The sequence below is a fragment of the Ectobacillus ponti genome (assembly GCF_024294785.1).
GTDB classification, from domain to species: domain Bacteria; phylum Bacillota; class Bacilli; order Bacillales; family Bacillaceae_G; genus Ectobacillus; species Ectobacillus ponti.
Genome location: NZ_JANCLT010000001.1, coordinates 561158 through 618478, shown reverse-complemented (window position 1 = coordinate 618478; position 57321 = coordinate 561158). Strand labels below are relative to the sequence as shown.

59 protein-coding genes, 1 pseudogene and 1 other annotated feature (1 of these 61 running past the window's edge) are annotated in these 57321 nt (G+C 52.0%); of the genes and pseudogenes, 51 read left to right on the top strand and 9 right to left on the bottom strand.

What is annotated here, in order from left to right; all coding sequences use genetic code 11:
- Positions 1-554, bottom strand: partial view of a GNAT family N-acetyltransferase gene (locus NK662_RS03180; RefSeq protein ID WP_254757268.1) — the 5' portion only. 16 nt of this gene lie to the left of the window's left edge; 554 of the gene's 570 nt are visible here — the first part of the coding sequence; its start codon is at positions 552-554; the stop codon falls past the left edge of the window.
- A 145-nt stretch (positions 555-699) separates the two neighbouring features.
- Here NK662_RS03180 and NK662_RS03175 point away from each other — a divergent pair, with 145 nt between their 5' ends.
- The 4 genes from NK662_RS03175 (at position 700) to NK662_RS03160 (ending at position 2803) form a co-directional block, all read left to right on the top strand.
- Positions 700-1254: an LOG family protein gene (locus NK662_RS03175; protein WP_254757266.1), complete on the top strand. Its 555-nt coding sequence runs from the start codon at positions 700-702 to the stop codon at positions 1252-1254.
- A 143-nt stretch (positions 1255-1397) separates the two neighbouring features.
- A complete protein-coding gene (locus tag NK662_RS03170) occupies positions 1398-1811 on the top strand; it encodes a nucleoside 2-deoxyribosyltransferase (RefSeq protein ID WP_254757264.1) in 414 nt (137 codons plus the stop codon).
- Between the two features lie 12 nt (positions 1812-1823).
- Positions 1824-2186 carry a hypothetical protein gene (locus tag NK662_RS03165; protein ID WP_254757262.1) on the top strand — a complete coding sequence of 121 codons (363 nt, stop codon included), beginning with the start codon at positions 1824-1826 and terminating at the stop codon, positions 2184-2186.
- The gene (locus tag NK662_RS03160) at positions 2147-2803 is read left to right on the top strand and encodes a VanZ family protein (RefSeq protein WP_254757260.1); all 657 of its coding nucleotides are present in this window, start codon (positions 2147-2149) and stop codon (positions 2801-2803) included. The genes NK662_RS03165 and NK662_RS03160 overlap by 40 nt, the downstream gene beginning before the upstream one ends.
- Positions 2804-2827: 24 nt before the next feature.
- On the opposite strand, the gene NK662_RS03155 is transcribed toward NK662_RS03160, so the two are convergent.
- The gene (locus NK662_RS03155) at positions 2828-3334 is read right to left on the bottom strand and encodes a hypothetical protein (RefSeq protein WP_254757258.1); all 507 of its coding nucleotides are present in this window, start codon (positions 3332-3334) and stop codon (positions 2828-2830) included.
- Positions 3335-3564: 230 nt separating this feature from the next.
- Between NK662_RS03155 and NK662_RS03150 the strand changes: the two genes are divergently transcribed.
- The 17 genes from NK662_RS03150 (at position 3565) to NK662_RS03070 (ending at position 19552) form a co-directional block, all read left to right on the top strand.
- Positions 3565-4896, top strand: a complete 1332-nt coding sequence (locus tag NK662_RS03150; RefSeq protein ID WP_254757256.1) for a NarK family nitrate/nitrite MFS transporter — start codon at positions 3565-3567, stop codon at positions 4894-4896.
- A 112-nt stretch (positions 4897-5008) separates the two neighbouring features.
- Entirely contained in the window at positions 5009-6022 is a 1014-nt protein-coding gene (moaA, locus tag NK662_RS03145; protein WP_254757254.1) for a GTP 3',8-cyclase MoaA, read from the top strand.
- A gap of 1 nt (position 6023) precedes the next feature.
- On the top strand, positions 6024-6533 hold the full coding sequence (locus NK662_RS03140) for a MogA/MoaB family molybdenum cofactor biosynthesis protein (protein ID WP_254757252.1): 510 nt from the start codon (positions 6024-6026) through the stop codon (positions 6531-6533).
- Positions 6530-7105 carry a molybdenum cofactor guanylyltransferase gene (mobA, locus tag NK662_RS03135; protein ID WP_254757250.1) on the top strand — a complete coding sequence of 192 codons (576 nt, stop codon included), beginning with the start codon at positions 6530-6532 and terminating at the stop codon, positions 7103-7105. Before NK662_RS03140 ends, mobA begins: the two co-directional genes overlap by 4 nt.
- 246 nt (positions 7106-7351) lie before the next feature.
- Positions 7352-8617, top strand: coding sequence for a molybdopterin molybdotransferase MoeA (locus NK662_RS03130; RefSeq protein ID WP_254757248.1), 1266 nt, complete (start codon positions 7352-7354; stop codon positions 8615-8617).
- On the top strand, positions 8608-9114 hold the full coding sequence (gene mobB, locus NK662_RS03125; protein WP_254757246.1) for a molybdopterin-guanine dinucleotide biosynthesis protein B: 507 nt from the start codon (positions 8608-8610) through the stop codon (positions 9112-9114). The genes NK662_RS03130 and mobB overlap by 10 nt, the downstream gene beginning before the upstream one ends.
- On the top strand, positions 9107-9559 hold the full coding sequence (locus tag NK662_RS03120; protein WP_254757244.1) for a molybdenum cofactor biosynthesis protein MoaE: 453 nt from the start codon (positions 9107-9109) through the stop codon (positions 9557-9559). The genes mobB and NK662_RS03120 overlap by 8 nt, the downstream gene beginning before the upstream one ends.
- Positions 9556-9786, top strand: coding sequence for a molybdopterin converting factor subunit 1 (gene moaD / locus NK662_RS03115; RefSeq protein ID WP_254757242.1), 231 nt, complete (start codon positions 9556-9558; stop codon positions 9784-9786). The genes NK662_RS03120 and moaD overlap by 4 nt, the downstream gene beginning before the upstream one ends.
- A gap of 14 nt (positions 9787-9800) precedes the next feature.
- Entirely contained in the window at positions 9801-10289 is a 489-nt protein-coding gene (gene moaC / locus NK662_RS03110; protein ID WP_254757240.1) for a cyclic pyranopterin monophosphate synthase MoaC, read from the top strand.
- Positions 10286-11308, top strand: coding sequence for a ThiF family adenylyltransferase (locus tag NK662_RS03105; RefSeq protein ID WP_254757238.1), 1023 nt, complete (start codon positions 10286-10288; stop codon positions 11306-11308). Before moaC ends, NK662_RS03105 begins: the two co-directional genes overlap by 4 nt.
- A 32-nt stretch (positions 11309-11340) precedes the next feature.
- Entirely contained in the window at positions 11341-12030 is a 690-nt protein-coding gene (locus NK662_RS03100; RefSeq protein WP_254757236.1) for a Crp/Fnr family transcriptional regulator, read from the top strand.
- Positions 12031-12336: 306 nt separating this feature from the next.
- Positions 12337-14718 (top strand): M14 family zinc carboxypeptidase, encoded by a 2382-nt coding sequence (locus NK662_RS03095; protein ID WP_254757234.1) that lies wholly within the window; start codon positions 12337-12339, stop codon positions 14716-14718.
- A 247-nt stretch (positions 14719-14965) separates the two neighbouring features.
- Positions 14966-16126 (top strand): MFS transporter, encoded by a 1161-nt coding sequence (locus NK662_RS03090; protein ID WP_254757232.1) that lies wholly within the window; start codon positions 14966-14968, stop codon positions 16124-16126.
- Between the two features lie 14 nt (positions 16127-16140).
- Positions 16141-18264, top strand: coding sequence for a formate dehydrogenase subunit alpha (fdhF, locus tag NK662_RS03085; RefSeq protein WP_254757230.1), 2124 nt, complete (start codon positions 16141-16143; stop codon positions 18262-18264).
- A 13-nt stretch (positions 18265-18277) separates the two neighbouring features.
- The gene (locus NK662_RS03080) at positions 18278-18820 is read left to right on the top strand and encodes a 4Fe-4S dicluster domain-containing protein (RefSeq protein WP_254757228.1); all 543 of its coding nucleotides are present in this window, start codon (positions 18278-18280) and stop codon (positions 18818-18820) included.
- 29 nt (positions 18821-18849) lie between these two features.
- A complete protein-coding gene (locus NK662_RS03075) occupies positions 18850-19365 on the top strand; it encodes a QcrA and Rieske domain-containing protein (protein ID WP_254757227.1) in 516 nt (171 codons plus the stop codon).
- Positions 19358-19552, top strand: a complete 195-nt coding sequence (locus NK662_RS03070; protein WP_254757225.1) for a hypothetical protein — start codon at positions 19358-19360, stop codon at positions 19550-19552. Before NK662_RS03075 ends, NK662_RS03070 begins: the two co-directional genes overlap by 8 nt.
- 217 nt (positions 19553-19769) lie before the next feature.
- On the opposite strand, the gene NK662_RS03065 is transcribed toward NK662_RS03070, so the two are convergent.
- Positions 19770-20285 carry a gamma carbonic anhydrase gene (locus NK662_RS03065; RefSeq protein ID WP_254757224.1) on the bottom strand — a complete coding sequence of 172 codons (516 nt, stop codon included), beginning with the start codon at positions 20283-20285 and terminating at the stop codon, positions 19770-19772.
- A gap of 75 nt (positions 20286-20360) precedes the next feature.
- Here NK662_RS03065 and NK662_RS03060 point away from each other — a divergent pair, with 75 nt between their 5' ends.
- Positions 20361-21161 (top strand): alpha/beta hydrolase, encoded by an 801-nt coding sequence (locus NK662_RS03060; RefSeq protein ID WP_254757223.1) that lies wholly within the window; start codon positions 20361-20363, stop codon positions 21159-21161.
- Complete coding sequence (gene tbcS, locus NK662_RS03055) at positions 21158-22213, top strand: tetraprenyl-beta-curcumene synthase (protein WP_254757221.1); 1056 nt, start codon at positions 21158-21160, stop codon at positions 22211-22213. Before NK662_RS03060 ends, tbcS begins: the two co-directional genes overlap by 4 nt.
- Before the next feature lie 70 nt (positions 22214-22283).
- Here tbcS and mnmM read toward each other — a convergent pair whose 3' ends face one another.
- On the bottom strand, positions 22284-22856 hold the full coding sequence (gene mnmM / locus NK662_RS03050) for a tRNA 5-(aminomethyl)-2-thiouridylate-methyltransferase MnmM (RefSeq protein ID WP_254757219.1): 573 nt from the start codon (positions 22854-22856) through the stop codon (positions 22284-22286).
- Complete coding sequence (mnmL, locus tag NK662_RS03045) at positions 22853-23845, bottom strand: tRNA modification radical SAM protein MnmL/YtqA (protein WP_438503585.1); 993 nt, start codon at positions 23843-23845, stop codon at positions 22853-22855. Before mnmL ends, mnmM begins: the two co-directional genes overlap by 4 nt.
- Before the next feature lie 73 nt (positions 23846-23918).
- On the opposite strand from mnmL, the gene NK662_RS03040 reads away from it, so the two are divergent.
- The 12 genes from NK662_RS03040 to NK662_RS02985 all read left to right on the top strand — a co-directional run bounded on the left by NK662_RS03040 (position 23919) and on the right by NK662_RS02985 (position 34222).
- Positions 23919-24182 carry a DUF2524 family protein gene (locus NK662_RS03040; RefSeq protein ID WP_254757215.1) on the top strand — a complete coding sequence of 88 codons (264 nt, stop codon included), beginning with the start codon at positions 23919-23921 and terminating at the stop codon, positions 24180-24182.
- A 321-nt stretch (positions 24183-24503) separates the two neighbouring features.
- The gene (locus NK662_RS03035; protein WP_254757213.1) at positions 24504-24650 is read left to right on the top strand and encodes a glycogen biosynthesis protein GlgD; all 147 of its coding nucleotides are present in this window, start codon (positions 24504-24506) and stop codon (positions 24648-24650) included.
- Between the two features lie 155 nt (positions 24651-24805).
- The gene (locus NK662_RS03030; protein ID WP_254757211.1) at positions 24806-25816 is read left to right on the top strand and encodes a DUF3231 family protein; all 1011 of its coding nucleotides are present in this window, start codon (positions 24806-24808) and stop codon (positions 25814-25816) included.
- 307 nt (positions 25817-26123) lie between these two features.
- Complete coding sequence (locus NK662_RS03025; RefSeq protein WP_254757209.1) at positions 26124-27305, top strand: MDR family MFS transporter; 1182 nt, start codon at positions 26124-26126, stop codon at positions 27303-27305.
- Positions 27306-27372: 67 nt separating this feature from the next.
- Positions 27373-27586: a binding site (T-box leader), on the top strand.
- Positions 27587-27634: 48 nt separating this feature from the next.
- Positions 27635-30043: a leucine--tRNA ligase gene (leuS, locus tag NK662_RS03020; RefSeq protein ID WP_254757207.1), complete on the top strand. Its 2409-nt coding sequence runs from the start codon at positions 27635-27637 to the stop codon at positions 30041-30043.
- 612 nt (positions 30044-30655) lie between these two features.
- Positions 30656-32035, top strand: coding sequence for a Na+/H+ antiporter NhaC (nhaC, locus tag NK662_RS03015; protein WP_279663332.1), 1380 nt, complete (start codon positions 30656-30658; stop codon positions 32033-32035).
- A gap of 27 nt (positions 32036-32062) precedes the next feature.
- Positions 32063-32791: an alpha/beta hydrolase gene (locus tag NK662_RS03010; RefSeq protein ID WP_254757203.1), complete on the top strand. Its 729-nt coding sequence runs from the start codon at positions 32063-32065 to the stop codon at positions 32789-32791.
- A gap of 67 nt (positions 32792-32858) precedes the next feature.
- Complete coding sequence (locus tag NK662_RS03005; RefSeq protein ID WP_254757201.1) at positions 32859-33164, top strand: rhodanese-like domain-containing protein; 306 nt, start codon at positions 32859-32861, stop codon at positions 33162-33164.
- A 67-nt stretch (positions 33165-33231) separates the two neighbouring features.
- Positions 33232-33459: a hypothetical protein gene (locus NK662_RS03000; RefSeq protein WP_254757199.1), complete on the top strand. Its 228-nt coding sequence runs from the start codon at positions 33232-33234 to the stop codon at positions 33457-33459.
- A 9-nt stretch (positions 33460-33468) separates the two neighbouring features.
- Positions 33469-33723 carry a hypothetical protein gene (locus NK662_RS02995; protein ID WP_254757197.1) on the top strand — a complete coding sequence of 85 codons (255 nt, stop codon included), beginning with the start codon at positions 33469-33471 and terminating at the stop codon, positions 33721-33723.
- Between the two features lie 90 nt (positions 33724-33813).
- Positions 33814-34038: a DUF2553 family protein gene (locus NK662_RS02990; protein WP_254757195.1), complete on the top strand. Its 225-nt coding sequence runs from the start codon at positions 33814-33816 to the stop codon at positions 34036-34038.
- A 1-nt stretch (position 34039) separates the two neighbouring features.
- Complete coding sequence (locus NK662_RS02985) at positions 34040-34222, top strand: sporulation protein Cse60 (protein WP_254757193.1); 183 nt, start codon at positions 34040-34042, stop codon at positions 34220-34222.
- 19 nt (positions 34223-34241) lie between these two features.
- Here NK662_RS02985 and NK662_RS02980 read toward each other — a convergent pair whose 3' ends face one another.
- Positions 34242-35504, bottom strand: a complete 1263-nt coding sequence (locus NK662_RS02980; RefSeq protein ID WP_254757191.1) for a BaiN/RdsA family NAD(P)/FAD-dependent oxidoreductase — start codon at positions 35502-35504, stop codon at positions 34242-34244.
- A gap of 133 nt (positions 35505-35637) precedes the next feature.
- Between NK662_RS02980 and NK662_RS02975 the strand changes: the two genes are divergently transcribed.
- Positions 35638-37287, top strand: a complete 1650-nt coding sequence (locus NK662_RS02975) for a putative polysaccharide biosynthesis protein (RefSeq protein WP_254757189.1) — start codon at positions 35638-35640, stop codon at positions 37285-37287.
- A 34-nt stretch (positions 37288-37321) separates the two neighbouring features.
- A complete protein-coding gene (locus NK662_RS02970) occupies positions 37322-38044 on the top strand; it encodes a pseudouridine synthase (protein WP_254757187.1) in 723 nt (240 codons plus the stop codon).
- 83 nt (positions 38045-38127) lie between these two features.
- Here NK662_RS02970 and NK662_RS02965 read toward each other — a convergent pair whose 3' ends face one another.
- Complete coding sequence (locus tag NK662_RS02965; protein ID WP_254757185.1) at positions 38128-38349, bottom strand: DeoR family transcriptional regulator; 222 nt, start codon at positions 38347-38349, stop codon at positions 38128-38130.
- Between the two features lie 309 nt (positions 38350-38658).
- Here NK662_RS02965 and pepV point away from each other — a divergent pair, with 309 nt between their 5' ends.
- From pepV to NK662_RS02940, 5 genes are all read left to right on the top strand, one after another.
- The gene (pepV, locus tag NK662_RS02960; protein ID WP_254757183.1) at positions 38659-40056 is read left to right on the top strand and encodes a dipeptidase PepV; all 1398 of its coding nucleotides are present in this window, start codon (positions 38659-38661) and stop codon (positions 40054-40056) included.
- Between the two features lie 91 nt (positions 40057-40147).
- Positions 40148-41338, top strand: a complete 1191-nt coding sequence (locus NK662_RS02955; RefSeq protein WP_254757447.1) for an MFS transporter — start codon at positions 40148-40150, stop codon at positions 41336-41338.
- A complete protein-coding gene (thpR, locus tag NK662_RS02950; protein WP_254757181.1) occupies positions 41335-41889 on the top strand; it encodes an RNA 2',3'-cyclic phosphodiesterase in 555 nt (184 codons plus the stop codon). Before NK662_RS02955 ends, thpR begins: the two co-directional genes overlap by 4 nt.
- A gap of 89 nt (positions 41890-41978) precedes the next feature.
- Positions 41979-44117 (top strand): type I pullulanase, encoded by a 2139-nt coding sequence (gene pulA, locus NK662_RS02945; RefSeq protein WP_254757179.1) that lies wholly within the window; start codon positions 41979-41981, stop codon positions 44115-44117.
- Between the two features lie 314 nt (positions 44118-44431).
- Complete coding sequence (locus NK662_RS02940; protein WP_254757177.1) at positions 44432-45220, top strand: phosphotransferase family protein; 789 nt, start codon at positions 44432-44434, stop codon at positions 45218-45220.
- Between the two features lies 1 nt (position 45221).
- On the opposite strand, the gene NK662_RS02935 is transcribed toward NK662_RS02940, so the two are convergent.
- The gene (locus NK662_RS02935) at positions 45222-45521 is read right to left on the bottom strand and encodes a YtzH-like family protein (protein ID WP_279663317.1); all 300 of its coding nucleotides are present in this window, start codon (positions 45519-45521) and stop codon (positions 45222-45224) included.
- A gap of 106 nt (positions 45522-45627) precedes the next feature.
- On the opposite strand from NK662_RS02935, the gene trmB reads away from it, so the two are divergent.
- The 4 genes from trmB to NK662_RS02915 all read left to right on the top strand — a co-directional run bounded on the left by trmB (position 45628) and on the right by NK662_RS02915 (position 52835).
- Positions 45628-46311 carry a tRNA (guanosine(46)-N7)-methyltransferase TrmB gene (gene trmB, locus NK662_RS02930; protein WP_254757173.1) on the top strand — a complete coding sequence of 228 codons (684 nt, stop codon included), beginning with the start codon at positions 45628-45630 and terminating at the stop codon, positions 46309-46311.
- Between the two features lie 128 nt (positions 46312-46439).
- A complete protein-coding gene (locus NK662_RS02925; RefSeq protein WP_254757171.1) occupies positions 46440-47279 on the top strand; it encodes a YtnP family quorum-quenching lactonase in 840 nt (279 codons plus the stop codon).
- A 356-nt stretch (positions 47280-47635) separates the two neighbouring features.
- Positions 47636-50206 (top strand): dynamin family protein, encoded by a 2571-nt coding sequence (locus NK662_RS02920; RefSeq protein ID WP_254757169.1) that lies wholly within the window; start codon positions 47636-47638, stop codon positions 50204-50206.
- 7 nt (positions 50207-50213) lie between these two features.
- Entirely contained in the window at positions 50214-52835 is a 2622-nt protein-coding gene (locus NK662_RS02915) for a dynamin family protein (protein ID WP_254757167.1), read from the top strand.
- A 66-nt stretch (positions 52836-52901) separates the two neighbouring features.
- Here NK662_RS02915 and NK662_RS02910 read toward each other — a convergent pair whose 3' ends face one another.
- Entirely contained in the window at positions 52902-53213 is a 312-nt protein-coding gene (locus NK662_RS02910; protein WP_254757165.1) for a PepSY domain-containing protein, read from the bottom strand.
- 135 nt (positions 53214-53348) lie between these two features.
- Between NK662_RS02910 and NK662_RS02905 the strand changes: the two genes are divergently transcribed.
- The 5 genes and pseudogenes from NK662_RS02905 to NK662_RS02885 form a co-directional block, all read left to right on the top strand.
- Positions 53349-54422, top strand: coding sequence for a M42 family metallopeptidase (locus NK662_RS02905; protein ID WP_254757163.1), 1074 nt, complete (start codon positions 53349-53351; stop codon positions 54420-54422).
- A gap of 42 nt (positions 54423-54464) precedes the next feature.
- A complete protein-coding gene (locus NK662_RS02900) occupies positions 54465-54965 on the top strand; it encodes a DUF84 family protein (protein WP_254757161.1) in 501 nt (166 codons plus the stop codon).
- Positions 54966-54982: 17 nt separating this feature from the next.
- Positions 54983-55345, top strand: a complete 363-nt coding sequence (locus NK662_RS02895; protein WP_497717175.1) for a thioredoxin family protein — start codon at positions 54983-54985, stop codon at positions 55343-55345.
- Positions 55342-56145, top strand: coding sequence for a DUF1444 domain-containing protein (locus NK662_RS02890; protein ID WP_254757156.1), 804 nt, complete (start codon positions 55342-55344; stop codon positions 56143-56145). Before NK662_RS02895 ends, NK662_RS02890 begins: the two co-directional genes overlap by 4 nt.
- A 194-nt stretch (positions 56146-56339) precedes the next feature.
- Positions 56340-57321 (top strand): annotated as a pseudogene (locus tag NK662_RS02885) (hypothetical protein); the annotation flags it as partial.

Here is a 57321-nt window from a genome sequence, read left to right as displayed (position 1 = left end):
TTTGTAGGATGTAATAGGGAAGACATGTACACATCATAGTACTTGCCATCACACTTCATATAATCCCGCAAAATACCTTCTTTTGCAAAGCCGAGCTTCTCCAGCACATGCTGGGAAGCTGTGTTCTCCAGGTATACGACCGCGCCGATGCGGTGCAGCTCCAGCACACGGAAGCCGAAGGAAGTGAGGGCCCGAATCGCTTCTGTAGCATAGCCATGGCCCCAATATTCTTCTGCCAGTTCGTAGCCGATCTCACAGCGGCTGCACCCCTTGTTCCAGGCGTGGAAGCCGCATGTGCCCATGAAGGCGCCGTCCTCTTTCCGGACAATGCCCCAGCGGATGCGCTGCCGCTCGGCAAAGCCGTCCCGGCAGCTCTGAATGAAGCCTTCTGCCTGCTGAATGGAAGAGAACGGCAGCACGCCCCAATACCGGGTAACAGCCTCATTTGACAGGCAGCGGAACACCGCCCCGGCATCTGTCAGCTGAAGCTCCCGCAGCTGCAGGCGTTCTGTCTCCAAAACTGGAAAATCCTCCAGGTTAAAATTGCTGTTCATCTTTTCCCCCTCATTTCTCTTCATATCTTGCACTTAATTCGGGGAACACCCTCTCAATTCCTTCCCGTGCGAAAAAGGGGGAATCTCCAAATGAGGAAATGGTATAATAAGGGAGAAGAAGATAAGAGAGTTAGGGGAATCTGTCATGAAGCGTATTTGTATTTTCGCCGGGTCCAGACCCGGCAACCATCCGTCCTATGAAAGAAAAGCCGCCGAGCTTGGCAGGCTTATTGCAGAGCAGGGGCTGGAAATTGTGTACGGAGGCTCCCGTCTCGGCCTCATGGGGGCTGCGGCAGATGCGGCTTTATCCCACGGCGGTAAGGTAATTGGCGTCATGCCGGGCGGCTTATTTCGGAAAGAGATTGCCCATGAGGGACTGACTGAGTTCATTGAGGTTGACAGCATGCATGAGCGCAAAGCACTGATGTCCAAGCTCGCAGATGCCTATATTGCTCTGCCGGGAGGCTTCGGCACCTTTGAAGAGCTGTTTGAGGTGCTGTGCTGGGCTCAAATCGGCTTGCACCAAAAGCCAATCGGTGTGCTTAATATTGAAGGCTACTATAATCCTGTTTTGGAGCTCATTTTGCATACTGCCGAGGCGGAATTCATGCCGATGAGCCAGACAAAGCTGCTTGTGTCGGACCATGAGGCGGCCGGCCTGCTGGAAAAGCTGATTTCCTACCAGTTTCCGCTTTCCTGATGCAGGGTGAACAAGAACTGGGGCGGAGGACACCGCCTCTTTTTTGCGCCATTTTTTTCATGATGGAAGAGCGGCTGTCAGCATGGCAAAATCGTTATATTCTTGTTACGATAGAGATAATCGTTTCGGAGGAGGAGCTGGCGTTGAATTTTTACCTTGCATCCGGTTTGCAGAATAAAGCGGCAGTGCGGGAGGCAGCCGCCGCATTTGCTGCGGAGGGCTTTATGCAAACCTATGATTGGACAAAGAATGAGAGACCCATAGACATATCGGAGCTGCAGGCGATTGGGGAAGCGGAGCTGCAGGCCGTTGCTGCCGCGGATTTCGTGGCAGTGCTGCTGCCGGGCGGGAAAGGAACGCATGCAGAGCTGGGCATGGCTCTGGCATTGGGGAAGCGTGTCTACTTGTATTCGGCATCCCCTGAAATCAACGACCCGGCGCAGGCCTGCTCCTTTTATCATATTGCGGGAGTGGACCGATATGTCGGCGAGATTGCTGCTTTCATAGAGTATGTGCTGGAAGCGGAGCGGGGGCATGCCCGGCCGCGCCAGGGATAGGAGTCGGTGGATATGCGTCTGAGAAGAAAACTGCGCAGCTGTTTTTTGCTGCTGGGACTAAGCGGGGCTCTGCTGTATCCGTTGGCTGCCGACATTCAAAGGCAATATGTGCCGACCCGGGAGCTGGCACTGCAGCGTTATCTGGATATGCAGCGGCTGCAGCTGGACACCATGCCTGACAGAGTCACTGTCTCGCGCTTTGAGAAAACCGTGCAGTCAGATGTATACAACGTATGGCTGCTTGTGAACCAGAAGGAGCAGCCGGCACCGATTCAGGTACGGCTGCAGCAAAGCGCGTTCGGCTACAAGCCGGTGCTGGCGCGTGTGGACCTGAAGTGGCTGCTGCAGCGCACGAAGCGGACACCATGGATATAACGATGAAGCGTATGTTCCATCATGTTGCGGTATTCTGCGCTGCGGCGGTGCTGGCGTTCCTGTTCATGGAGCATGCCGGGGACCGTCTCATGCTTGTGTTGATCCCTTATGCTTCCCCATTGCTGTTTCTGGCCTTCCGGTTGGCCGGGACTTTGTGCTTGTACATGCTGTATTTGCTGCTGTGGTCACGGCGAAAGGGCCCTGCTGTGAAAATTCCGGAAGCCTTCATTTTTGTCTTCAGCATCCTGTATCTGTTCATCCTGCTGACCATGCTGTTTGGCAGAAGCTATGATGTATATGAAGCGAACTATATTCCCTTTCATACGATCCGGGAGTATATCGACCGGGGCTGGGACCACTTATATGTCTGGAGTAATTTGCTCGGCAATATTCTCCCCTTTATCCCGCTCGGCGGGCTGCTGATGCGCTTGTTCCAGCGCAAGCGTTGGACCTTGGCTGGCATTCTGGTTTGCATTTTAACGATTGAATTTTCCCAGCAGGCGCTGAGCCGGGGCAGCTTCGATGTGGATGACATCCTGCTGAACGTGCTCGGCGCCATATGCGGCGCCTGGCTGTATGACCGGCTGCGCTTGCGGGCGGAACAACAAAAAGGCTGATGCACTCAGCCTTTTTATGTTGGGTTAAAAGCGTTGTTCCGCTTCTAACGTGAGGTGATCCCCGTATACGGTTTGCTCCCCTTCTGATGTGATGAGAGTACAGCTGACAAGAGCAAATGGTGTGTTTGCAGGCGAGAATTCATATTCCAGCAGAATGCCGCTTTCCAGGAGCTCGCCTTCCTTATAAATATGTACATATTCCCCTTTGGCAGAATGCAGCTTTTTCTCATGCAGCATACGGCTCCAGGCATCCCAGTTGGTGACAATGTAAGCCGGCGTGCTGTCCATCAGATAGCCGAGCATGGCTCCCTTATCATGAATGCGGCCTTCCAGCGCTTTGGCCGCAGTCAGCAGGAATTGGTGAATCGCTGTGTATTGATTATAGGTAAGCCTTTCTGAAAAGGATATACCAAGCTCGTGTACAGCTTCGCGCCATTCCAGGGTGAGCAGCTGCTCCATGGCAGCGGTAAGCAAGGGCTGCAGGCGCTCCTGCGCAGCATCACTTTGATATACGATTCGGGCTTTCAGCATTCAGATCTCTCCTTTGTTTCTCTCCATTGTTTCCGTTTCGCAGCATAAGCGATCATAATCTGCCGCTTTTCTTATTATCTCAAAGCAGCGTTGACTATTCTGTGAACACTGTCACAGGAGAGGAATTTCTGTGATAAATGTCACATTCTCTTTTCGCCGCTTTGTATATGATACAAACATAAAGAGTGCACTCCATCAGTTATAAAAAATCCAGAGAAGAGGGGATTTATATGGCGACTGTAGCAAAACCTACAGCGGGTCAGTTGAATAGAAAAGGCAGATTGCCTGCCGATTGGAATCCGGAGAACGCAGTTTATTGGGAGGCGGAAGGAAGAATCCACGCGCGCCGCAACCTGTGGATCTCCGTGCCAAGCTTGATGCTGGCATTTATCGTATGGCAGATTTGGTCTGTTGTCGCAGTTCGTTTGAATGATATTGGCTTTGCATTTTCCCAGGAGCAGCTGTTTACGCTCGCGGCCATTCCGGGCCTTGTCGGTGCAACACTCCGCTTCCTTTATACCTTTGGCGTCGGCAAGTTTGGCGGCCGCAACTGGACTGTGTTCTCCACGGCGGTGCTGGCTCTGCCGGCAATCGGAATCGGGTTTGCCGTACAAAATACAGCCACTCCGTACTGGGTCATGCTGCTGCTTGCTGCAGCCTGCGGCCTTGGCGGCGGCAACTTCTCCAGCTCTGTGGCAAATATCAGCTTCTTCTTCCCAAAAAAGGAAAAAGGTACAGCGCTTGGCATTAACGGCGGCCTCGGCAATATGGGTGTATCCGTTGTACAATTCGTAACACCGTTGATTATTACAACCGGCACTTTCGCAGCCATCGGCGGCGGCGGCCAGGTGCTGAAAAATGGCCAACAGGTTTGGCTGCAAAACGCTGCATTCATTTGGGTGATCCCGATTGTCATCTTAACAATCATCGCATTCTTCGGCATGGATAATGTGCCAAATGCGAAGCAATCTGTAGCAGACCAGTTCGTGATCGTAAAGCGTAAGCACACTTGGATTATGACTGTGTTGTATGTGGCAACATTCGGTTCCTTCATCGGGTACTCTGCGGCATTCCCGCTGCTGTTGAAGCAGCAATTCCCGCAATATGTGCCTCTGGCATTCCTGGGTGCTCTTGTAGCGGCAGCGGCACGTCCGGTCGGCGGCTGGGTCTCTGACAAATTCGGCGGCTCCCGCGTAACAGCAATCGTACTGATCATTATGTCCATTGGTGCCCTGGGTGTCATCTACTTCTTGAATCTGAAGCAATTTGCTGGCTTCCTGGCATCTTTCCTAGTATTATTTGTAGCAGCAGGTCTTGGTTCCGGTTCTACATTCCAAATGATTCCGAACATTTTTCCGCAGAAGGAAGCAGCGCCGGTGCTCGGCTTCACGGCAGCATTTGCAGCATACGGCTCCTTCTTCATTCCAAAGCTGTTCGGCTGGTCTGTGGCATCCACTGGAACACCAGTAACAGCGTTCTACTTCTTCATCGCATTCTATGTCGTTTCCGTCGCGCTGAACTGGTATTACTATCAGCGTAAAAACTCAGAAGTAAAATGCTGAATATAGAGGGGGAAAGGAGTTTCTGGCCGGGCTGAAGCCCGGCAGGAAGCTTCACCCCCTTTTTGCAATTTCTATAGATAGAATTGCTTCTTGCGAAAGGAGAGCAAGCAACATGAGAGAGACTCAGGTACGAGATGCTTATGATCGGCCGCTGCGTGATTTGCGTATTTCCGTCACAGACCGCTGTAATTTCCGTTGTGTCTACTGCATGCCAAGTGAAGCCAATATTTGCTTCATGCCACGGGAGCAGCTGCTTTCATTTGAAGAGATTGTGCGGCTGGCGCAGCAGTTTGCCGGGCTGGGCACGGAGAAAATCCGGCTGACCGGCGGCGAACCGCTGCTGCGCAAGGATTTGGTGCAGCTGGTGAAAATGCTGTATGAGATTGAGGGAATTAAGGATATTGCCTTGACCACCAATGGTGTACTGCTGAAGCGGTACGCGAAGGATCTGTATCAAGCCGGCGTGAAGCGGGTCAACATCAGCCTGGATGCGCTGGATGATGAGGTTTTTACTGTCATGAATGGGGTGGGCGCACGCTCCGGGCAGGTGCTGGCGGGCGTGGATGCGGCATTGGAAGCCGGCATGACCGTAAAGGTGAACATGGTCGTCAAAAAAGGCATGAACGCTTCGCAAATTTTGCCGATGGCCCGTTTTTTCAAGGAAAAAGGAATTATGCTCCGCTACATTGAATACATGGATGTCGGCTCGTCCAACGGCTGGAATATGGAAGATGTTGTCACCAACAAGGAAATCCGTGATATGATCCACGCGGAGATGCCGATGGAGCCGGCAGATCCGGCTTACTTTGGCGAGGTGGCATCGAGATACCGCTACGTTGGCACAGATGTGGAGGTCGGCTTTATCTCCTCGGTTTCGGAGGCATTCTGCTCCTCCTGTACACGGGCGCGTTTGTCAGCGGATGGGCAGCTCTATACCTGCTTGTTTGCAGACAAAGGACTGCCGCTGAAACCGCTGCTGCGCAGCGCGGCAAGCGATGAGGAAATACAGGGCACCCTGCGGGCGGCCTGGCACAAGCGGGATGACCGTTATTCCGAGGAGCGCGTTTCCTACTATGAGTCCGGCCGGCAGAAGAAGCGAATTGAAATGTCGTATATTGGAGGATGAGATGAGCGTCCAAGAGCATAAAACAAAAGCGACGCAGCCGGTGCGCTGCAAGATCGTGACGGTTTCCGATACGCGGAACGAAGAAACGGACAAAAGCGGCAAGCTCATGATGCAGCTGCTCGAGGAGCATGGGTATGAAACAACTGCATATGAAATTGTGAAAGACAGCAAGACGGATATTCAGGAAGCCATCCGCTCTGGCTGGGAGCATCCTGACGTGGATGTGGTGCTGACAAATGGCGGCACCGGCATCACCCGCCGTGATGTGACCATTGAGGCCGTGCAGGGGCTGCTGGAGAAAGAAATTGTTGGCTTTGGCGAGCTGTTCCGTATGCTGAGCTATACGGAGGATATTGGCAGCGCCGCCATGATGAGCCGCGCCATTGCGGGCACCAATGGCCGAAAAGCTGTATTTGCCACGCCCGGTTCCACCGGTGCGGTGCGTCTGGCGATGACGAAGCTCATCTTGCCGGAGCTGCGGCATATTGTATGGGAGCTGTACCGGCAATGAAGACAGCAGGCATTATTTTGGCGGGCGGACAATCGCGCCGCTTCGGGTCGCCAAAGGCGCTGGCGCTCTGGAACGGCAAAACGTTTGTAGAGCATGCCATATCCGCGCTGGCGGCAGACAGCACCGTCATCATCAGTCCGCTTCCGCAGCTCGACAGCTTTGGCCGGCGGGTTCCGGATTTGCCTGCCTATGCGGGCATGGGCCCCCTGGCCGGCATTCTGACCGGCATGACAGAGTGCGAGGCGGATTGGTATATTGTCATGCCGTGTGATACACCCCGTATGACAAGGGATGTAATCGAACGGCTGTTGACATTTGCCGGCGGCATGCAGGCGGTTGTTCCAGTAATAGAGGGACGCCAGCAGCCGCTGATTGCCGCCTATCACTGCAGCACGAAAGCTGTGCTTGAGCAGCAACTGCAGCAGGGTGAGCTTCGGATGATGTCCTTCCTTTCCCGGCTGTCAGTCCGTTATGTAACCGAAGCAGATTTGCAGGCGCAGCCGGAGCAGTTTATGAATGTTAACACCCGGATCGAGTACACGGAGCTGCTGAACAAGGAGAGTGCCTTATAATGGGCAGTCTCCTTTTTTAACGAATGGGGATTTTTTTGCTCGGGAGGGATTCCAGCAGCCGCGTGCCGTGCCGGACAGGGCAAAGTAAAAAAGAAAGTGGAGAATCTGTGACAGCGCTCTCTCTTCTGTTGTACAATGTGATGTATGTCACGCTACAGGGACATATATTTCGCTATATTCTAACATATACGTATCCATCCCGGTTCAAGGGGAATTCAATTTATTTTATAAAAGAGGCTGATAAGTATGACATTGATGCGGAAACCCATTCCGGTTGCCGAAGCGGTCCAGCGGGTCATGCAATTTCCCCGGCTGAAGGAAGCGGAAGCCGTAAAGCTGGAGGAAAGCACCGGACGTGTGCTGGCGCAAGATATATATACAACTCATCCTGTACCGTGGTTTACCCGTTCTCCGTATGATGGCTATGCCATTTGTGCGGCTTCCACGGAACAGGCGGGAGAAGGCAGCCCTGTCTGGCTGCAGGTGCTCGGTACAGTGGCGGCTGGCGATGTGTGGCGCGGCTGCGTGGAGCGGGGACAAGCGGTGAAAATCATGACCGGCGGCGCGATGCCGGACGGTGCCGATGCTGTCATCATGCGCGAACTGACACGAGAAGAAGAACGGGACGGTGCTCTATATGTCCAGATTAAGCGCAAGGTGAAGACAGGCGAGAACATTTCCCGCATCGGCGAGGATATGGAGGAAGGCGAGCTGCTGCTGCGGCAGGGCACGATGATCAATGCCGGCACGGTAGCACAACTGGCAACCTTTGGCTATGCGGAGGTGCCGGTGTTCCGCAAGCCGGTTGTGGCAGTCATCGCCACGGGAAGCGAACTGCTTGATCCAAGCGAGCCGCTGGCACCGGGGAAAATCAGAAACAGCAATGGCTATATGCTGCTGTCGCAGGTCCTCCGCAGCGGGGCGGAGCCGCTGTATATCGGAAAAGTGCAGGATACCTTGGGCGAAACGCTCGCTGCCGTCAAGAAGGCGCTTGAGCAAGCTGATCTTGTGCTGACAACAGGCGGTGTATCGGTAGGGGATTTCGATTATATCCCGGCCGTATACCAGGAGCTTGGCGCACAGCCGTTGTTCAATAAAATCGGGATGCGCCCCGGCAGTGTCACATCTGCTGCCGAACGGAACGGCAAGCTGCTGTTCGGGCTGTCCGGCAACCCATCAGCCTGCTATGTAGGCTTTGAGCTGTTTGCCCGGCCGGTCATCCGCGCCATGATGGGCATGAAGCGGCCCTATTCGCAGCGGGTGCAGGCTGAGCTGCAGGAGGATTTCACCAAGCCGAATCCATTTGACCGCTTTGTGCGCGGCAAGCTGTCCTTCAGCGGCGGCCGATTATATGCAGCGCCGTCCGGAAAAGATAAATCTAATATTGTTTCCTCGCTGGCTGAGGCGAACTGCCTGATTGTGCTGCCGGGCGGCACACGCGGCTGGGAAGCCGGCAGCATGGTTGATGTCCTGTTGCTGGATGACCAAGAAGGAACCGGCCAATGGCGATAAAGCCAGTGATTTTGCAGATTGCCGGATACCAAAACAGCGGGAAAACAACGGCAGCCGTGCAAATCGTCCGTTCTCTCACGGAAGCCGGCTTCCGGGTCGGCACGGTCAAGCACCATGGACACGGCGGGAAGCCGGAGCTGCCTGCCGGGAAGGATTCCACGCTTCATTATGAAGCAGGTGCCGCTGCAGCAGGAGTGGAAGGGGACGGAACATTTGTCCTGACATTGCGTGGGGAGGGCCTGGAAAAGTGGATTGCCCTTTATACCGCTTTGGAGATGGATGTGATTGTAATAGAGGGCTATAAGCAAGCGGACTATGATAAAATGGTCTGCATTCGGACAGAAGAGGACTTGGATTTGCTGGAGAAGGCAACGCGCGTGCGGGCAGTCCTCGCATGGGAGCCGCTGACAGCGGAGGTTCCGGTCTTTTCTGTCCATGATGCAGCAGCATATATAAATTGGGTTCAGCAATATGTAAAGGAGCAGCGTTATGTTTGAAATTATTGCAACTCCGATTGACACCGGCAAGGTAACGGAGCACGTGATGCACCGCAATGCCGGTGCTGTCGTAACTTTTATCGGAACGGTACGGGAGCTCACCGGCGAGCAAAAAACACTGTATTTGGAGTACGAATCCTATGTGCCGATGGCAACAGCCAAGCTGGAGCAAATCGGCAGGGAAATCGCAGAAAAGTGGCCGGGCACGAAATCCGCCATTGTACACCGGATCGGGCGTCTGGAAATCGGCGATGCCGCTGTGGTGATCGCAGTTTCCTCCCCGCATCGCGCCCATGCATACGAGGCCAATCGCCACGCAATTGAGCGCATTAAGGAAATGGTGCCGATCTGGAAGAAGGAGCATTGGGAAAACGGGGAAGAGTGGATTGGCAATCAGCAGGGAACTGTTGCTTACCCGACTGGCAAGCCGGAGGTGGACCAATGATTACAGTGCTTGTATTTGCCCATTTGAAGGAGAAATTCGGCCAGCCGCGCCTGGTGCTTGAGGAACAGGAGCTGACGGTGTCACAGCTGCGCCGGGTATTGGCGGAGCAGTATGATCTGCAGGACAACAGTGTGATGATAGCCGTCAACGAAGAGTTTGCGGAAGAGGATGAAGTGATTCGCGCAGGCGATACGGTAGCATTAATTCCGCCGGTCAGCGGCGGCTGAGGAGGAATGGCAGCATGAGTGAATTTACACATTTTAATGAAAGCGGAAAAGCCCGCATGGTGGATATATCGGAAAAGACAGAAACAGCGCGTACGGCTCATGCCGCCAGCAGTGTCATTGTCTCCCGTGACGTATATGAAAAGATGGCGGAAGGCAAGGTGAAGAAAGGGGATGTGTTGTCTGTCGCCCAGGTGGCCGGCATTATGGGAGCAAAGAAAACAGCAGATATCATCCCGATGTGCCATCCGCTTTCGCTGAGCGGCGTGGACCTCAGCTTCCGCTGGGAGGAGCGCGGGGAAGAATACGAGCTTCATATTGCCGCATTTGTAAAAACAAAGGGAAGCACCGGCGTGGAAATGGAGGCGCTCACTGCAGCCTCTGTCTGTGCCTTGACGATCTATGATATGTGCAAGGCCATTGATAAAGGCATCGTGATTGGCCCTACGTATCTGGTGGAGAAGACAGGCGGAAAAAACGGTGATTATAGAAGGAATCAAGCATGAGCAGCCATGAACGGTATTCCCGACAAACACGTTTTGCGCCGATTGGCGAGCAGGGGCAGGAGGCATTGCGCCAGAAGCATGCCCTCATTGTCGGCGCCGGAGCTCTTGGCTGCGGCAATGCCGAGCTGCTGGTGCGGGCGGGGGTCGGCAGACTGACCATCATTGACCGTGATTACGTGGATTGGAGCAACCTGCAGCGGCAGCAGCTCTATACAGAGCAGGATGCCGAGCGCGGATTGCCGAAGGCTGTGGCGGCGAAGCAGAGATTGTCACAAATTAACAGCGAGGTGCAGATTGAAGCCATAGTCGGCGAATTGTCAGCCAAGGAAATTTTGGCATACTGTGAGCAGGGAATTGATGTTATGATAGATGCAACTGACAATTTTGAGACGCGGCTGCTGCTGAACGACGCTTCCCAGCAATATAGCATTCCTTGGGTATTCGGCTCCTGTACGGGCAGCTACGGCATGTCGATGGCCATCATTCCAGGCAAAACACCTTGCTTCCGTTGTCTGCTGCCGCACCTGCCGGCATACAGCCTCACCTGTGACAATGTGGGGGTCATCGGCCCGGCTGTGGCCATGACCGTTTCCTATCAGGCGGCCGAGGCGCTCAAGCTGCTGACGGGCCGGGAGGAAGCTGTCCGTCCATCGCTGGCAATCTTTGATGTGTGGGCCAACGACCATATGTTTTTGCGCATGGGCAAGAAGAAGCAGGCGGCTTGTCTGTCCTGCGGTGAAGCGCGGACGTATCCGGCACTGAATGAAGAGACCGGCAGCAAAGCGGCCGTATTATGCGGCAGGGATACGGTGCAGCTGAGGCTGCCGTATTCTCTCGATTTCGAACAATTGGCAGAGCATATGAAACGGACCGGCCAGCCGCTGCAGCGCAATCCGTATTTGGCCATGACGGAATTGGAAGGGCACCGGGTCGTGCTGTTTCAGGATGGCCGCGTTCTCATCCATGGCACAAAGGACATACAAGAAGCAAGAACGCTGTATCAGCGGTACTTTGGATGACCATGCAGCCGATTAGAAGGGGGTAGGAGCGTATGTCGAACGTGTTAAGCGCCGAAAGTGTAAGCCACTTGTCGAAGCTGGCCTATCAAACAATGAGAGTGAAGAAGAACACCTACTTGTTTCGTGAGGGGCAGGATGGTGACCGGTTCTTCATTGTACTGAAGGGGAAATTTCAAGTTAATAAGCTGTCCGGCGATGGCAAGCAGCTTTGTCTGCGGCTGTGCGGGCCGAATTCCATCATGGGGGAACTCATGGTGTTCTCGCAAAACGGCAAGTATTTGTTCAGCGGGAAAGCGCTGGAGGAAAGCGAAGTGCTGGTGATTAAGAATGAGGCCATTGAGAAGGAACTGCTTGTGAACCCGGAATTTGCAGCCGAGTTTATGCGTGTCATGACGGACCATATCCGGAAGCAGCATACGAAATTCCGTGACCTCGTACTATACGGCAAGAAGGGCGCCCTGTATTCCACGCTCATCCGGATGGTGAACAGCTACGGCAAAGAGATTGACAGCGGTATTTTACTAGATGTACAAGTCACAAACCAAGACTTGGCCAATTTCAGCTCCACGACACGGGAGAGTGTGAACCGCACACTGAATGAGCTGAAGGGCATGGGGATTTTGTCCTTCGAAGGGCGGAAAATCATTATCCATGACTTAGAGTATTTAAAGCAGGAAATCAATTGTGAGAACTGCCCCGCTTCTTATTGTAATATCGAATAGATTATAAGAGAGACCAGCTTGAACACCTGCTGCCGGCAGAGGTTTCAGCTGGTCTTTTTTTATTTGTTATTTTTTGGAGTCCTCTTAATTGTACAGAGGGAGGAAGCTGTCATGTACATGGCCGGACAAAATTTGCAGAATCATTCTGAGCGGCATAAAAAGGAATGGAAATTTAATTTAAATATATAGAAAATATGAATTTTACAAAAAATGTTGAAATGTTTTAAAAAACGAAATAAAATGAATCTTGCTTTAATATTTATTCGTTAAGTATTTTTGTTTATGCATGATTAAGGGGGTTTAAAAATGAAGAAAAAAGCAATGATTGCCGGTGCGGTTGCAGTCGGGCTTCTGACAGGCGCACCATGGGCAAACGTATTGGCCGACCCGGCAAAGTGGACAAACGTAAATACATATGAAGAGCAGGACGGCAGCAAATTCAACAGCGAAAACTATGATTTTACGAAGTTCTCAAAAATCGGCGCCAAGCTGCAGGAAATTGCCAAGCAGTCCAACCGTGTGAAGGTGGAAGTGCGCGGCACATCCGCTGACGGCCATCCGCTGTACGTAGTAACCATCGCAGACCCGGAGACACAAGGCAAATTTGGCAAGATTCAGGCACTGCGCAAGCAGATGTTCAAAAATCCGCAAAAAGCGCAGGATTGGATTGCTGCAAATCCAGAGTTCAAAACGCCGATTATGATTAATGGTTCCATTCACGGAACGGAATTCGTCGGCAGTGATGCGGTGCTGCAGCTGATTGAGCGTTTTGCGACACAGGATGATGCGGTTACAAAGAGCATTCTAGGCAGCAATATCTTAATTTTCAATGTTGTGCAAAATCCTGACGGCCGCGTAAACGCAACTCGTTTCAACGGAGCCGGCATTGATTTGAACCGTGACTTTATTACACAATCCCAGCCGGAAACACGGGAAACGGTGGATTTGATTAAAGAATGGAATCCAATGGTGTTCCTGGATACACATGGCTATGTGAAAAATTATGCGCCAAACCGCCAGGGCTTGATTGAGCCTTGCACACCGCCGCATAACCCGAACTATGAGTACGACTTGTACAACAAGTGGGCTTACAAGCAGGCAGAAGCGATGGAAGCACAGATTATGAGCGACAAAGCGGGCTTCACAGGCTCCCTGTACCAGAACATGGAAGGCGTGTATATCCCGCAGCGCAATGATTCGGCAGGCTGGGATGACTACCCGCCAATCTTTACGCCAATGTACGCCATGTACCACGGCGCATACGGCCACACACTGGAAACGCCTACAAACGATTTGGATGGTGTGCGCTGGATGTACAATGCCATTATGGGAGCATTGCAATTCGCAACGCAAAACAAGCAGGGCATGATTACAGACCAAATCGAAATGTTTAAGCGCGGCATCAACTTTGACCACCCGTTCCATAAGGAAGGCTTCTTCCCGAAAGCGTATGTCCTGCCGGTTGATCCAAAGGATCCGACTGTTACATATAAAGCAGTCAACCACTTGCTGAACAACGATATTGAGGTCGTACAGGCAGCAAAATCCTTCACGGCAGAAGGGAAGACATACCCGCAGGGAACCTTCCTGGTAAAAATGGATCAGGCAAAGGCCGGCCTTGCCAACACCATGCTGTGGGACGGCGAGGATATCACCAATGATACGCCTGCCATGTATGATATTTCCGCGTGGAGCCTGCCGGAGCTGTGGGGCTTCCAGGCGACAGCTGTACAAACAGACGTGAATGTGGTTACAACAAAGGTGAACAACGTAACTGGCTCAGGATCTGTATCCGGCAAAGGCCCATACCTGATTCCAAACAGCTCTGTCCAGGCTGTCAAGCTGGTGAACACTTTGCTGCAGCAGGGTGTGGAAGTGAAGCGCGACGCAAAGGGCAGCTTCTACACAACAGCGGCAGCCAACACGATTTCAGCGGCAGTGAAAGCATCCGGCCTGCAGATTGGCACAGCTGCAGTACCTGCAGGAGCAGCCAGCATCTCTAATGTGAAGGTTGCAATCTTGAAGGATGGCGGCATGGGCAAGCAGCAGTCCCATGCAGGCACAAAGCTGGCGCTGAAGCGCCTCGGCTTCCAAGTAACTGAAATGACGCCTGTAGAAGTGGCGCAGCAAGGACTAGGCGCTTATGATGCCTTTGTATACAGCGGTACAGCAAGCTTAATTTCCCTTAGCTTGAGCGCTGCCAACAAGGAATTTGGTTTGCAGGATCAGGCGCAGTACGATGCATTCCAAGCAAATGTGAACAGCTTCGTCAGCCGCGGCGGCAAGTATATTGCAGTGGGTGCGGGCGCTTCCACGGCTTCCAAAACGCTCGGTCTGACAGATGATACAATTATGGCCGGCGGCTCCAACAGCAACGGCATTGTCAAGGTGAACTATGAGGGCACCGGCGCAACAGCAGGCTACGGCCAAAAAGATATTGGCTTTGTATACCGTCCGGCTTGGTTCACGGGCAGCGGCGTGCAGAACGATAAGGTGCTGGCAACATATGCAAACACAACAGACTTCTTCATGGCGGGCCATTGGGCCAATCGCAGCAGCGCCCAGGGCCAGCCTGTCATGGTGAAGGAGCAGGGCAAGGATGTTACACTGATTGGTTTGGAGCCTGGCTTCCGTGACCACACAGACTATCTGTTCCGTCTGCTGTCCAACACTCTGTTTGAAAAATAAGAAGGCAATTTGATGATGTAGAATCATCAGCCGGTCCGGGATTTGCTTCCTGGACCGGCTTTTTGCATTTCATCAGCCCCCTGTTTCCTCGCAGCTTCGTGTCTGTCCCCGCCTGTATATTACAAAAATATCCATCTTGATGTCACGACATTGTCAAATCTATATGTGATGTGCGTCACAGTGATTTCGCTCACGCAAACCTATAATGAAAGCAACAAATGGTTTCCGGTGAAAGGGAGGCAAGACCATGGATATTATCGAGCGCAAATTTTATTCGAAAGCGCGCTTCTATTCTTTTTTGACAACATTGGTGCTTGTGTTCGTTGTCTGGTATTCAACTGACCAGTTTGTCCATATCGATTTGGCAACGCTGGGCTACTTGCTGGGGTCGATCGTATTTGCAATCGGGATGGTCATCCGCGTTTGCTTCTGGTTTGCCCGGCCAGCTACCAGCCAAGTCGTAAAGCGAAGCATCCACAACTTGAAATCGGCAGACAGGGTGAAACGCAACCTGCTGTCGATCGTGAAAACAGGCTTTGAAAACATTTTTTTGCAAAAATTCATTTTTAAGCGCGGCTTGTACCGGGGCGTGCAGCACTTCCTGATTGCCTGGGGCTGCATTGGCTCTCTCGCTTTTACAATGGGGCTTGTGTTCGGTCTCTTCCGTTTCAGCTTAATTGATGCTGACACATACGGCGTCATCATGTTCAACCATCAGGTGATACAAATCAAGGCGGACGGCGTACTGGCCGAGCTGATGTACAATTCCTTGAATATGTTTGCAATGATGCTGCTGATCGGTGCGACAATGGCACTCATCCGCCGCACGATCAATAAGGATGTGCGGGTTACCCAACGATTTGAGTTTGACATTCTGCCGCTTCTCCTGCTGCTTGGCGCGGCAGTTACCGGCTTGGCATTGACAGTATCGTATGTCTTCCTCGGCGGATTCTTCCATCCTGAGCTCCGTCTCATCCACGAGGTTGAAATTGTTTTGTTCCTTGTATACTTCCCGTTCGGCAAGCTGTTCCACGTGCCGATCCGGCCGCTGGCGACAGCCGTTCCGATGAACTATCAGGAGGTTGTAAAAGTGGATACACGTGCTTGTAAAAAGTGCAGCAGTCCTTACAGCAACGATGATCAAATCCAGGATGTCAAAGAAATTCTGGCTGCCCAGCAGTTTGACCTGCAGCTGGCAGACGGCACGTACTTGGCTGACTATTGTCCGGCCTGCCGCCGCCGCATCCGTGTGATGAAGCAGCTGAACATGGGCGCGCCGCTCGGTGACCCGTACGGCCCGATCCAAACCATTAACGGTATTCATATTCCAGGCTTCGGCCAGAAGCGTGCCGAGGAATTCTACGGCGTGCCGAAGCAACCAGACGAAGAAACGGTATCAGCAAAATAACGGGGTGAAATGTGATGAGTCAATTTGTGACAAAGGAAGGCGTAAAAAACCTGCATAAGCCAGGCGAAGAATTGATTACAACCCACTGCTGCTATTGCGGCATGCAGTGTGCCATGCATATTCGTGTCGAGAAGAAGACGGGCAAGGTTGTCGGCGTGGAGCCGCGCTATGACTGGCCGGTGACAAACGGCAAGATGTGTCCGAAGGGTGTAACGGCATACCAAACGATTGAACATCCGGACCGGATTACAAAGCCTCTGATTAAGCGGAACGGGGAATTTACAGCTGTTTCCTGGGATGAGGCATTGAACTACATTGCGGAGAACTTCCAGCGCATTCAGCGTGAGCATGGCAAGGACGCAGTCAGCGTGTTTGGCGGCGTATCCATGACAAATGAAAAGTGCTATCTTGTAGGCAAATATGCCCGCGTGGGCCTGGGAACGCGCTACATCGATTACAATGGCCGTTTCTGCATGAGTTCAGCTGCCGGCGGCATGCTGAAAACATTCGGCATTGACCGCGGCATGACATTGCCGGTGCCGGAATTGGAGCACACAGACTGCTTCTTCCTGGCCGGCACAAACTCTGCGGAGTGCCACCCGACAAGCACACAGTGGCTGTGGAAGGCAAAGGATAAAGGGGCAAAAATCATCGTGGTGGATCCGCGTGAAATCCCGATTGCCCGCGTGGCGGATGTTCATCTGGATTTGAAGCCGGGCACAGACTCCGCGCTGGCAGCCGGCATGATTCATTTGCTCATTAGAGAAGGATATGTAGACCATGAATATGTGCAGGCGCGCTGCAACAACTTTGAGGAACTGAAGGCATCTGTAGAGCATTGCACACCGGAATATACATCTGTAATCACCGGGGTTGCTGTTGAAAAGCTGATCAAAGCAGCTCATATTTATGGCCAATCCCCGCGCTCCGTTGTCATGTTTGCCCGCGGCGCTGAGCAGCAGTCCAAAGGCGTGGATAACGTGCAGATGTACATTACGATGTCCCTGCTGCGCGGCATGATCGGCAAGTTTGCCTCCGGCTGCGGCACCTTCACGGGACAGGGAAATGGGCAGGGCGGCCGCGAGCACGGTCAGAAGGCGGATTTGCTGCCGGGCTACCGCAAGCTGACGGATCCAAAAGCTGTGGAGTACGTATCCGGCGTATGGGGCATTGATCCGAAGGATATGCCGAAGCCGGGGGTATCCGCGTACGAAATGTTCGACCTGATGCACAGCGGCGAAATTCGCGCATTGCACCTTATGTGCAGTAATCCGGCTGTATCTGCGCCAAACGCGAACTATGTGAACGCTGCATTTGAAAAGCTGGACTTCATGGTGGTGAGCGACTTCTTCATGTCTGAATCAGCAGAGCATGCAGATGTTGTTCTGCCCGCGACTTCCTGGGCAGAGGATGAAGGAACCACAACAAACCTCGAAGGCCGCGTCATCCGTATCCGCAAGGTTCGCGACCCGATTGGCGAAAGCAAATCGGACTGGGAAATCATGAGCCTGATTGCAGAGCGCATGGGCAAAGGAAAATTCTTCCCTTACGAAAATGCACTTGAGATTTTCAACGAATTCCGTGTGGCGACAAAGGGCGGCCCTGCCGACTATTATGGTATTACATGGGAACGGATTGATAAAGAAGATGGCGTGTTCTGGCCATGTCCTTCCGAGGATCACCCGGGTACACCGAATATGTTCAGAGAGAAGTTTAATACACCTGACGGCAAGGCAAACCTTGGCATCTTCAACTGGAGAGAGCCGGGTGAAATCCAAAGTGAAGAATATCCGCTTGTGCTTACAACCGGACGCGTTGTCTTCCATTATTTGTCCGGCAACCAGACGCGCCGTGTCGATTTCCTCATGGAGCAGTGCCCGCTGCCATACGCGGAAATGCACCCGGAACTCGCAGCCCAGTATAATCTGACGAACGGCAGCAAAGTAAAGCTGACTACACGCCGCGGCCATATGACAGTGGATGTGCGCCTGACAAAAACAATTCGCAAGGATACTATTTTTATTCCATATCACTGGGGTAAGGAGTTGTCGGTCAATCAGCTGACAAACCCAGCCCTGGATCCAATTTCCCGCATGCCCGAATTCAAAGTGTGCGCAGTCAAAATAGAAAAGGCGTAAGGAGGACAATCTAATGAGAAAGGTTATGTATCTGGAATTCGAACGCTGCATTGGCTGCCGCTCCTGTCAGGCGGCATGCCGGGAGTGCGGCGATCATGAATATAAAGAACGCAACTACGTGGAGTATGTCGACTTTATGGAAAGCCGCCAGACCTTCCCGATGATGTGCATGCAGTGTAAAGACCCTGCCTGCGCCCGTGTTTGCCCGGCGAATGCTATCCAAATCACCGCAGAGGGCGTCGTGCTGTCTGCCATGGAGGAAAAGTGCATCGGCTGCCGCAACTGTACATTTGGCTGCCCGTTCGGCATTCCGAAGTTCGACTTTGAAGCGAACAAAATGTACAAATGCGACATGTGCTACGACCGGACAAAGGAAGACATCCCGCCGATGTGCGCATCTGTTTGTCCGAGCGATGCCATCCGCTTCATCGATTTTGATGAGATGCAGGCGCTTCGCCGCGGCCGTGCCCGCATGAATCTAATGGAAGGCAAAAAGCCGCAAGAAGGAAACAAGTGGAATTATGTCCCTGAATTCTTCGGTGTCTATACAGAGTAGTTCCCGTCCAGAAGGGAGGAGCGTTGGACATGAGTAAACGTCAAAAGCCGGAAACGGAACATGATATGAGCAACTTAATTGATAACCTGAAGCGTGTGGATGATGTGAAATATAACCGCCGCGCCTTCATTAAGTCCATGACAGGCGCCACTGTGGCGCTTGGCCTGGCAACTCTGCCATTCCAAATTGCGGGCGCAAAAAAGAAGGCCGATCAGGAAGCAAGAGTCAAGATTGCGGAACTGTCTTCCCTGCCAAAGGGTGCGTCCACAACCTTCAGCTATCCGACTGAAGGAGATACGGCCATTCTCGTGCATACAGTCGAGGGTGAGCTTGTAGCTTATAATAATAAATGTACACACCTGCAATGTCCGGTGTTTTATGAAAAAGAACGCGATATCCTCGTCTGCCCATGCCACCGCGGCTTCTTCGACATCAAGACGGGTCACCCTGTGGAAGGGCCGCCGCAGCGTGAGCTCCCGCTGATTGAGCTCGAGGTGCAGGATGGCAAGGTGTACGCGGTGGGAAGGAAGTACCGCCATGAATAAGCGGACTTGGATTGTGATTATTTTGGCTGCGTTGATTATCAATATCGTGTCGCTGCAGATGACAATTGAAGCCTACTACGGTCGTGAATACAGCCTCGTAACCAGCATGACGATTGTAAGCCTCATCTCTGTTGCAGTCACGGTGATCGCTTATTTCAACTGGCATAAGCTGGAGTATAGAAAGTGAAAAAACAAGCCTCCGGAGGTTTCCCGGAGGCTTGTTTGCGTTCAGGCAGAGGCTTTAGGGCATGGATTGAGCGTGAAAGCATGAGAGATTCCTCCGTTTCCACTGAGTAGTTTTACAGGTTCTATGATAAGAAACAGATGTTGAGTGGATGCTAAGACTATGTAAAAGTAAGATGAAAAGTACAAAACCCGGAAAGCGAAGCTTTCCGGGCCAATCTTCAGCGCTGTTGGATGCTCTTGTAAAATTGTCCCTTCTCCACATACTCGCGGCGGATGCGCGCCATGTCCTTGCGATCTTCCTCCGTCAGCTCGCGTACCACCTTGGCCGGACGGCCGAATGCCAAGGTATTTGGCGGAATGACTTTGCCTTGCGGTACGAGGCTGCCGGCGCCGATAAAGGCTCCCTCGCCAATTTCAGCTCCGTCCAGCACAATGGAGCCCATGCCGATGAGGGCGTCTTTCCGGATGGTGCAGCTATGTAGAATCACCTGATGCCCCACTGTTACGTCATCCTCCAGAATAAGCGGATATTTGGGGCTTTGGTGCAGTGTGCATTGGTCCTGCACATTGACGCGGTCACCGATGATGGTCGGCGATACATCACCGCGGATGACCGTGTTGAACCAGATGCTCGCCTGCTCGCCGATTGTCACATCCCCGGTGATTGTGACATAATCAGCTATAAAGGCGCTTTCAGCAATGTTTGGATGTTTTTCTTTATATGGATATATCATGTGGAATCCCCCTTTTAGTTGCTTAGCTATAGTGTAGCAAACTTTTGCATGAGATGAGAATAGGAGTGGTGCAAGATGTGGAAGCGGGAGGCTGAACAAGCAAAAGGCGTCATTGTGATCGTGCATGGAGCCATGGAGCATCATGGCCGCTATCTGAAGCTGGCTGATCAGTGGTTGACGGAAGGGTATCATGTCATCATGGGCGACCTGCCGGGCCATGGCACCACAACGCGCAACCGGGGGCATATTGACAGCTTTGATGAATATATACATACGGTGCACGAGTGGGTGAAGGCTGCCGAAGACTACCGCCTGCCGCTCTTTCTGCTCGGCCACAGCATGGGCGGCCTGATTGTCATCCGTTTTCTGCAGGAAATCCACAAAACGGTACAGGGAGTCGTTTTGACATCGCCATGCCTGGGAATTGCGACAGGACCGGGGGCACCGCTCAGGGCAGCGGCCAAGATGCTGAATGTGGTAAAGCCGGATGTCAAATTTCCGTCAAACCTGACGGTAGAAATGGCAACCCGCAACAAGGAAATCCGTGATGAAATGGAGAACGATTCCTTATATCTGCAGAAGGTGTCTGTCCGCTGGTATACCGAACTGCTGCGCGGGATGGAGGAGGCCCATGAGCAAATCCGCCGTTTTCCGGATGTGCCGCTGTTCATCATGCAGGCGTGTGAAGATAAGATTGTGGACCGGACAATGGTGCGGAAGTGGTTCGACCAGTCCCCCATCAGCAATAAGGCTTATAAGGAGTGGCGCGGCTGCTACCACGAACTGTTCAATGAGTATGAAAGTGCGCAGGTCTTTGCGTTTGCCAAATATTTCATGGAAGCACAATTGAGTTTGTGGAGAGGTGAGAGCACTTGAGAGTTCCGACAAACCCTGTTTCATTGATGACAAAGGTGTATCGGGGAGTCAAGCCCCTGGTGCACGGCGAACTGGGCCGCTGGAAGGAGCGGGCGGCCCGGATTCCAAATGAGGAGCTGCGCAGGCAGGCGCTGGCGAGCATTGAGCATAAGACCTTCCATTGTGAGGGCGGCGGCATTTTATCCTTGCTGGCAGGCCGGGAACAGGAGGCGTGCGTCCGCTTTATTTGCGCTTACCAAACCATCAGCGACTATCTCGACAATTTATGTGATCGGAGCACCTCGTTGGATCCGGTTGATTTTGAGGCGCTGCACGAATCCATGCTGCACGCTTTGACACCCGGTGCCCCGCTGAAACATTATTATCGCTTCCGTGAGGAGCAGGATGACGGCGGCTACCTGGCCGCTTTGGTGGAAACATGCCAGGAGGTGCTGCAGCAAACAAAGCATTACCCGAAAATTTCTGCTGTACTGCACGAGCTGGCAGCCTACTATTGTGATTTGCAAGTACATAAGCATGTGCAATTTGAGGAGCGTGAACCGCGGCTGCAGTCGTGGTTCAACCGCCATCGCATCAATCTGCCGCAAATGGAATGGTATGAGTTCTCTGCTTGTGCCGGCTCTACACTGGGGATTTTTTGCCTCGTGGCATATTCCTTCCATCAGGAATTAAGTGAAGAGCAGATTCAGAAGATTCGTGAGGGCTATTTCCCGTACATGCAGGGGCTTCATATTCTGCTTGATTATTTTATTGATCAGGAGGAGGACCGCGCCGGCGGCGATCTCAATTTCTGCAGCTATTATGAAAATCGGGCCGAAACCTTGGATCGGCTGAAGCACTTTGTCACGGAAACGGACCGCAGCCTGGAGGGGCTGCCGCATTCCCGCTTCCACAAGCTGATCAGCCGCGGGCTGCTGGGGTTGTATCTGTCTGACCGCAAAGTGACGGAGCAGGCGGAGATGCAGGAGATGGCGAAGCGGATTGTGAAGTATGGCGGCTTGACCTCCTATTTCTTTTATATTAATGGCAAGCTGTACCGCAAGCTTGGATGAAGCGGGAAAGTGTAAGATAAACCCGAAAAAAGTGTAAGATATCGCAAAAGCCAGGGGCTGCCCCCTGGCTTTATCGTTTTTCAATTGCGATGATGAACGGCGGGTTGTTCTGCTGGTTGATGAATTGGTAGCGCAGCACATGGGCCGCCTGCTGATCCAGGCCTTCTGCAAAACGGATGACTTCATCGCGCTCCAGCTGTCCCTCCGGATGGCCGTGATAGATGACGAGCACAATAATTCCTTCCGGTGCCATGACCTCAAGCAGCTGCCGAATGGCGCTGATGGTGGAATTCGGTTTCGTCACTACAGCCTTGTCACCGCCCGGCAAATAACCGAGGTTAAAAACAGCCCCGGTTACACGGCCTTTGGCATCTGCAGGCAGCAGCTCAAGCAGCCGATCGTGGCTCTCCAAAAATAAAGCGGCTTGTCCGGCCAAACCGCGCTCCTGCAGGCGGGCTGACGTGCTTTCGAGAGCCTGTTGCTGAATGTCAAAGGCAAACACCAAGCCATCAGCTCCAACAAGCTCCGCCAGAAAGGCAGTATCATGTCCGTTGCCCATGGTGGCATCCACTGCATAGCTGCCGGGCGTTACGGCTGTCTGCAGCAGCGTGCGGGCAAAGGGGAGAATTCGTTCCAGCTTCATACATGCACCTCCGCAAATTTACCCTGCCAGGAATCGCGGCGCACCAGCTCCGCGTCAATGCCGTTCAGCACATCCCATTTTCTGAGGCTCCACATTGGGCCGATCATGAGGTTTGCCGGGCCGTCACCGGTAATGCGGTGAATGATGACCTCCGGCGGCAGGATTTCCAGCTGGTCTGCCACCAGTCGGATGTACTCTTCCTGTGACAGAAATTCCAGCATTCCTTTTTCATATTGCTTTACCATCGGCGTCCCCTTCAACAGGTGGAGCAGGTGGATTTTTATGCCTTGAATATCCAGCTTGGCGACCTCTTTGGCGGTCGTCATCATCATGTCATAGCTTTCGAGCGGCAGCCCGTTGATGATGTGGGAGCAGACGCGGATGTTATGCTTGCGCAGCTTTTCCACGCCGCGGACATAGGTCTCGTAGTCGTGGGCACGGTTAATCAGCATGGCGGTGCGCTCATGCACGGTTTGGAGGCCGAGTTCCACCCATAGATACGTGCGCTCGTTCAGCTCTGCCAGGTACTCCACTACATCATCCGGCAGACAGTCCGGGCGGGTGGCAATGGACAAGCCCACCACACCTTCCTCGCGCAGCACAGGCTCATACGTCTCCTTCAGTAGATGCAAGGGCGCATGCGTATTCGTGAAGGCTTGGAAGTACGCCATATACTTGCCGCTTTTCCATTTCTCATGCATTTTCGCTTTTACGTCCTGAAACTGTGTGATGACATCCTCTTTCCGGTTGCCGGCAAAATCACCGGACCCGGCCGCGCTGCAGAAGGTGCAGCCGCCATAGGCAACCGTGCCGTCCCTGTTCGGGCAGTCGAAGCCCGGGTCCAGTGATACCTTGAACACCTTTTCCCCGAATGTCTGGCGGAGATGGTAATTCCATGTATGATAGCGTTTGTTGTCGTTGGAATAGGGAAACGGGTTATGCACAGTGTTTCCTCCCTCTATGTGAAAACTAATACAAGCATCATCCATTATAGCACCCGCTCATACCCTTTGCATTATTGGGGACAATAAACGCGACAAGAACCACAGAGGAGGCTTTCCAATGACAACTCGTCAATCACTGGAGCAATATATCAATACGGCCGAGCAAGCCATCCAGTATGCCCAAAAGCAGCTGGAGGAGGGCATGCGGCAGGAGCACCATAACCAGATGGAATACAGCGATGCCCAGCAGCAGCTGGAGCAGGCTGTGATTGGGCTGGAGAATTTGGAGCACAGCGCCAACGAGGATCAGCGTGAGCGCATCGAACGCGCCTTGATCCAAATGCGCCACCTCCAGCACCAAATGATTGTCACCCTGCACTAAGAAAAGCGGAAGCAGCCCGGTCAGCCATCCGAAGGGAATGGTTCTGTCCCGCAAAGGCGCTTTTTGCCTGTTATGCGGGCAGGTTCTTCCCTGGCAGATGGCTGGCTGCTGCAGCTGGACACTAAGAAAAGCGGAACCGGCTCGTTCAGCCCACCGAAGGGAGGTTCTGGCCGCTAACAGGCGCTTTTTGCCTGTTATGCGGGCAGGTTCTCCCTGGCAGTGGGCCAGCCGGTGCAGCTGGACACCAGAAAAGCGGAACCGGCTCATTCAGCCCAGGCAGAGAGCTGTCCGGCGCAACTGCAATAAGAAAGGAGAATGAATATGGCAACCCGTTCTGACAAAAACAACCCGGAACAAAAAACACAAAACGGCAGCAATCCGGAATACTCCAACCCAAACGACCCGATTGTGAAGTCCAAGCAGCAGTACGCAAAGCAAGGACAGCCGCAAAGATCCAAGACAAAGTAAGCCCCGGCATGCCGGGGCTTTTACCTGTCCATCATTTGGACAGGATATCGCATAAGTGAAATGGACTAAACTTTCAAGAAAAGGGCTGGCATGTGGATGGAATAAATGGTGTTTGGACAACAATATGGGGTAGAGACCATGTGAGGAGGATCGAAATGGAGCATCAAGAGCATACCCAGTTGACCAGTGCGGAGATTGCCGAACTGTGGAGTATTTATATGAATGACAGCGCCATGGCCTGCGTACTGACGCACTTTGCCGAGACGGTGGAGGACGAGGAAGTAAGACCGCGGATGCAGCAGGCTTTGATGATAGCGAAACAGAATATGGAAGATGTGGAGCGCATCTTTGAACAGGAAGAAATTTTGCCGCCGCATGCTTTTCCAATTAAGCAGCATGTTGTGAAGGGGACGCCGCGCCTGTTCAGCGATGTGTTCTATCTGACCTTCGTTTTGCATGGAAGCCGGACAGCCATGGCAACACATGCAGCAGCCATTACAATGGCTGCCCGCAAGGATCTCAGTGATATGTTCCGCGTCTTTTTTGATCGCGCTTACGAACTGCATATCAGTGTGCGGGATGTCATGCAGGCGAAGGGAGTCTATGTCCGGTCTCCGCAGATTACATATCCCCGCCAGTTGGATTACGTACAAAAAACAAGCTTCATGGGCGGGTATTTCGGCAAGAAACGGCCGCTGTTGGCGGTGGAAGTGGCGCATTTATACATGACGGGCTTAAACAATGAAATCGGCCGTTCCATCTGCATCGGCTTTGCCCAAGTGAACAAAGATCCGCAGCTGCAGCAATACTATGCACGCGGCGTTCAGTTTACAAAAGGAATCGTGGAGCATGTGCATGAAGCACTGATGGACAGCGATGTGATTTATCCGACCACCTGGGATGTCAATGTGACGGATTCTACCATTTCGCCGTTCTCTGATTCGTTGATGCTGTATGTGGTAACCGGGCTTGCCGGACTGGGAATTACGGTGTATGGCGCGGCCCTGTCCACCTCAATGCGCCGAGATCTTGGTTCGATGTATGCCAGCTTTATCAACAAGGCCGCCCATTTTGCCGAAGATGGGCTGGAGCTGTTAATCAATCGGGGGTGGATGGAGCAGCCGCCGCGTGTAAATGACCGAAAAAAGCTGATGGGACAAGACTGAGAGGGGCATGATGCCGCTCTCTTTTTTGTTGGGAGGGACTCCTGCATCTCAGTAACCTCCCTTCTGTAGGCTGAACGGGCCGATTCTACTTTTCTGGTGTCCAGCTACGGGGGCTGGCTTGCTGCCAGGGAGAACCTGCCACTATAAAAGGTAAAAAGCGCCTTTTAAGTGTCAGAACCTCCTTCTGCAAGCCGAAAGAGCCCCCTCCGCTTTTCTTGGTGTCAGCATTTCTTACCGGTTGCCAATGGTTTGCAAAAGGCATACAATCGTAATGTTGCATATGTACGAGGAATAGGGGGGATGAAGAGTGCCGAAGAAGGTATGGCTGTTGGTAATCGGTATGGTTATTAACGTAACGGGCTCTTCTTTTTTATGGCCGTTCAACTCCATTTACATGCATGACCATCTCGGGCAGTCACTGTCAGTGGCCGGCACGGTGCTGATGCTGAACTCGTTGACAGGCGTGTTCGGGAATCTGATCGGCGGGATCATGTTTGATAAATGGGGTGGCTACAAAGCGATTTTGAGCGGTATTTTCATTACATTGGCAGCTGTGGCCGGACTGGTGCTGCATCACGAATGGCCGGCGTATGTGGTTTGGATGGCGGTCATCGGGTTTGGTTCCGGCATGGTGTTTCCGTCCATGTACGCCATGATTGGCGCTGTCTGGCCGGAGGGCGGCCGGCGCGCCTTCAGCGCCATGTATGTGGCGCAGAACATGGGGGTTGCGGTCGGTTCTGCTCTCGGCGGGCTGGTGGCGTCCTATAAAATTGAATATATTTTTGCAGCAAACCTGATGTTGTATCTTGTTTTTCTCTTCATTGCCCTTTCCGGCTTCCGCGGCATTCAGGCCATGCCGGAGAAGAAGGCGAAAGAGAAGCAACGGGGCTGGAAGCTGACGCCGTCCATGCAGGCGCTGCTCATGCTGTCTACAGGCTATATGTTCGCCTGGATGGCGTATACTCAATGGCAGGCGACCATTTCCACCTACATGCAGTCCCTGCACATCAGCCTGAAGTCCTACAGTTTGCTTTGGACGATTAATGGAGCGATGATTGTACTGGCTCAGCCGTTCATCACATGGCTGGTGCAGAAGCTGAAGTGGACCTTGAAGCAGCAGGTGCTGGCAGGCACGCTCATTTTCATTGCTTCCTTCTTGATTGTCGCGCAGGCGGAGCAGTTTTCCATGTTTTTGGCGGCAATGGTTGTGCTGACGATTGGTGAAATGTTTGTCTGGCCGGCAGTGCCGACCATCGCGAACACCTTGGCGCCGGAAGGGAAAATCGGATTTTATCAGGGGCTCGTCAACAGCGCGGCAACCGGGGGGCGGATGTTTGGGCCGGTGCTCGGCGGCATTATTGCGGATGTCTACAGCATGCATGTATTATTTTTCGTGATGATGGCGATGCTTGTAGTATCTATGGCTGTGATGGGTGTGTACGATCAGAAGCTGAAGGCGAAGCAAGCAGACCGGCATGTGGCGATGTAAGGCAGTTCGCTTTTTTGGGTTTGACGGAACATACGCAATGTTTTAGAATAAGATACATGTAAAATAAGCAATGACAGTGACAAGGAGCAGTAGAAGCAAAGAAACGGCCCAGAGAGTTGACGGATGGTGGGAGTCAACCCGTATTCTGCTTTGAACTCGCCTTGGAGTTGCAGCTGTGAATGGAGTAGCGGCTGCCGTTTGTCCACGTTACGGATATTGAGCGGGCGCATGTTGCGCCAATCAGGGTGGTACCGCGGGAATCTCAGACTCTCGTCCCTTTACAGGGATGGGAGTCTTTTTGCGTTGGTACGAAGAAGGAGGAATTTGGAATGAGCTTCAATCACAATGAGATTGAAAAGAAGTGGCAGGCGTATTGGGAAGAGAACAAAACGTTCCGCACGCCGGATGACAATGGCAAACCAAAATTCTATGCGTTGGATATGTTCCCGTATCCATCCGGTGCCGGGCTGCACGTCGGCCATCCGGAGGGCTATACAGCAACAGATATCCTGTCCCGCATGAAGCGCATGCAGGGCTACAATGTACTGCATCCAATGGGCTGGGACGCGTTCGGCCTGCCGGCTGAGCAGTATGCTTTGGATACAGGCAACAGCCCGGCTGAATTTACGGAGAAGAACATCAACACGTTCCGCAGCCAAATTAAAGCGCTTGGCTTCTCCTACGACTGGGACCGGGAAGTAAATACGACGGATCCGGATTATTACAAGTGGACGCAATGGATTTTCTTGAAAATGTATGAGAAGGGCCTGGCATACATTGACGAAGTGGCGGTAAACTGGTGTCCGGCACTCGGCACTGTTTTGGCAAACGAAGAGGTCATCGACGGCAAGAGTGAGCGCGGCGGCCACCCTGTTGAGCGCCGTCCGATGAAGCAGTGGGTATTGCGCATTACCGAGTATGCGGACCGTTTGCTTGAGGATCTGGAGGAATTGGATTGGCCGGAAAGCCTCAAGGATATGCAGCGCAACTGGATCGGCCGTTCCGAGGGAGCGGAAATTACATTCGGCATTGACGGCGCAGAGGGCACGTTCACTGTATTCACAACGCGTCCGGACACATTGTTCGGCGCAACCTACGCGGTATTGGCGCCGGAGCACGCGCTGGTTGAAAGCATTACAACACCTGAGCAAAAGGCAGCTGTGGAAGCATATCTCAATGAAGTGAAGCTAAAGAGCGATTTGGAGCGCACGGATTTGGCGAAGGATAAGACAGGCGTATTCACAGGTGCATATGCGATTAATCCGGTAAACGGCGAGAAAATGCCGATCTGGATTGCAGACTATGTGCTGGCAAGCTACGGCACAGGTGCCATCATGGCGGTGCCGGCGCATGATGAGCGCGACTATGAGTTTGCGAAGAAATTCCAGCTGCCGATCAAAGAGGTTGTGGAAGGCGGCGACGTCACGAGGGAAGCCTACACAGGCGACGGCAAGCATGTGAACTCCGATTTCTTGAACGGCACGAACAAAGAGGAAGGCATTCATGCGATGATCGCTTGGCTGGAGGAGAAGGGCATCGGCACGAAGAAGGTTACATACCGTCTGCGTGACTGGCTGTTCAGCCGCCAGCGCTATTGGGGCGAGCCGATTCCGATCATCCATTGGGAAGACGGCACCATGACGGCAGTACCTGAAGAAGAGCTGCCATTGGTGTTGCCGAAGACGGAAAACATCCGTCCATCCGGCACGGGAGAATCTCCATTGGCGAACGTTGAGGACTGGGTGAACGTAGTGGACCCTGCCACAGGCAAAAAAGGGCGCCGCGAAACAAACACAATGCCGCAATGGGGCGGCAGCTGCTGGTACTACTTGCGCTACATTGATCCGAAAAACAGCGACAAGCTGGCCGATCCGGAAAAGCTGAAGCACTGGCTGCCGGTTGACGTGTACATCGGCGGTGCCGAGCATGCGGTCTTGCACCTGTTGTACGCGCGCTTCTGGCACAAGTTCCTGTACGACTTGGGTGTGGTGCCGACGAAGGAGCCATTCCAGAAGCTGTTCAACCAAGGAATGATTCTCGGCTCCAACAATGAGAAAATGAGTAAGTCCAAGGGCAACGTCGTGAACCCGGATGACATCGTGGAGAGCCATGGCGCAGATACACTTCGTTTGTACGAAATGTTCATGGGGCCGTTGGAGGCTTCCATCGCCTGGTCTGAAACAGGACTGGACGGTGCACGCCGCTTCCTGGACCGCGTATGGCGCTTGTTTGTCGGGGAAACCGGCGAACTGAACGCGAAAATTGCGGATGCATCCGGCAAGTCACTGGAGCGCGTCTACCATCAGACGGTGAAGAAGGTGACGGAAGACTTCGAAGGCTTGCGCTTTAATACAGGCATTTCCCAGCTGATGGTATTCGTGAATGAAGCCTACAAGGCGGAGATTGTACCGGTGGAATATGCAGAGGGCTTTGTGAAGCTTCTGTCCCCTGTTGCGCCGCACTTGGCCGAAGAGCTGTGGACGAAGCTTGGCCGCAGCGGCACCGTTTCCTACGAAACATGGCCGGCTTATGACGAAGCAAAGCTTGTGGAAGATGAAGTGGAAGTTGTGGTACAGGTAAACGGCAAGGTTCGGGCGAAGCTTGTTGTCGCAAAGGACGCAACCAAGGAGCAAATGGAAGAGCTGGCTTTGGCGCACGTACGCGAGCAAATTGAGGGCAAAACAGTCCGCAAGATTATCGCGGTGCCAGGCAAGCTGGTGAACGTTGTAGCGAACTGATGGAGAAAGGCTGACTGGTGTCAGCCTTTTTTCATTTGCCGGATCTCTCTTTTGATTTGATGGTTATGCACACGCATGTCCCGGTTGCCGCAGGAGAAGCTAAGAGAGACGAAAGGGGGGAGACAGCATGAGCAAGAAGAACAACAGCGGCCAGCGCCAGCCAAACTTCCAGGATTCCTCGAATTTCTCCAGCAACAAGCAGGACCAAATCAAGAAAGCGAAGAAAGTGGGCCGCTAATTCTGCAGCATGAGAACAGCATCTATTCATTCGTTTATTCAGCTTATTTCTGTGAGAGGAATAATCTCTTGACAGTTTTCTGGGATAATAATAAGCTTGGTAACAAGAAACAGCCGGCTGTTTTACCATTGCAATTGAATGAAACAAATATATAGTCTGTTTGGCAGACCCGAGTAGAGGAGCGATTGGCAGCACACAGAGACTGGATGGTTGGTGAGAATCCAGGCGGCCGCTTCTTCGAATTACACCTGCCGCGAAAGAACAGGTTTTGTAAGTGGATAAACATGATGTTTATCAAATAGGGTGGTACCGCGGAGCTCCTTCGTCCCTAGTGGCGAAGGGGCTCTTTGTATGTTTCGGAGAGGAGAAACACTATGCAGAAAGAACCAGTTTTACAAATAAAAACATCAGAATCTCTTATTATAATGATTTTATTGTTGGGGGGGATGGGCATATCCGTTGTGAAATACAGCCTTGTGCCGCACACACCTATTGTGTTGGCCATTGTAGGCTTGCTCCTGTATGGGATGGCAAAAGGCGTTCCACTCCGCGTATTGGAGGATGGGATGACTGCAGGAGCCAAATCAGGTCTTGGCGCAGTGTTCCTGTTCTTCTTCATCGGTATGCTGATCAGCAGCTGGATGACCAGCGGAACCATTCCCACGTTTATCTACTGGGCGCTGGAATTGGCTGACGGCAAGCTGTTCTATGCTATTGTGTTTTTGATTACAGCAGCTGTCGGCATGAGCTTGGGAAGCTCTTTGACCACAGCAGCGACACTGGGCGTCGCCTTCATGGGGGTCAGTGACGCTTTGGGGCTTTCCGGCGCCGTTACGGCAGGGGCCATTGTTTCCGGTGCCTTCTTTGGCGATAAAATGTCGCCCTTGTCTGACACGACAAACCTTGCTTCCATGACTGTGGAGGTAGATTTGTTTGAACATATCAAAAATATGTGCTGGACCACCATTCCAGCCTTTCTGTTATCGCTGATTTCGTTTGCCATCCTGTCGCCGCGCGAGAACACAGGAAGCTTTGCCAAGATGGCCATCATTAGGCGCACCCTGCAGGATATGGGGTTGGTTCACTGGTACGCTCCCATTCCCTTCCTCATTCTGGTTGTGCTCGCATTGAAAAAGGCACCCGCCATCATGACGCTGTCGGCAGGCGTACTCTCTGCGGTTGCCATCAGCCTGATGAGCCAAAAGAGCATCGCATTCGGGTCTGCGCTGCAGCTGCTGTTCTCCGGCTACAAGGCGGAGAGCGGCGTTCCGGAAGTGGATGCCCTATTAAACAGGGGCGGGATGGAAAGCATGCTGTTTTCCATTTCCATTGTCCTGCTGGCGCTGGCTATGGGCGGATTGCTGTTCCAGTTAGGCATCATTTCAGCCCTGCTGAGTGGAATGACAGAGTCGCTGCGCCGCATCCCCCTGCTGATTTCGGCCACAGCTGTGGCAGCAGTCGGCATTAATTTTCTGGTCGGGGAGCAATATCTGTCCATTCTGCTACCGGGGAACGCGTTCAAGGATTTCTACCGCAGAGCCGGCTTGCAGGCCAAGAATCTCTCCCGGGTGCTTGAGGATGCGGGAACAGTGGTGAATCCGCTTGTGCCATGGGGGGTAAGCGGCGCATTTTTGGCAGGCGTTCTGGGTGTCTCTGCCGCTGAGTACGCACCATTCTCGTTCTTCTGTCTGTTGTCGCCTTTGCTCACAATTTTATACGGATTTGCCGGTTTATCAATCTCGCGGTTAAAATAGATTTATAACAAAACGGGAGGAAATGCTGTGAAAAAAGTGATCAAGCGTGTGCTCCTTACACTTGCAGCTCTGTTGGTTCTGGCGTTTAGCGGCTTCTATATTTGGTCGGAGCAAACCTATAAACCAACTGATGAGCTGTACACACTCGTGCCAAAGCAAGACATGGAACAGAACGGCGATTTTCTTGTCTTTCAGCCGAAGGAAGCAAAAAACATCGGCATTGTTTTGTACCCGGGAGCGAAGGTGGAGCCGGCCGCTTACAGCTACTATGCAAAGGGGCTGGCGGCAGCCGGATATACAGTCATCATTCCTCGGGTGGCCTTTCACTTTGCGCTGCTTGATGTGAACAAGGCGAAAGAAGCTATAGCGGCCTATCCATCTGTAAAGACATGGTATACAGCCGGGCACTCGTTGGGAGGGGTGGCGGCAGCCTCTTATGCGTATGGTCATCAAAAGGAAATTGCCGGGGTCATTTTTCTAGGCTCATACCCGGCGGCTTCCAATGATTTTTCGAAAACGGATGTGCCGATGCTGTCGCTGTATGCGGAATATGACGGCCTTTCCACAATCAGCAAGATTGATGATACAAAGCATTTGCTGTCCAAGAAGGCTGAGCTTTATGAAATACAAGGCGGCAATCACGCGCAGTTTGGTATATATGGCAAGCAAAAAGGTGATCATGACGCGAAAATTCCAGCCAAGCAGCAGCAGGATGAGATGATTGCCGCTACTGCAAACTGGCTCGCCGCGCAATGAGGGGGACACCCCTCTTTGCGAACGGCTGCGGAACTTGCTAGAATGGGAGAGAAAAGGAGTGAAGACAATGGAAGAGATCAAGGAGATTGCTCCGGAAGAGGTGCAGAAGCGCCTGGAGGCCGGTGAAACACTGTTTCTCGTGGATGTGCGCGAGGATGAGGAAGTGGCATACGGCAAGATTCCGGAGGCTGTACATATTAAAATGGGCGAGATTCCGGCAAAAACAGATTTGCTGGATAAGGATACAGAATATATCTTCATCTGCCGCAGCGGGATGCGCAGCGAAAATGTATGCCGGTATTTGAACAGCCTGGGCTACAAGACAGTCAATATGGCGGGCGGCATGCTCCAATATCAGGGCAAGACAGAGTAAAACTTGAAACGGCTCGTTTCAAGTTTTTTTTTTTTGCATATGGTATAGCAGGGAGGAGGGAGCGGCAGTGGCAGCATTCATTCACAAGCTGAATGTGTCAAACCAGCGTGGCAGCATGAATTTCGGCAATGGAGGAAACCTGCAGGATTTGAAGGTTTCCAAGACGTACAGCGGATCCGGCGGAAACAGCGATGCAACAATTCTTAACGGAAGACGGCAAAACGATGGCGGCACGCTGGCGGGTAGAGCGGCGGAGCAGCGGAACCGCAGCTTTCGCCGGCGGCGAAACCGATAGGAGGATGTTATGGGAGCTCGTATTAAGTGCTTTACCATTGAAAACAATTATGGAGCAATTTCGTATGGCGACAATCCGAAACGGGTCAGCATGGAGGCATCGAAAACATACAATGGCGCGACAGGCTTCACAGCACTCGATATTATTAACGGCCGGGTGGTGCGCAGAAGCGGCCGCCGCCTTACGGGAAGCAGCGCGGATACGGCTGCCGGAGACACGGGTACGTCAGATATGTCCACCGATGAATCCGGCGTGACCTTCTGACAGAGGGCTTGTAAAATTTTATAGCTGTATATCATAAATTTCACCTTCCCTAATACAATAAATCAAACCCGTATGAGGGGAGGGGGAAATGTGGGCAAAACATTGCGGATTGATATTACGGAGAAAGTGACGGCGAAGTTTAAGTCGGAGTACTTGGAGCTATATTCTCATAAATTTCGAATAGGTAAGCTGTATGTCCATGCAGCGGAGAAACGCTGTGAGCTTGAGGATGGCTATATTTATGAAGACGGCAGATTTTATCGGTTGATCAGCATGAGAAGAGACAGCAGCCCGTCTACTGAAGGATGGTGCTAATATGCTGCGTGTCAAAATCTTTGATGAGACACATGAGAAGGACCTGGAAGAGTCTGTGAATGGTTTTCTTAAAAAGCTGGATGAAAATAAGGTGATGGATATTAAATATCAGGTGGCAGTGTCCAATAATGACGAAGAAAACCAAATCTATTGCTTTTCAGCAATGATTGTATATAGAGCCTGACAGGGCGTCAGGCTCCCTTTTATTTGGCATGCAAGGCAGCCGTCATGCCGGCAATCCGTCCGGTCACGAGTGCCGCTGTAATATTGTAGCCGCCGGTGTAGCCGTGAATATCAAGAATTTCGCCGCAAAAATACAGGCCCTTCATGAGCTTTGAGCTCATTTCCTTCGGATTGACCTCCTTCACGGAAACCCCTCCGCCGGTGACAAAAGCCTTCTCGATCGACTGTGTTCCGTTTACAAGGAAGGTAAAGCCTTTTATATCCTTAACCAAGCTGCGGACAAGCTCATTGGAAAGCTGTCCCGCCGCTTGTGCCGGGTCCATGCCGTTCTTCTCAAGCAAAAACAGCAGATAGCGCTCCGGGAGAAGTCCTTTAAGGAGATTTTTCATCCCCTTTTTCGGCTCGTCCTTAATCATCTGGACCACCTGCTGGAACAATGGCTCCTCCTTGTCGGCAGGCATCGCGTCAATGCGGACCTCCACACGGTTTACTTTATATTTCTTCATCGTTTTAAGCACATACTGGCTGCAGCGCAGCGCCGCCGGGCCGGAGATGCCAAAGTGGGTGAACAGCATGTCCATCGTGTGTGTCTTCACCACTTTGCCTTTTGGATCGATGACGCTGAGGGCTGCCCCGCGCAGGGCCAAGCCCTGCAGGATGCGCTCGCGGATGAAGGGCTCATCGGATGTGATCGGCACCTCTGTCGGGAACAGCTCCGTGATCGTATGCCCGGCTTTTTCCGCCCAGGCATAGCCATCGCCTGTGGAGCCCGTGTGCGGCACAGATTTGCCGCCAACTGCGACGACCACATGCTGTACGGGAATGCGCTCACCGGAAGGAAGGATGACCGCACTTGTTTGCCCATTCTCATACTCCAGAGTTTCTACAGGCGTATTCGTCCGGACCTCCACCCGCAATTCACGCAGCCGCTGCAGCAGCGCATCCACAACAGACTGCGCCTTGTTGGAGACCGGGAACATGCGCCCGTGGTCTTCCTCCTTCAGCTGCACGCCGAGCTTCTCAAAAAACGCGATAATATCCTCGTTATTAAAAATGGAGAAGGCGCTGTACAGAAAGCGTCCGTTCCCCGGAATATGCTTCACGATTTCCTCTACAGGCAGCCGGTTCGTCACATTGCAGCGCCCACCGCCTGAGATGGCCAGCTTGCGCCCCAATTTATCGCCTTTATCCAACAGCAGCACCTTTGCCCCGTGCTCGGCTGCCCCAATGGCTGCCATGAGTCCGGATGGTCCGCCTCCAATTACTACTACATCGTATTTCATTTCTCATCACCTGCTTTACTTCTGCTACCAAAAAGAATAGCAGAAATACGGGGAAAAGAAAAATACACAGAATAGGAGTCCGTTTTCTTTTGTGGTACAATGAAACGGTTAGAAAGAAATGGGAGGCTATGGTATGTCCGATTCAAAGTTTCTGAGGGGCACGCTGATTGTGACGTTCGGAACATTTTTAGTGAAATTCTTGGGCATGATTTACGTATTTCCGTTCCACGCGCTCGTTGGCGAGAGCGGCGGGGCCCTGTATACGTACGGGTATGTGCCGTACACAATTTTTTTGAGCATCGCCACGGCAGGTGTGCCGCTCGCGGTCTCCAAATTCGTTTCCAAATATAATGCGCTTGGCGATTATGAGACAAGCCGGCGGATGTTCCGCTCCGGCATGAAGCTGATGATTGCAACGGGCATCTTGGCGTTTATCGTCCTTTATATGACAGCCCCGCTTTTTGCGGAGGTCATGCTGAACGGCAAAAAGCTGGAGAATTCGGTGGAGGAGGTCACGCTTGTCATCAGGCTGGTCAGCTTCGCTTTAATTGTCGTTCCGGCGGCCAGCCTGATCCGCGGTTTCTTTCAAGGGCATCAATCCATGGGGCCGACAACCGTCTCCCAGATTATTGAACAAATCATCCGGATAGCCATCCTGCTGGCGGGAAGCTTCGTAGTCATTAAAGTGATGAAGCAATCCATTGCCACGGCAGTCGGGGTGGCGACCTTTGCGGCCTTTGTGTCCGCTGTCGGGGCCTTGGCTGTGCTGATCTGGTACTGGCGCAAGCGCCGCCATCATATGGATGAGCTGCTGCAAAGCCAGACAGTGCCAGCTGCAGCTGTAAGCACAGGCCAGCTGTTCAAAGAGCTGTTTGCCTATGCTTTGCCCTACGTGATTGTCGGCTTAACGATTCCGCTGTACCAGCAAATTGATACGCTGACCTTTATTCGCGGCATGGAGGCGGCCGGGCAGGAGAAAATTGCCGAGGAAGCGCTGGGGATTTTCAGCATGTGGACACACAAGCTGATTATGATTCCCGTATCACTCGCCACGGCCTTCAGCCTGACACTGGTGCCTGCCATTACGAAATCCTTTACAGAAAACAACCGCACCGGACTGCACCGGCAGATTCTGCAGACCTTTCAGGTCAATACGTTCTTGACGCTGCCGGCTGTAGCAGGGATTTCTGTCCTTGCTTATCCGTTGTATTACGCGTTCTATTCGCATAATGAACTGGGCGGCCAAATCCTGATGTGGTATGCGCCTGTCGCTTTGCTGTTTGCGCTGTTTTCCATCACGGCTGCCATCTTGCAGGGCATCAATCAGCAGCGCCATGCCATTGTGGCGCTGGCCCTCGGCGTGACGCTGAAGGTGCTCTGCAATCTGCTGCTCATTCCGTATCTGCAGACAATCGGCGCCATCATTGGGACGGGACTTGGATTCTTGATCTCCATTTTGTATACAAACATGCAAATCAGCAAGAGCGTCCGCTTCGATTTTACGATGGTATACAAGCGCATGTTCCAGGTGGCGGTGCTGACAGCCGCGATGGGCATTGTGGTCAAGCTGCTGCAGTGGGGGCTTGCGCCAATCATTCCGTATGACGCGGGGCACCTGCGGGCAGCGCTTATGGTCATCATTTGTGCAGCTGCCGGGGTCGGTGTGTACGGCTTCCTGGCAATCCGTACCGGTGTCATGCAGCGTATATTCGGAGAAGAAGTTTTGGACAAACTAAAAGTACGCTTAGGCAGAAGATTAAAGATCAAAGCAAGAGGGGCGTAACAGCCCCTCTCTTACATAAGAAGGGTGAAGCGACATGAGAATTGACAAGATTTTAGCAAATATGGGCTATGGCAGCCGAAAGGAAGTCAAGAAGCTGCTCAAGGAAAGTGCGGTGCGCGTGGACGGCGAAGTCGTGAAGGATGCGAAGCAGCATGTGGATCCGGACCGGCAGGAGGTAACGGTATACGGCCAGGTGGTGGAGTATCGTGAGTATATCTACCTGCTGATGAACAAGCCGGCAGGCGTCATTTCTGCGACAGAGGACGATGTGCATGAGACAGTTATTGATATTCTGGAGCCGGAGGATGCCGTGTTCGAGCCGTTTCCGGTGGGCCGCCTGGATAAGGATACAGAAGGCTTGCTGCTGCTGACAAATGACGGCCACTTGTCGCACCAGCTTCTGTCGCCGAAAAAGCATGTGCCGAAGACGTACTATGCGCATGTGCGCGGCCGTGTAACAGAAGAGGACATGGAAGCATTCAAGCAAGGCGTCACATTGGATGACGGCTATGAAACAAAGCCGGCGGAACTGACCATCCTCAAGCCGGGGGAAATGTCTGAAATTGAACTTGTGATTACAGAGGGCAAGTTTCATCAGGTCAAGCGCATGTTCGAGGCAGTGGGCAAGAAGGTAATATACTTGAAGCGGACGAAAATGGGGCCGCTCGAGCTGGATGAGGACCTGGAGCTCGGACAGTACCGTGAATTGGACGAGGAAGAGGTCGCCATGCTCAAGGAGTACCGGATTGAGGAATAAAGCGCTGCGGCAACGGCTGCAGGCGTGCCAAAAAAAAGAAGGCTCTCCCGGGAGCCTTCCTATGTATGCGAATGTTAGTATCTTTATGAAGTAAGCCTTACTTTCTTTGCTGTTGTGGTCCACCGCCCGCGGCTTGGACTGCAAACTAAATTATTGAACTCGAGTACATTCAAATCCCGCTGAATGGTGCGTGGGGTGATGCCGAATTCCTCCACAAGGTCTTGTGTCGTGACAGTGCCCTTCTCACTGATGAACATGTAAATGGACTTAATGCGTGTCAGCATACGAGAAGTTGTAGATTTCAAAAGACCACTCCTCTACAGGTTTTTGTTGACCCAACAGACAAAGGAAAGCTATTTAATTTCATTGTACTCTATTACAGACTTTTCATTCCCCAATTCACGAAGACTTAACAGAATTGTAACGTTTGCTAGAATACAAAGAGGCGAAGCCGTATCTTTCTGTGCTTCATCTTTTCTTACTATTCTACATAAAATGTCGAAATCCTGCATCTATGTTCAAAAAATAGTTGAAAATCTTTTGGGATACAGATATTGACAGGCGCGGAATGTGTTTGTCATGATGAGAGAAGCGATTAAACGAGGTGAAAACATATGGAAATCAATTGGCTGAAAGAGGTAGAGAAACGCAAAGACACACTGATTGCCGATATACAGGCATTTCTGCAAATGAAAAGTGTTTGGGAAGAGGAAACCGCCCGGGAAGGCGCTCCGTTTGGCGAAGGGATCGCTGCAGCGCTGGAGCACTTGCTTGAAAAGGGAAAGCGTGACGGCTTCGCTGCCAAGAACCTGGAGGGCTATGCGGCTCACTTGGAAATGGGGCAGGGGGACGATCTGATCGGTGTTCTTTGCCATATTGATGTTGTGCCGGAGGGCGACGGCTGGTCCAGTGATCCGTACGGAGCCGAGATTCGCGAAGGGAAAATCTACGCCCGCGGCGCCATTGATGACAAAGGTCCCACCATGGCAGCCTATTATGCGATGAAAATCGTGAAGGAGCTTGGCCTGCCATTGTCCAAGCGTGTACGCATGATCATTGGCACAGATGAAGAGAGCCAGTGGCGCTGTGTGGACCACTATTTTGCGCATGAAGAAATGCCGGGCATGGGCTTTGCGCCGGATGCGGACTTTCCGATCATCAATGCGGAGAAGGGGATTTGCGACCTGTACCTTGTGCAGACTGGGGCGGGCGTGGCGGGCGGCTCTGCTGTGCTGAAGGAATTCTCTTCCGGCCGGCGCCTGAATATGGTTCCCGATTATGCGAAAGCAGTGGTGGAGACGGCACAAGCGGCCAGTCTGGCGGAGGCATACGGGCAGTATGTGCAGCAGCATGGCAGGAATGGACATGCAACTGCAGAGGGCAACACGCTCACGCTGGAAATGGAAGGCATCTCGGCCCACGGTTCCACACCCGAAAAAGGCATCAATGCAGGTCTGCAGCTGGCACAATTCCTGACGGGGGCGGATTTGGCGGATCAGGGAGCCGCTTTCGTGCAGTTTGCTGCACAGAAGCTTGCTGCAGATACTAGAGGAGACGCACTCGGCATACAATATGAGGATGAGATTACAGGCCCGCTTACAGTCAACATCGGCCGAATGTCCTATGATGAAGAGGCAGGGGGCACCTTCGGCCTGAACATCCGGTATCCTGTTACAACCGATTTGGAGGCAACGCTGCAAAGCCTGGCGCAGCATGCGGAGGGCTTTGCCATTCAGAATATGTCAGATTCCAAGCCGCATCATGTGGATAAGAATCACGTCCTCATCCAGACGCTGCAGCGGGTGTATACAGAGCAGACGGGAGAAGAGGCAGCGCTGCTGGCAATCGGCGGCGGCACATATGCCCGTTCCCTGAAAGCCGGAGTGGCATTCGGCCCGTTGTTCCCGGGAAAAGAGGAATTGGCGCATCAAAAGGATGAATACATTGAAATTGCTGATGTGGTAAAGGCGACTGCAATCTATGCACAGGCCATTTACGAGCTGGCAAAATAACGATCTGTAACAGGGGACTGTTTTTGGGAGCAGTCTCCTATCAAAATTTCACTTTATAAAGTTTTTGCAGCCAGAAGGGAGACACAGGGTGATGGGAACAAAGGAAATCAAGAGAGCGAGGAGCCTGTTTCAAGCGTTTAATTTTGCAGTGTTCTTCGGCTTTGGAGCGCTGTATCCGCTTCTTGGCGTATATCTGCAGCAATATGCCGGCTTAAATGGCGGGCAAATCGGAAACATTATGTCGGCCGGACCCATTGTGATGCTGCTGGCGCAGCCGCTTTGGGGCATGCTGTGCGATTATACACAGCGGCCGCGCCATGTGCTGCTGCTGACGCTTGTCATGACGGTGATTGCCGGCTATCTCTACGCTTCCGTGGAGCATTACGCAGTGTTCCTGATCATCGCCATCGGGCTGGCGCTGGGACAGAGTGCGCTGATCCCGATCTCCGACAGCATGGCGCTCAGCTTTGTGCAAAAGCATGGCGGCAGCTACGGTGGCATCCGGCTGTACGGGGCCATCGGCTTTGCCCTGGCCGGCGTTATCTCCGGGAAAGCTACGGATCTATTCGGGATGCATACTATTTTCTATATGTATATGGGTGCCATGCTCACAGCAGCCTCCATTACAATGCTGCTTCCGAAAGAGGGGGGTGCCATGCGTGTGGATATCCGCGCCGGCGCCGCGCATTTGCTGCGCCAGCGTGATTTTGTTCTGTTCCTCCTGTGCACCTTCCTCATCTTTGGACCGGTGAATGCAAACAATACGTACTTCGGGTTATTAATCATGCAGCTTGGTGGAACACTGACAGGAGTAGGCTTTGCCTTTTTGCTGGCGGCAGGGAGCGAGGCGCCCTTTATGCGGTTCGCTTCAGGGTTCATCGGGAAGATGGGGCTGCAGCGCGTCCTCATTCTGGCAGCCGCGGTGGCGTCAGCCCGCTGGCTGCTGTATACGGTAGAGCCGCCTCTGTCAGTGGTATATGCCACGACGGTCGTACAGGGTGTCACAGTCGGGCTGTTTATTCCGGCAGCGCTGCAGCATGTGCGCAGCATGGCGCCGGCAGCCATGCAGGTCACCGCTGTATCCTTGTATGCAGCGGCGGGCGGCGGCTTGGGCGCTTGGTTCTGCACCTTTGTCGGCGGCATCCTGATGGAGCGCTTCGGTGTGGCCAGTGTATATGTATTCTTCGCGCTTCTGACCTTCAGCGGTGTCCTCCTGTTTCTGGCGCAAGGAGCCGGCGGGCTGCAGAAGGGGGAGCTCACACAAAAGGAGAGTGCTTCATGAACACACATTATTTTTTGGCGATTGAGCTGCCTGCATCAATTAAAGACATAGTAAGGGAGTGGAGGGAGCAGCATCCACTCCCTTTTCAAACATGGGTGCACCGGGATGATTACCATATTACGCTTGTGTTCCTGGGGAATACAGAGACGTCTGTACTCGAGAAGCTGAAGCAGCGGATGGATGAGCGGCTGCCTGCACATCGGTCTTTTGATTTACAGCTCCGCGGGCTTGGTGTGTTCGGCAACCCGGCGCATCCGCGCATCCTATGGACGGGGGTGACGGAACCGCAGCCCCTGTTCGATTTGCAGCGGGAAACAGCGGACCTGTGCCGAGAGCTTGGCTTCGCTGTGGAAACGCGCCCGTACCGTCCGCACATTACAATAGCCCGAAAATGGGGCGGCCCCCCGCTGGCAGCCGGCGTGAAGCAATGGGAAACAGAGGTGCTGCAGCAGGCTTCCTTCACTGCCTGCAGGGTTGTCCTGTATCAAACACATCTGGCGCGCAAGCCTAAATATGAGGTGCTGCACACCGTGCATCTGCCGGAAGAATGAATACTTTATGAAACCGTTTACTTGTCAGGTGAATATATATAGAGGAAAGCGCATATGTGCGCAAATAACAGGGGGTGGCGAAGCAAGCAATGCTGCAGATCAATCGGGCGTTTGAAGCTTATCTGGATGCGATGGATCAAATTACGATTTTATTGCCGAAGCCGTATGGAACCTCCGGGCAATTCCTGCTGAAGCGCGGAAGCGAGGAGTGGAATCTGCCCATACTGCGTGTGAGTGAACTGCCGCAGTTTACGAAATATGAATGCCGTGCGGATGCGTACCTGGAACTCGGACAATCTTATGCAGTAGCAGATGAACGGGGCGCAGCAACCGACTTGCAGGCGGGCGCGGTGATCCGCACAAAGGAATTTGATGAAGCTTACCACTATGGCGGGGATGATTTAGGTGTTTCCTTCACAGCAGAACGCAGCACCTTTAAGGTGTGGGCGCCGACGGCCTCCCAAGCCAAGGTCAGGCTGTTTGGAAAAACGGCAGAGGATCATTCCATGGTTCGGGGGCAGAACGGAGTATGGAGCTGTGAGGTGCCGGGGAATTTGGACGGTCTGCAGTATACGTACCTGGTATGCATTAATCTCGTATGGCGCGAGGCTGTGGATCCTTATGCGCGGGCGGTGTCGGCGAATGGGGAGCGCGGAGTCGTAATTGATTTGCAAAAAGCACAGGTGCAGGACGACGCAGTGCTGCCGCCGCTGCCGCATTTTACAGATGCCATCATTTATGAAGCGCACATTCGTGACTTGACCATTCATCCGGACAGCGGCGTTTGGCATAAGGGACTGTATCTCGGTTTAACAGAAGAGCACACGAAAAGCGGGAGTGGCAACGCCACGGGGCTGGCATACTTGAGGGATTTGGGTGTCACCCATGTGGAGCTGCTGCCGGTTCATGATTTTGAAGGAGTGGACGAATTTGCACCGTGGCAGCAGTATAACTGGGGCTATAACCCGGTGCACTTCAATGCTCCGGAAGGGAGCTATGCCACAGAACCGAATGACCCGTATGCCCGGATCAGGGAGCTAAAGCAACTGATTGCAGCCTTCCACCGGAACGGTCTCAGGGTCATTATGGATGCGGTCTACAACCATGTATACATCCGGGAGACCTCATCCTTTGAGAAATTGGTTCCGGGCTATTATTTCCGCCATGATGCCAATGGCATGCCGTCAAACGGTACAGGTGTCGGCAATGATCTCGCGCCAGAGCGGAAGATGGTGCAAAAGTTCATTGTGGATTCGGTCATGTACTGGCTTCGCGAATATCGCTTGGATGGATTCCGTTTTGACCTGATGGGAATTTTGGACCATGAAACGATGAACCTGATCCGACGGAGGATGGATGCGGAGCGCAGCGGCATTCTGCTGCTCGGGGAGGGCTGGGATTTGCCTACACCGCTGCCTGCCGAGCGAAAAGCAACCTTGTACAATGCCCATAAGATGCCGCGCATTGCCCAGTTTAATGACCGGTTCCGCGATGCCATTAAAGGAAGCACCTTTCATGTATGGGAAAAGGGCTATGCGGGCGGAAGAGATTTTGATAAACACGGAATTGAATTTCTGCTGCGCGGCAGTATCGCATCCGATGCAGGGGCTGCAGGAATGTTTGGGGAGCCGGACCAAACCATCAATTATGTGGAAAGCCATGACAACTGGACGCTGTGGGATAAGCTCGCCATCAGCAACCACGAGGAGGCAGAAGAAATTCGCAGACGACGGCATCTGCTGGCAACGGCAGTCACGCTGTTAGCGCAGGGCATCCCATTTCTTCATGCCGGACAGGAATTCTTCCGCACCAAGCATGGTGTGGAAAACAGCTATAATGCCCCTGACGAGATCAACTGGATGGATTGGCGCCGCAAAGAGGAGTACAGTTGGGCTGTTGAATATGTAAGGGGGCTCATCGAGATCCGGAAGGCGCACGGCGCGTTGCGTCTGCCATCCGCCAGTCTGATCCGCCGGCATGCAGCTTTTCTTCCGGCTCCGGGTCCAACCATTTTGTATCATCTGCGGGATGTCGGCAAATGGGGTGCGTGGAGTGAGCTGCTGCTCATGTTTCATAATGAGATGGAAGCGCGCGAGGTAACGCTGCCGGAAGGAAAATGGCATGTGCTTGCGGAAGGACAAAAGGCACAGCCTGTGCCGCTGCGTACCTTCACGGGAAGCCGTCTGCTGCTTCAGCCGATCAGCACCTACGTCCTGGCGAAAATGTGAGCTTTCCCCACTTGACTATGCTGATAAAATAAAGGTAGAATGAACGAAGACAGCTATTTTGGTTATATGGCCATAATAGCTCTCTTTTTGTCTGACAGAAAGCTGGTTTTGCTCAGACTGAAACGTAAGACTCGAATGAAAAGCAGACAAGGAAGGCCATGCATGCATGGCTCCATATATAGCTTGGCATGTGCCAAGTTTTCTTTATTGTATATAGAAATTGTATAAATATAGCAATCACCGGTATATAGTTTCGGGCCATGGGAGGCTGACCGGGGACCATACTTCAAGACAAAAGGAACTGTTGACGGGTAATGAACATGGAATGGTTGGAGCAAATACTAGGTGAAAATTGGAGGGTCACGCCTGCGGGCGGAGCGACCGGGGATGCATACATTGCCGTGCAGGGGGAAAAGAAGCTGTTTTTAAAGCGAAATACGTCCCCTTTTTTAGCCGTGCTCTCTGCTGAGGGTATTGTGCCGAAGCTGCTTTGGACAAAGCGCATGACGAACGGGGATGTGATTTCGGCGCAATCATGGCTCAGCGGTCGTAAGCTGGAGCCGTTGGAAATGAAAGACCGCCACGTGGCGCAGCTGCTGAAGAAAATCCATGCTTCGCCTGAGCTGCTGCAGATGATGCAGAAGCTGCGCAAAGACCCGGTAAATGCCCGCGGGATTTACGAACAGCTGCTTTTGACGCTTAAAGACCAAAAGCGGGACCCGCTTGTCCAGCGCGGCCTCCTATACTTGGAGGAGCAGCTGGAGCAAGTACGGTATGAAGAGCTGGTTGTTTGCCATTGCGATGTAAACCATAATAATTGGCTGTTGTCCGATGAAGATGAGCTGTACCTCATTGATTGGGACGGAGCTGTTATTGCCGATCCGGCTCTTGATATTGGGATGCTGCTGTACTGGTACGTTCCGCAAGCCGAATGGGAGGAATGGCTGCATCACTATGGACTAGAAATGACGCCATCCCTGCTCCGCCGGATGAAATGGTACGTAGTCGCGCAATCCATTGTTTCCATCCAATGGTATACCAATAAGGAAAAGCCGGAGGAAGTGCAATATTGGCGTGATTACTTGCAGCAGCTGCTGCCGTAGGCTACGAGAATTGATCCATGTCTGACACCCACTGTGTCAGCTGTTCCTGATGATTGGAAATATGCTGGTCCAGGTCAGGAGAGTACTTGCCTGCCTGGCTGTAATAATACACGTCGTTCAACATGGACTTCATATCAGCCTGGATGCCGTCATTTGCCATCAATGATTTAATGAGGCGCTCCATTTGCTCGCATTCGGCAACCGTGCCGCAGCAATCGCATTGGTGATTGTTGAGAATATCGCGGAGCACCGTTAATTGGTCCTGGTGGGAAAGTGGCACGAAGAACACATCCTTTATCATAGTATTTCGGTTGTAGTGTTCGTCAGAGGACGGCGTTTTATACTAGAGAGAAAAACCGAGTGCACTCGTCCGTACTTGGTTTTTTCATGCAAAGGGAGAGGAAAACATGCGCCTAAGACATAAACCACATGCATTAGATTTAATTGCGGCTCATCCACAGTTTGTTGTTGCGGATCCGCAAAAGGGAAAATGGAAGGAAGAATTCGGAAACAACAACCCGATTCATATTGAGGTTGGCACGGGCCGTGGCCGTTTCATCTATGAAATGGCAAAGGCGAATCCGCACATTAACTATATCGGTATTGAAAAATTCTCCAGTGTAGTTGTGGACGCGCTGCAAAAGCTGATTGATGAAGAGGTGCCAAACCTAAAGCTGCTGAACAAGGATGCAAAGGATTTGACTGTATTCTTCGAGGACGGTGAAATCAACCGTGTGTACTTGAACTTCTCTGATCCATGGCCGAAGGCGCGCCATGAGAAGCGCCGTTTGACATACAAGTCCTTCCTGCAGAATTATGAGCAGGTGCTGGCAGAAGGCGGCGAGCTGCACTTCAAGACGGACAATCAGGGCTTGTTTGAATACTCGCTGATGAGCTTCTCCCAATATGGCATGCCGCTGAAGTTCTTAAGCCTGGATTTGCACAACAGCGATTTTGAAGGCAATATCATGACTGAGTACGAAGAGAAGTTTTCCAGCCGCGGCAGCCGGATTTACCGGGTGGAGGCGAAGTTCCCGCTGAGAACAGCCGAAGCCGGACAAACGGCAGAGCAAGCAGCTGTGCTGGTATAAAGAAACGAAGCCTGTGCCATCCGCGGCACAGGCTTTTTTTCTGATGCACAACCGCAGGATGGGTGATTTTCGGGAAGGAGAAATTTTCCTGATGTATGATACAATAATGAAGAAAGGGGAGGAAGAACATGGATCAACTTCGCATTGGGGAAACGACAGCCACCTGGCTTCGGGGCGGAAACACAAATTTGGACGGCGGCGCAATGTTTGGCGTCGTGCCGAAAGCGCTTTGGTCGCGGAAATATGAGCATAATGAGCAAAACCAGATTCCGCTGCGCACCGATCCGATTCTGCTGCAGACCAAGCATGGCAATATGCTGATTGATTCAGGCATCGGCAAAGGAAAAATGACGGACAAAATGAAGCGCAATCAAGGAGTCACCGAAGAGACGGCAGTCGAGGAATCGTTGGCGGCGCTCGGTTTGACAGCGGCTGATATTCACTATGTCCTGATGACGCATCTGCATTTCGACCACGCATCGGGCTTAACGAAGGATGAGGACGGGGAGCTTGTACCGGCGTTTCCGAGCGCTGCTATTTTGGTCTCGCAGACCGAATGGGAGGAAATGCAGCAGCCAAACATCCGCTCACGCAATACATACTGGCGGGAAAATTGGGAGCCGGTCCAGCACATGGTGCAAACCTTCGCTGAGGAAATTACGGTAGCGGAGGGCATCCGCATGGTGCATACAGGCGGCCACAGTGATGGACATGCTGTTGTGATTGTCGAGGATGGCGGCGAGGTGCTGCTGCATATGGGGGACATTCTTCCGACGCATGCGCATCAGAATGTACTCTGGGTCATGGCTTATGATGACTATCCCATGACCTCCATCAGCCAAAAGCAGAAATGGATTGGCTATGGGATTGAGCGGAATGCCTGGTTTACCTTTTACCATGACCACTATTACCGCGCAATCAAATGGGACCGTGAAGGACAAATACAGGAAGCTATAAAGCGCGGCTGACAGAAAGCCCCCTCATTACAGAGAATGTGGGGGCTTTCTTGTTGCAGGCTCATTTCGCAGCAGCTGCCGTAAGGAGAGAACATGATGGAAAACGATAAAAATTTATAATTTTATATATATATTTATTATTCATAAAATGGTCAAAAATTATGCCCTGATGTAAAATATGAGCATATGTAGAAAAAATGTAATTTTAAAATATTGAGTTTAAGTGAATTAAGTGACAGGGGAACTGTTGCACGGGTGTTGGTAAAAGCGCCTTGAAGCAGGTCACTTTAGCAAATTGTTGATCAGGTGGCTCAGGGGAGATTCATATGGGAGAATCACAACTATTATTGTACGGAAGAGGTATGAGTATGAATGAATTATGGTTGAAGGAAAAGAACCACTACATCTCTGTCCTGGAAGATTTGGACAAAATGATTGCTGAAATTGTACAAATCAATGAACGGAGTGTACTTGTTTCCAATCAGGCGGCAGATCGTCTAAAGGAAGTAAAGCAAGAAAACCGCATTTATAAGGAAAAACTAGAGAAGGACGACTTTGAAATTGCCATTGTGGGGCTGGAGAAGGCAGGAAAAAGCACATTCGCCAATGCCTTGATTGCCGATGACATTCTTCCTTGGGATTCAGTCCGTTGTACTTTCACCTCCACTGAACTGCGCTACGGGGAAAATCGGGCAGAAGTGACGTTCTTAACAAGAGCCCAATTCAATGAGCGTTTCTCAACAATGCTGAAGGAAGTCGGTTTTCCAAACCCGGAGGACTGGACTTTTGAAACGCTGCCGATTGCAAATTTCGAGGAATACTTTTCGCGTCTAATTGAGACGAACTCCCGCTTGTACAATGAACATGTCGGGAAAACGGAAGAGGACATTAAGGATTGCATTAAGGGCAAGCATATTATTTTGGAATACTTGGATAAGGGAACTGTAACCTTTGAAAGTGAACATCTGCAAACACAGCAGTTTAAGCACTTTATCACGGATCCTTCTAAGTCCAGAGCTGTGCAGAATATCTCTATTTTCTCGGAAAAGCTGGAAAACCTGCGTAATGTTGTCATCTATGACGTGCCTGGCTTTGACTCTCCCACAAAAATTCACGAAAACCAGACAATTGAACGCTTGAAGCAGGCAGATGCGATTGTTCTTGTCACAAATATCGGCGAGACTCCAAATATGCTCGGCACACAGCTGAACATGCTGCTGAAGGAAAGTGACCATGCCGGCATTAAGCTTCATGAAAAGCTGTTTATTTTTGGAAATAAAATTGATAAGGTAAACGGTGTCTCGGATGCAGTGAAAAATACCAACACGTTAAAGCAGGACGCTGTATACAAGTTTAAGATTGTAACAGAAGAGAGAATTTTCGTCGGTTCAGCCTATGCGTATCTGCAAAAGCATGGATTGCTTCCAGGCGCAGGGGCATTGCAAAAGCTGGAGGTGCTGGAGCTTCAGGACGGAATTGATGATATCTTGACCGAGCTGTCCCAATACTATAGAAATGAAAGATTTGAAGTGCTCAAAAAGCGGATTGGCCGCAACGTAGGTGAACTGCAGAAAATTTTCAACTCAATCCTGAACAGCAACAGCAATCTGACCAACTCTGAGAAGTTCAAAACAGTTGATATCCAGTTAAGCTTCGGCTTGGCCAGACAGGCACGCGAGAGCATCAAGCTGGAGCTGGAGCGGCTGCGGGATACATTAAAGGAAGAAATCCCCCGGAATAAAGAGCTGACGAACAAGCTGATGTCCATGATTGATGCGAATTTTTATTTCATCGATGACCAGGCGGTTGAAGAAGCACGCAGACAGGTGTCATCTGCTTATACAACCGAATTTGTGCCCGAAGAAATCAACAAGCATGTGCGGAAGCTGCTTGACCATGAGTTCACTTCCATGTTCCAAACAATCTTGGTGAATATCGCCAATGAGAATGCTGAAGACATTTACAACAAAATTGTAAGCATTTTCTTAAGGGGATTGGATTTAACATCCAACAATCCGTATTATGATGAGATTTACGATAAGCTGGTAAATTTCCTGAATGAATTGCTGCATGATGTATCGTATGATGAGCGAAGCTTCGTCCACTTAATCAACCGCTTCAGCTCGGATTTGTTTGACATCCTGATTCTTTACCCATTTGGAGGGGAAGCGAGACGCAATAAATTCTATGTGTCTGAACAGGATTTCTACAGTTTGGCCATGTATGATGATCAGGTATTTAAGGACAAACCGTACTATATGCAGCCGCTAATCCAAATGATTTTGAGCCATCGTGAAATTACGCCGTCTACCTTGGAGCATGTAAAGGATATGATTCTTAAGGTAATAAACGATTTCCCTGCAATTGCAGAGTCCATGAGCCCCAGACTGGAGCACACCATTGCCAGAATTGCGGAGGAAGTGGCGCTGAAGGGACATGATGTTGAGAAATTTGAGGAATTGCTGTTTGACAAGCTGCAGCTTGTCGGCCAAGGCGATGCCGACATGATTGCAGAGCGCACCTCCCGTATGCTGTACCGTACGCTGGAGCAATGTGAGGAGGAGTTTTCCAGCGGTGAGGGCTATCTTTATGAAAAGAATGCCTACATTGAGGGGCTGTTGGCGCAGGCGCAAAAATCCAAGAGCAAGCAGGAGACAAGAGAGGAAATCAACACGGATATTGCTTACTTGATCAGGGCGCTGAAGGGACCGGTGTCCAACGCGATTGCCTTGGAAAAGTCGTTCTTGTCCACGGTCATTAAGCAAATTAACCTGCTGCATGACAAGCTGTTTCATGAAGAGTTTGATATGTTTATTGCGGAAAACGCTACAAAAATTCGCTATTTGCAATTCGCCGAGCACGAAACGGCAAAGGAAAACTATGAAAACCGCAAGCTGATGCTTGAGAAGCTGAAGAAGATTATTCGCGGATTGGAGTAACACATCTATGAGGGTAACAATACTGCAAGGACTGCAGGATCGGGAAGAGGTTGTACGCCTCTTGGACAGTAATGAAGGAATGTATTTTTTACTGGAAGGCGGCCAGCCATTATATCAATTTATTGACGAATTGCATCTGGAAGGAAGGCTGCTGGCACGTCTGCAAATTGCGGAGGAAGTGGTGTTTTCTTGTCCCGCTTATGTACAGACGAGCCTGCACAAGCAGCCGGTTTCTTGTCTGAGTGATGTTGTTTGTTTGTATGAGGAAAATGGAGAGTATTCTCTTGTTGTGGATACAGAGGACTATGATTTTGTCAGCCATGTGATGCAGCAAATCATATATCTGGATTTGCCTATACGAGTCGCAATAGCGCGGGAGGAGGAGGATGCGCGACGAATCCGCTCGTTCCTTCACCGTGCCGAAGGGCTTCAGGAAATGATTGATAGCGCAGAGTCATATATTCAGGGAGCCATGTCGCCCAGCGAAGAGAACGGAGAAGGCTATGCCCATTTGCTGCAGAAGCTTTCACAGCGCTTCAAGCAGGTAAGCAGCCAGACGCTTCATGTTGCCGTAATGGGGACAAAGAAAGCCGGGAAAAGTGTGGTGGTGAACAGTCTGCTGGGGGATGCGTATGCACCGGCCAGTGTCGAACTCCCCACCTCCACAGCCTGCCTCTATAAAGCAACGGATGATGCATGTATTACTGTTGCGCAAGGCCATGAGAAGCTTGTATTTAAGGATGCATCTGCCGTTCATGCCCATATGACCAGACAGTTTAAGCTCGCCCAATTTGATGCGGAACTGACGGAAGAGCAAAAGGAAATTACGATTCACTATCCAGTGCGGACAGAACAAATGAAGCGGTATACCATTGTGGATACGCCCGGACCGGATTTTGCCGGGGCGCGGCATAAGGAACCGGCCTACCGCTGGATCCGGCAGGCGGATATCATTTTGTTCGTTGTTGATTATGCCAAGCACTTGACAGCCAGTGAAGAGCAATATTTGCAGGATATTAAAAAGCAATTTGAACAGTGCGGCAAGTTTTATTCTCTGCTGATTGTTGTGAATAAGCTGGATGAAATGTATCGAAGCCCTGAAGCGAAGTCCACGGTCCGTTTCCTTGACTATCTGCGCCGCCGTCTCCAGGAACTTGGCTACAAGGGCTTCAGCATCATGGGAGTCTCTGCACTCAGCTATCTCCTGTCCGTACAGGCGCCCAAAATTCCAGGCTGTGAACGGTTGGTTACGGAGAACCAGCATGAGCTGCAAAATGCCTTCCGCGACTGCCGTGCACTATACCGCGGCAAACCGGAAATGACAACCATCAGCTTTCTGCGCTCACAAATGGACCATCTGCTGGATTTCTTCAGCATTGAGGCAACGCTTCGGACAGTGCAGGAAAAAAGCAACGTGCCACGCTTAATCGAGTATACAGACTATATTGCCGGGCAAAAAGCGACAGTGGAGGCTTATAAGCAGCATCTATTTGAAATTGATTTCTTGTCCGCCCAGCTGCAAAATAAATTGCAGCAGGACCTCCTGAATTCCCTTTCCATGCACAAGGGAAGAATACAGGAAGCATATACAGGGATTACTGCCAAGGCGCAGGAAATGTCCCAATATATGCAGGGGATGGAACTGCAAATTGTAGAGAAGGCGCTGATTGAAAATATTCGCAAGGTGTATGTGGAGCTTTTGGAAAAGACGGAAGCACAGCTGCTGGAAAAGGTAGAAAAGGAAGCTGCTGTGCAGGTGCAGCGGTTCCTGGAAGGATTGATTGCCTGGAAAGCAGATGATCTGCAGAGTAAAATCTTCAACAACGAGTTTTTGCGCCAGGAAATTTTGCCGCTGCTGAACTTGGAAAGGATCGGCAAGCTGAGTGAGGAGTTTTATGAGAAGCAGCTCCGGGTGGTGCAGCAAAAGCTGCAGGAGAAGCTCAAGCATAAGGAGTCTGAACTGCAGGAGGGAATTGGAGCCTTCCGCCAGATTGTGCAGGAACTGTCTTCTTTCATCAATAAGGAGTATGAGGCGGTGGACATGAAAATTGTTGTCCCGTCTTTGGAGCCTTCTTTCTATGAGCCTGTCTCTTTGGCGGGAGCGGCTTTGCTCCTTGACCCGAAGGTGATTGCCAAAACAATTGAGAACCACATTGTCGAAAAGGGCTTCTTTAAAAAGCTGCTGAGCCTGTTGTTGTTTAAGCGGGAGAAGCATGATTTGCATGCAGATTCTCTGGTGAACGACCTGCAGACGGAAGTGAAAGAACACGCATCCAAGCGGCTGAAGGAGCTGCATGGCGCGATTCTTTCCCGTCTGGATGCACAGTTTAAGCAGCTGCAGCAGCGGATGTATGAAGAAGTCCAGCGGGTGCTGCAGGCTTACAAAGCAATGTTTGCATCCATCCATCAGGATATGGATGCGAAGAAGGAGCAAATGCAGCAGGGGATTGAGGCAGTTGAGCAGCAAATGGAGCTGGCCCGGTATCTGGAGCACTGTCTTGCAGACTATTTTGCGGCTTGGCATGCCATTTCGTCTGCAAGCGCTGAGCAGCAGGAAACGCAAGAGGATGATGAACAAACGCAGCAGGAGGCTGAAGCGGCAGAAGAAGTGGAATTGCAACCGCAATAACAAATCAAGGCTGTTCCCTGGAAAATTCCTTGGGACAGCCTTTTTTGCGCGGACAGTTCATTTTTGTTACGCGGGTATAACCTCCAGGATGCTGCCTGTCTTGGCATCGGTCAAGAACTCAAAGCGTTCTTGTTCCCCGTCAATGACAACGGTAATGCCGCCCCGGTACACTTCATACGTCAAATCAAATTTTTCATAGGACTCAGGCACCATATGCACCCAGGAGCCTGTCACTTCGCCTTTTTCCATGAAAGCTTCTTTTGCCAGCTTCAATGCCCTTTCAGAGGACAGGTGGCGGTGCTCCTGCAGCTTCGTTGCTGCAAAATAGCCGGCTGCAAACCCTGCACCCACGCCAAGCAATACACTTTTCCAATTCACGGGATTCACCTCAATTCAGTAGATGGCTTTTCTTCAGTATAATCGAAATGGCGGGAAAAAAGAAGAAACTAGAAAGATTCCCGTCCGTCCGCTACAATAGAAAAGGGATGACTGAAAAAAGAAGGGGCGATACATATGAATCAGGAAACAATGGAGCTGTTCCGGACACTGACAGAGCTTCCGGGAGCACCCGGCTTTGAGCATGAGGTGCGCCGTTTCATGAAGCAGGAGCTTGGCAAATATGCGGATGAAATCATCCAGGACCGTCTCGGCAGCGTATTTGGCGTAAAGACGGGTGATGCGAATGGCCCGCGCATCATGGTGGCCGGCCACATGGATGAGGTGGGCTTCATGGTGACGCAAATTACGAAAAACGGGATGATCCGCTTTCAGCCCCTCGGCGGCTGGTGGAGCCAGGTGCTGCTGGCGCAGCGCATGCAAATCATGACGGACAAGGGCCCGATCACCGGGGTAGTCGGTTCCATTCCGCCGCACATTCTCAGCGAGGAAGTGCGCGCAAAGCCGATGGATATGAAGAATATGCTGATTGATATTGGTGCGGATGACTATGATGATGCCATTGCCATCGGCATTAAGCCCGGCCAGCCGATTCTGCCGATTTGCCCGTTCACGCCAATGGCCAACCCAAAGAAGATTATGGCCAAGGCATGGGATAATCGCTATGGCTGCGGCTTGGCAATTGAGCTGTTGAAGGAAACACACGGTGAGACGCTGCCAAATATCTTATATTCCGGCGCGACCGTACAAGAGGAAGTGGGCCTCCGCGGTGCCCAGACAGCGGCGAACATGATCAATCCGGATCTGTTCTTTGCACTGGATTCCAGCCCGGCAAATGATGCTTCCGGTGACAAAAAGCAGTTCGGCCAGCTGGGCCAAGGCACACTGCTTCGCATTTTCGACCCGACAATGGTGACACATAAGGGCATGCGCGAATTTATTTTGGATACGGCAGAAACACATAATATTAAATATCAGTACTTTGTGTCCCAAGGCGGCACAGATGCGGGCCGTGTCCATACGAGCAACTGGGGTGTGCCTTCCGCCGTCATCGGCATCTGCTCCCGCTATATTCATACACATGCGGCTGTCATGCATGTGGATGACTATGCGGCGGCAAAAGAACTGCTCATCCGTCTTGTCCGGGCAGCAGACCGCACAACAGTGGAAACCATTCTAAATAACGGATAAAAAGGGGCCCTGTGCCCCTTTTTGCGTAAAAGGAGCTTACATATGAAAATTGCAGTCGGTTCATTGAATCAAACAAAGGTGGGTGCGGTGAGACATGCGGCAGGCGAAGCCGAAATCCTTCCTGTTTCTGTGCCGTCCGGGGTCAGCAATCAGCCCTTCTCTGATGAAGAAACAATGCAGGGCGCGGTGAACCGGGCCCGCCATGCGCTGGAGGAAACAGGTGCGGATGTGGGAATCGGCCTGGAAGGCGGGGTAATTGAAACCGGATACGGCCTGTTTCTGTGCAACTGGGGGGCACTGGTGGCGGCTGACGGGACAACCTTCCTGGCGGGGGGCGCCCGGATTAAGCTCCCAGATGAATTTTTACAGCCGCTGCTGGCCGGCAAAGAGCTGAGCGAGGTCATGGATGCCTACACAAGACGGAAGGATATTCGCAGCAACGAGGGGGCCATCGGCATTTTTACCGCAGGCTATGTGAACCGTGAGGAAATGTTCACGCATGTTGCCAAGCTGTTAATAGGACAATATACATATCAAGCATAAGAGTTGCATGAACAGGACTGTCTGTATTACAAAGGAAACAGAAACAAAAGGAGGCTATCGTGATGAAAACACTTGAAAGCATGGAACAGTTTCAGGCTGCGAAGCAGGAGGAAAAGACCGTATTCCTATTTTCGGCCGACTGGTGCCCGGACTGCGTATTTATTAAACCATTTATGCCCGAGGTTGAGGAGAAGTTCTCCGATTTCACCTTCTATTTCGTGGACCGCGATCAGTTCATGGAGCTTTGCCAGGAGCTGAACGTATTCGGCATCCCGAGCTTCGTCGCCTACAGCAAAGGAGAAGAAAGGGGCCGTTTCGTAAACAAGGACCGCAAAACACAGGAGCAGATTGAAGACTTTCTGGCAGGCTTGTCCGCATGAAGATGAACAGCCGCAAGATGAAGGACGAGCTCACCAAGCGCCTCGAGCGCCCGGAATGGTTGATTCAGTATGACCGGGAGAAGGATGCGCTTCGAATTGAAAACCGGGAGACGCAAAAAGGGATTACGGTTTCCATCCCCGGCATTGTGGCCAAGTGGGAGGTCAGCAAGGAGAAGGCAATCGATGAGGTCGTGTACTATGTGGAGAATGCCCTGCTGGCGATGGAGCGCGAGGAGACAGGCGATGCGGTCCGCATTCTGCCGGTCATCCGTTCCACTTCCTTCCCGATGCAAGCGGAGGATGATAATCCGCTTGTGACAACAGAGCATACAGCCGAAACCCGCATTTACTACGCGCTGGATTCGGATACAACGTACCGGCTGCTTGACCGGCGTTTGCTTGGCAAGCTCGGTCTGACGGAGCAGCAGGTACGGGAAATGGCTCTGTTCAATGTACGGTCGCTGCCCCGCAAGATGAAGCGTGATGAGGTGGCGGGCAACACCTTCTATTTCTTCAACAGCAATGATGGCTATGATGCAAGCCGGATTTTGGATGATTCCCTGCTGGAGGAGCTCAAGAAGGAAATGAGCGGCGAAATGGTGGTGGCAGTGCCGCACCAGGATGTGCTCATTGTGATGGATGCACGCAACGAAGTCGGATACGATGTCATGGCGCAAATGGCAATGAAATTCTTTGCGGAGGGCCGCATTCCGATTACAGCTTTATCCTTTATCTACGAGGACAAAGAGTTGGAGCCTGTTTTTATTCTCGGAAAAAACCGGCCGCGCGGCAGCAAGTAAGGAGAGGCAGGGATACCAGCACGAATGGTATTCTGTCTCTCCTTTTCTTTGTTGACTTAGACAAAATGTGCGCAATTTTCCCTGCATGTTTTGCCGAATGCTGTTACAATAAAGAAAGTTTCATTTAGTAAATCTGCCTGTAAGCAGGAGAGGATTTACATGTAAGCTACTTTAGAAAGAAAGAGTGGTCATACATGCTTGATTGGATGAAAAAGCTGTTTAAGAAAGAGGAGGAGGAGCAGCATGCTCCGGACGTTCTTGAACTGGCCCGCTACTCTTATAAGCAGGAACGAGATGTGCAGCAGGAAGAGATGCCGCAGCGGGCAGGCGGGAAATTTCGCTTTCCGATTGACGCGCGTGATGTGCAAGCGGAGCTTCGTCCGCGTGAAACAACACCGGAGCCGGTTCAGCCTGTAGAAAGCCTGCTATACATACAACGAGAAAAGACGCCGGAACCGCCCGTTTATTCTACAGTCCGGCCCCAGCGCCGGGAATTGGATTTGCCTGAGGTGCCTGTGCTGCGGGAGAGCCCGCGCAGACCGGAAGTGCCGCCGCGCAGATTGGAACCGCCTGTGTTGCCGGGCAAACCGGAAGCAGCAGTGCCGCCACACAGGCCGGAACCGCCTGTACTGCCTCGCAAGGCAGAGCAGGCTCCGGCGGCGGAGACGAGGAAACGGCCGTTTCGGCTGACAGAAACGATTTCCCCGGTGTTTGGCTACAAACGTCCATCCTATGATTTGCATCGGAAGCAGCCTCCTACAGACTTAGTGCTCTCGGCTAACAGCCGGTCTGTTGTGGATGCTTGGCTGGAAAAGCACGGACTGCTGCCGCCTGAGGAAGAGATAGATCTGGCTGAGCGGACTACAGCTGCGGCGGAGGAAGAGCCCTATGCATATGCAGAGCATGAGGCAGCTGCGGAAGCGGAGGAAGAGGAAGAGCCCTATGCATATGCAGAGCATGAGGCAGCTATGGAAGCGGAGGAAGTGTTCCATGTATATGCAGAGCGTGGGGCAGAGCCGGAAGCAGAGGAAGAGCTCCATGTATATGCAGAGCGTGGGGTAGAGCCGGAGGAGTTTGCAGAGGCAGAGGAAGAGCCCCATGCATATGCAGAGCGTGAGGCAGAACCGGAAGCAGCTGCAGAAGCAGAGGAAGAAGAGCTTCAGGTATATGCAGAGC

Coding starts and splice junctions, on each gene's coding strand:
- NK662_RS03175 (WP_254757266.1), top strand. CDS start 700: ATGAAGCGTATTTGTATTTTCGCCGGGTCCAGACCCGGCAACCATCCG.
- NK662_RS03165 (WP_254757262.1), top strand. CDS start 1,824: ATGCGTCTGAGAAGAAAACTGCGCAGCTGTTTTTTGCTGCTGGGACTA.
- NK662_RS03155 (WP_254757258.1), bottom strand. CDS start 3,334: ATGCTGAAAGCCCGAATCGTATATCAAAGTGATGCTGCGCAGGAGCGC.
- NK662_RS03150 (WP_254757256.1), top strand. CDS start 3,565: ATGGCGACTGTAGCAAAACCTACAGCGGGTCAGTTGAATAGAAAAGGC.
- moaA (WP_254757254.1), top strand. CDS start 5,009: ATGAGAGAGACTCAGGTACGAGATGCTTATGATCGGCCGCTGCGTGAT.
- NK662_RS03140 (WP_254757252.1), top strand. CDS start 6,024: ATGAGCGTCCAAGAGCATAAAACAAAAGCGACGCAGCCGGTGCGCTGC.
- mobA (WP_254757250.1), top strand. CDS start 6,530: ATGAAGACAGCAGGCATTATTTTGGCGGGCGGACAATCGCGCCGCTTC.
- NK662_RS03130 (WP_254757248.1), top strand. CDS start 7,352: ATGACATTGATGCGGAAACCCATTCCGGTTGCCGAAGCGGTCCAGCGG.
- mobB (WP_254757246.1), top strand. CDS start 8,608: ATGGCGATAAAGCCAGTGATTTTGCAGATTGCCGGATACCAAAACAGC.
- NK662_RS03120 (WP_254757244.1), top strand. CDS start 9,107: ATGTTTGAAATTATTGCAACTCCGATTGACACCGGCAAGGTAACGGAG.
- moaD (WP_254757242.1), top strand. CDS start 9,556: ATGATTACAGTGCTTGTATTTGCCCATTTGAAGGAGAAATTCGGCCAG.
- moaC (WP_254757240.1), top strand. CDS start 9,801: ATGAGTGAATTTACACATTTTAATGAAAGCGGAAAAGCCCGCATGGTG.
- NK662_RS03105 (WP_254757238.1), top strand. CDS start 10,286: ATGAGCAGCCATGAACGGTATTCCCGACAAACACGTTTTGCGCCGATT.
- NK662_RS03100 (WP_254757236.1), top strand. CDS start 11,341: ATGTCGAACGTGTTAAGCGCCGAAAGTGTAAGCCACTTGTCGAAGCTG.
- NK662_RS03095 (WP_254757234.1), top strand. CDS start 12,337: ATGAAGAAAAAAGCAATGATTGCCGGTGCGGTTGCAGTCGGGCTTCTG.
- NK662_RS03090 (WP_254757232.1), top strand. CDS start 14,966: ATGGATATTATCGAGCGCAAATTTTATTCGAAAGCGCGCTTCTATTCT.
- fdhF (WP_254757230.1), top strand. CDS start 16,141: ATGAGTCAATTTGTGACAAAGGAAGGCGTAAAAAACCTGCATAAGCCA.
- NK662_RS03080 (WP_254757228.1), top strand. CDS start 18,278: ATGAGAAAGGTTATGTATCTGGAATTCGAACGCTGCATTGGCTGCCGC.
- NK662_RS03075 (WP_254757227.1), top strand. CDS start 18,850: ATGAGTAAACGTCAAAAGCCGGAAACGGAACATGATATGAGCAACTTA.
- NK662_RS03070 (WP_254757225.1), top strand. CDS start 19,358: ATGAATAAGCGGACTTGGATTGTGATTATTTTGGCTGCGTTGATTATC.
- NK662_RS03065 (WP_254757224.1), bottom strand. CDS start 20,285: ATGATATATCCATATAAAGAAAAACATCCAAACATTGCTGAAAGCGCC.
- NK662_RS03060 (WP_254757223.1), top strand. CDS start 20,361: ATGTGGAAGCGGGAGGCTGAACAAGCAAAAGGCGTCATTGTGATCGTG.
- mnmM (WP_254757219.1), bottom strand. CDS start 22,856: ATGAAGCTGGAACGAATTCTCCCCTTTGCCCGCACGCTGCTGCAGACA.
- mnmL (WP_438503585.1), bottom strand. CDS start 23,845: ATGGATGATGCTTGTATTAGTTTTCACATAGAGGGAGGAAACACTGTG.
- NK662_RS03040 (WP_254757215.1), top strand. CDS start 23,919: ATGACAACTCGTCAATCACTGGAGCAATATATCAATACGGCCGAGCAA.
- NK662_RS03035 (WP_254757213.1), top strand. CDS start 24,504: ATGGCAACCCGTTCTGACAAAAACAACCCGGAACAAAAAACACAAAAC.
- NK662_RS03030 (WP_254757211.1), top strand. CDS start 24,806: ATGGAGCATCAAGAGCATACCCAGTTGACCAGTGCGGAGATTGCCGAA.
- leuS (WP_254757207.1), top strand. CDS start 27,635: ATGAGCTTCAATCACAATGAGATTGAAAAGAAGTGGCAGGCGTATTGG.
- nhaC (WP_279663332.1), top strand. CDS start 30,656: ATGCAGAAAGAACCAGTTTTACAAATAAAAACATCAGAATCTCTTATT.
- NK662_RS03005 (WP_254757201.1), top strand. CDS start 32,859: ATGGAAGAGATCAAGGAGATTGCTCCGGAAGAGGTGCAGAAGCGCCTG.
- NK662_RS02995 (WP_254757197.1), top strand. CDS start 33,469: ATGGGAGCTCGTATTAAGTGCTTTACCATTGAAAACAATTATGGAGCA.
- NK662_RS02985 (WP_254757193.1), top strand. CDS start 34,040: ATGCTGCGTGTCAAAATCTTTGATGAGACACATGAGAAGGACCTGGAA.
- NK662_RS02980 (WP_254757191.1), bottom strand. CDS start 35,504: ATGAAATACGATGTAGTAGTAATTGGAGGCGGACCATCCGGACTCATG.
- NK662_RS02975 (WP_254757189.1), top strand. CDS start 35,638: ATGTCCGATTCAAAGTTTCTGAGGGGCACGCTGATTGTGACGTTCGGA.
- NK662_RS02970 (WP_254757187.1), top strand. CDS start 37,322: ATGAGAATTGACAAGATTTTAGCAAATATGGGCTATGGCAGCCGAAAG.
- pepV (WP_254757183.1), top strand. CDS start 38,659: ATGGAAATCAATTGGCTGAAAGAGGTAGAGAAACGCAAAGACACACTG.
- NK662_RS02955 (WP_254757447.1), top strand. CDS start 40,148: ATGGGAACAAAGGAAATCAAGAGAGCGAGGAGCCTGTTTCAAGCGTTT.
- thpR (WP_254757181.1), top strand. CDS start 41,335: ATGAACACACATTATTTTTTGGCGATTGAGCTGCCTGCATCAATTAAA.
- pulA (WP_254757179.1), top strand. CDS start 41,979: ATGCTGCAGATCAATCGGGCGTTTGAAGCTTATCTGGATGCGATGGAT.
- NK662_RS02940 (WP_254757177.1), top strand. CDS start 44,432: ATGAACATGGAATGGTTGGAGCAAATACTAGGTGAAAATTGGAGGGTC.
- NK662_RS02935 (WP_279663317.1), bottom strand. CDS start 45,521: ATGATAAAGGATGTGTTCTTCGTGCCACTTTCCCACCAGGACCAATTA.
- trmB (WP_254757173.1), top strand. CDS start 45,628: ATGCGCCTAAGACATAAACCACATGCATTAGATTTAATTGCGGCTCAT.
- NK662_RS02925 (WP_254757171.1), top strand. CDS start 46,440: ATGGATCAACTTCGCATTGGGGAAACGACAGCCACCTGGCTTCGGGGC.
- NK662_RS02920 (WP_254757169.1), top strand. CDS start 47,636: ATGAATGAATTATGGTTGAAGGAAAAGAACCACTACATCTCTGTCCTG.
- NK662_RS02915 (WP_254757167.1), top strand. CDS start 50,214: ATGAGGGTAACAATACTGCAAGGACTGCAGGATCGGGAAGAGGTTGTA.
- NK662_RS02905 (WP_254757163.1), top strand. CDS start 53,349: ATGAATCAGGAAACAATGGAGCTGTTCCGGACACTGACAGAGCTTCCG.
- NK662_RS02900 (WP_254757161.1), top strand. CDS start 54,465: ATGAAAATTGCAGTCGGTTCATTGAATCAAACAAAGGTGGGTGCGGTG.
- NK662_RS02890 (WP_254757156.1), top strand. CDS start 55,342: ATGAAGATGAACAGCCGCAAGATGAAGGACGAGCTCACCAAGCGCCTC.